At 60.7% G+C, this 57,671-nt stretch carries 50 protein-coding genes, 1 tRNA gene and 1 pseudogene (2 of these 52 only partly in view); 14 read left to right on the top strand and 38 right to left on the bottom strand.

The annotated features are described in order from the left end of the window. The 4 genes from xylB to xylF form a co-directional block, all read right to left on the bottom strand. Positions 1-106, bottom strand: the 5' portion of a protein-coding gene (xylB, locus tag ABD815_RS12625) for a xylulokinase (protein WP_344847579.1). Its footprint begins 1,334 nt before the window's first position; only the first 106 of its 1,440 coding nucleotides appear in the window; the start codon lies at positions 104-106; the stop codon falls past the left edge of the window. Positions 107-182: 76 nt separating this feature from the next. Then, positions 183-947, bottom strand: a complete 765-nt coding sequence (locus tag ABD815_RS12620) for an ATP-binding cassette domain-containing protein (protein WP_344847578.1) — start codon at positions 945-947, stop codon at positions 183-185. Beyond that, positions 947-2,257: a sugar ABC transporter permease gene (locus ABD815_RS12615; RefSeq protein WP_344847576.1), complete on the bottom strand. Its 1,311-nt coding sequence runs from the start codon at positions 2,255-2,257 to the stop codon at positions 947-949. The genes ABD815_RS12620 and ABD815_RS12615 overlap by 1 nt, the downstream gene beginning before the upstream one ends. A gap of 185 nt (positions 2,258-2,442) precedes the next feature. Beyond that, positions 2,443-3,471 carry a D-xylose ABC transporter substrate-binding protein gene (xylF, locus tag ABD815_RS12610; protein WP_344847574.1) on the bottom strand — a complete coding sequence of 343 codons (1,029 nt, stop codon included), beginning with the start codon at positions 3,469-3,471 and terminating at the stop codon, positions 2,443-2,445. A gap of 248 nt (positions 3,472-3,719) precedes the next feature. On the opposite strand from xylF, the gene ABD815_RS12605 reads away from it, so the two are divergent. Together ABD815_RS12605 and ABD815_RS12600 are read left to right on the top strand one after the other, a co-directional pair. Next, on the top strand, positions 3,720-4,976 hold the full coding sequence (locus ABD815_RS12605; protein ID WP_344847573.1) for an ROK family transcriptional regulator: 1,257 nt from the start codon (positions 3,720-3,722) through the stop codon (positions 4,974-4,976). Continuing rightward, a complete protein-coding gene (locus ABD815_RS12600) occupies positions 4,973-6,463 on the top strand; it encodes a CRTAC1 family protein (protein ID WP_344847572.1) in 1,491 nt (496 codons plus the stop codon). Before ABD815_RS12605 ends, ABD815_RS12600 begins: the two co-directional genes overlap by 4 nt. A 25-nt stretch (positions 6,464-6,488) precedes the next feature. Here the strand turns inward: ABD815_RS12600 and ABD815_RS12595 are convergent, their stop codons facing one another. The 11 genes from ABD815_RS12595 to ABD815_RS12545 form a co-directional block, all read right to left on the bottom strand. Beyond that, a complete protein-coding gene (locus ABD815_RS12595) occupies positions 6,489-7,820 on the bottom strand; it encodes a cytochrome-c peroxidase (protein WP_344847571.1) in 1,332 nt (443 codons plus the stop codon). Then, positions 7,807-8,652: a TolB family protein gene (locus ABD815_RS12590; RefSeq protein WP_344847570.1), complete on the bottom strand. Its 846-nt coding sequence runs from the start codon at positions 8,650-8,652 to the stop codon at positions 7,807-7,809. The genes ABD815_RS12595 and ABD815_RS12590 overlap by 14 nt, the downstream gene beginning before the upstream one ends. 28 nt (positions 8,653-8,680) lie before the next feature. Then, complete coding sequence (locus ABD815_RS12585) at positions 8,681-10,303, bottom strand: glycoside hydrolase family 43 protein (protein WP_344847569.1); 1,623 nt, start codon at positions 10,301-10,303, stop codon at positions 8,681-8,683. A gap of 122 nt (positions 10,304-10,425) precedes the next feature. After that, entirely contained in the window at positions 10,426-11,469 is a 1,044-nt protein-coding gene (gene mgrA / locus ABD815_RS12580) for an L-glyceraldehyde 3-phosphate reductase (RefSeq protein ID WP_344847568.1), read from the bottom strand. Positions 11,470-11,530: 61 nt separating this feature from the next. Further along, complete coding sequence (locus ABD815_RS12575; RefSeq protein WP_344847566.1) at positions 11,531-12,664, bottom strand: Gfo/Idh/MocA family protein; 1,134 nt, start codon at positions 12,662-12,664, stop codon at positions 11,531-11,533. A gap of 37 nt (positions 12,665-12,701) precedes the next feature. Then, complete coding sequence (locus ABD815_RS12570; protein ID WP_344847565.1) at positions 12,702-13,451, bottom strand: sugar phosphate isomerase/epimerase family protein; 750 nt, start codon at positions 13,449-13,451, stop codon at positions 12,702-12,704. Between the two features lie 168 nt (positions 13,452-13,619). Further along, positions 13,620-16,025, bottom strand: coding sequence for a beta-mannosidase (locus ABD815_RS12565; RefSeq protein ID WP_344847563.1), 2,406 nt, complete (start codon positions 16,023-16,025; stop codon positions 13,620-13,622). A gap of 92 nt (positions 16,026-16,117) precedes the next feature. After that, complete coding sequence (locus ABD815_RS12560) at positions 16,118-17,197, bottom strand: ABC transporter ATP-binding protein (RefSeq protein ID WP_344847560.1); 1,080 nt, start codon at positions 17,195-17,197, stop codon at positions 16,118-16,120. A gap of 5 nt (positions 17,198-17,202) precedes the next feature. Beyond that, complete coding sequence (locus ABD815_RS12555) at positions 17,203-18,144, bottom strand: carbohydrate ABC transporter permease (RefSeq protein ID WP_344847558.1); 942 nt, start codon at positions 18,142-18,144, stop codon at positions 17,203-17,205. Beyond that, entirely contained in the window at positions 18,137-19,066 is a 930-nt protein-coding gene (locus tag ABD815_RS12550; RefSeq protein WP_344847556.1) for a carbohydrate ABC transporter permease, read from the bottom strand. Before ABD815_RS12550 ends, ABD815_RS12555 begins: the two co-directional genes overlap by 8 nt. A 114-nt stretch (positions 19,067-19,180) precedes the next feature. Then, positions 19,181-20,413, bottom strand: a complete 1,233-nt coding sequence (locus tag ABD815_RS12545; RefSeq protein WP_344847555.1) for an ABC transporter substrate-binding protein — start codon at positions 20,411-20,413, stop codon at positions 19,181-19,183. A 267-nt stretch (positions 20,414-20,680) separates the two neighbouring features. Between ABD815_RS12545 and ABD815_RS12540 the strand changes: the two genes are divergently transcribed. From ABD815_RS12540 to ABD815_RS12515, 6 genes are all read left to right on the top strand, one after another. Next, the gene (locus ABD815_RS12540; RefSeq protein ID WP_344847554.1) at positions 20,681-21,742 is read left to right on the top strand and encodes a LacI family transcriptional regulator; all 1,062 of its coding nucleotides are present in this window, start codon (positions 20,681-20,683) and stop codon (positions 21,740-21,742) included. Between the two features lie 66 nt (positions 21,743-21,808). Then, entirely contained in the window at positions 21,809-22,864 is a 1,056-nt protein-coding gene (locus tag ABD815_RS12535) for a sugar phosphate isomerase/epimerase family protein (RefSeq protein ID WP_344847553.1), read from the top strand. An 11-nt stretch (positions 22,865-22,875) separates the two neighbouring features. After that, entirely contained in the window at positions 22,876-23,997 is a 1,122-nt protein-coding gene (locus tag ABD815_RS12530) for a Gfo/Idh/MocA family protein (RefSeq protein ID WP_344847551.1), read from the top strand. A gap of 331 nt (positions 23,998-24,328) precedes the next feature. Beyond that, positions 24,329-24,850 carry a VPLPA-CTERM sorting domain-containing protein gene (locus ABD815_RS12525; RefSeq protein ID WP_344847549.1) on the top strand — a complete coding sequence of 174 codons (522 nt, stop codon included), beginning with the start codon at positions 24,329-24,331 and terminating at the stop codon, positions 24,848-24,850. 100 nt (positions 24,851-24,950) lie between these two features. After that, positions 24,951-25,547, top strand: coding sequence for a TRAP transporter small permease (locus ABD815_RS12520; protein ID WP_344847547.1), 597 nt, complete (start codon positions 24,951-24,953; stop codon positions 25,545-25,547). Beyond that, complete coding sequence (locus tag ABD815_RS12515) at positions 25,547-26,869, top strand: TRAP transporter large permease (RefSeq protein ID WP_344847545.1); 1,323 nt, start codon at positions 25,547-25,549, stop codon at positions 26,867-26,869. Before ABD815_RS12520 ends, ABD815_RS12515 begins: the two co-directional genes overlap by 1 nt. Positions 26,870-26,888: 19 nt before the next feature. Here ABD815_RS12515 and ABD815_RS12510 read toward each other — a convergent pair whose 3' ends face one another. From ABD815_RS12510 to ABD815_RS12460, 11 genes are all read right to left on the bottom strand, one after another. Then, positions 26,889-28,292: a TRAP transporter large permease gene (locus ABD815_RS12510; protein ID WP_344847544.1), complete on the bottom strand. Its 1,404-nt coding sequence runs from the start codon at positions 28,290-28,292 to the stop codon at positions 26,889-26,891. 10 nt (positions 28,293-28,302) lie between these two features. Next, positions 28,303-28,932 (bottom strand): TRAP transporter small permease subunit, encoded by a 630-nt coding sequence (locus tag ABD815_RS12505; RefSeq protein ID WP_344847543.1) that lies wholly within the window; start codon positions 28,930-28,932, stop codon positions 28,303-28,305. A 79-nt stretch (positions 28,933-29,011) separates the two neighbouring features. Beyond that, positions 29,012-30,022: a C4-dicarboxylate TRAP transporter substrate-binding protein gene (locus ABD815_RS12500; RefSeq protein ID WP_344847542.1), complete on the bottom strand. Its 1,011-nt coding sequence runs from the start codon at positions 30,020-30,022 to the stop codon at positions 29,012-29,014. Between the two features lie 414 nt (positions 30,023-30,436). After that, complete coding sequence (locus tag ABD815_RS12495; RefSeq protein WP_344847541.1) at positions 30,437-32,035, bottom strand: hypothetical protein; 1,599 nt, start codon at positions 32,033-32,035, stop codon at positions 30,437-30,439. A 47-nt stretch (positions 32,036-32,082) separates the two neighbouring features. Beyond that, positions 32,083-32,898, bottom strand: a complete 816-nt coding sequence (locus ABD815_RS12490) for a hypothetical protein (RefSeq protein ID WP_344847539.1) — start codon at positions 32,896-32,898, stop codon at positions 32,083-32,085. Positions 32,899-33,172: 274 nt separating this feature from the next. Continuing rightward, a complete protein-coding gene (locus ABD815_RS12485; RefSeq protein ID WP_344847538.1) occupies positions 33,173-34,930 on the bottom strand; it encodes a SulP family inorganic anion transporter in 1,758 nt (585 codons plus the stop codon). A 54-nt stretch (positions 34,931-34,984) separates the two neighbouring features. Further along, complete coding sequence (locus ABD815_RS12480; protein WP_344847537.1) at positions 34,985-36,661, bottom strand: bifunctional protein tyrosine phosphatase family protein/NAD(P)/FAD-dependent oxidoreductase; 1,677 nt, start codon at positions 36,659-36,661, stop codon at positions 34,985-34,987. Between the two features lie 118 nt (positions 36,662-36,779). Further along, positions 36,780-37,196, bottom strand: a complete 417-nt coding sequence (locus ABD815_RS12475) for a protein tyrosine phosphatase family protein (protein WP_344847536.1) — start codon at positions 37,194-37,196, stop codon at positions 36,780-36,782. A gap of 64 nt (positions 37,197-37,260) precedes the next feature. Further along, positions 37,261-38,151, bottom strand: coding sequence for an MBL fold metallo-hydrolase (locus ABD815_RS12470; protein WP_344847535.1), 891 nt, complete (start codon positions 38,149-38,151; stop codon positions 37,261-37,263). A 32-nt stretch (positions 38,152-38,183) separates the two neighbouring features. Next, the gene (locus ABD815_RS12465; protein WP_344847533.1) at positions 38,184-38,627 is read right to left on the bottom strand and encodes a DUF6691 family protein; all 444 of its coding nucleotides are present in this window, start codon (positions 38,625-38,627) and stop codon (positions 38,184-38,186) included. 1 nt (position 38,628) lies between these two features. After that, entirely contained in the window at positions 38,629-39,063 is a 435-nt protein-coding gene (locus ABD815_RS12460; RefSeq protein ID WP_344847532.1) for a YeeE/YedE family protein, read from the bottom strand. Between the two features lie 468 nt (positions 39,064-39,531). Between ABD815_RS12460 and ABD815_RS12455 the strand changes: the two genes are divergently transcribed. Then, positions 39,532-40,626, top strand: coding sequence for a Hint domain-containing protein (locus tag ABD815_RS12455; protein ID WP_344847530.1), 1,095 nt, complete (start codon positions 39,532-39,534; stop codon positions 40,624-40,626). A gap of 43 nt (positions 40,627-40,669) precedes the next feature. Here ABD815_RS12455 and prfB read toward each other — a convergent pair whose 3' ends face one another. The 4 genes from prfB to ABD815_RS12435 form a co-directional block, all read right to left on the bottom strand. Further along, entirely contained in the window at positions 40,670-41,794 is a 1,125-nt protein-coding gene (gene prfB, locus ABD815_RS12450) for a peptide chain release factor 2 (RefSeq protein ID WP_344847529.1), read from the bottom strand. Positions 41,795-41,874: 80 nt separating this feature from the next. Continuing rightward, positions 41,875-44,382, bottom strand: a complete 2,508-nt coding sequence (locus tag ABD815_RS12445; RefSeq protein ID WP_344847528.1) for a penicillin-binding protein 1A — start codon at positions 44,380-44,382, stop codon at positions 41,875-41,877. Positions 44,383-44,511: 129 nt separating this feature from the next. Then, positions 44,512-45,723, bottom strand: coding sequence for an N-acetylmuramoyl-L-alanine amidase (locus ABD815_RS12440; RefSeq protein ID WP_344847527.1), 1,212 nt, complete (start codon positions 45,721-45,723; stop codon positions 44,512-44,514). Between the two features lie 84 nt (positions 45,724-45,807). Continuing rightward, positions 45,808-46,947 carry a pyridoxal phosphate-dependent aminotransferase gene (locus tag ABD815_RS12435; RefSeq protein ID WP_344847526.1) on the bottom strand — a complete coding sequence of 380 codons (1,140 nt, stop codon included), beginning with the start codon at positions 46,945-46,947 and terminating at the stop codon, positions 45,808-45,810. A gap of 59 nt (positions 46,948-47,006) precedes the next feature. Here ABD815_RS12435 and ABD815_RS12430 point away from each other — a divergent pair, with 59 nt between their 5' ends. After that, the gene (locus tag ABD815_RS12430) at positions 47,007-48,341 is read left to right on the top strand and encodes a M48 family metalloprotease (protein ID WP_344847524.1); all 1,335 of its coding nucleotides are present in this window, start codon (positions 47,007-47,009) and stop codon (positions 48,339-48,341) included. Between the two features lie 4 nt (positions 48,342-48,345). After that, on the top strand, positions 48,346-49,098 hold the full coding sequence (locus tag ABD815_RS12425) for a DsbA family protein (protein ID WP_344847522.1): 753 nt from the start codon (positions 48,346-48,348) through the stop codon (positions 49,096-49,098). Positions 49,099-49,116: 18 nt separating this feature from the next. On the opposite strand, the gene ispG is transcribed toward ABD815_RS12425, so the two are convergent. The 4 genes and pseudogenes from ispG to hemA all read right to left on the bottom strand — a co-directional run bounded on the left by ispG (position 49,117) and on the right by hemA (position 52,864). Next, positions 49,117-50,247 (bottom strand): flavodoxin-dependent (E)-4-hydroxy-3-methylbut-2-enyl-diphosphate synthase, encoded by a 1,131-nt coding sequence (gene ispG / locus ABD815_RS12420; protein ID WP_344847520.1) that lies wholly within the window; start codon positions 50,245-50,247, stop codon positions 49,117-49,119. 79 nt (positions 50,248-50,326) lie between these two features. Beyond that, positions 50,327-51,217 (bottom strand): DUF4115 domain-containing protein, encoded by an 891-nt coding sequence (locus tag ABD815_RS12415; RefSeq protein ID WP_425549871.1) that lies wholly within the window; start codon positions 51,215-51,217, stop codon positions 50,327-50,329. A gap of 63 nt (positions 51,218-51,280) precedes the next feature. Then, a pseudogene (locus ABD815_RS15125) lies at positions 51,281-51,445 on the bottom strand (helix-turn-helix domain-containing protein); the annotation flags it as partial. Positions 51,446-51,634: 189 nt separating this feature from the next. Further along, the gene (gene hemA / locus ABD815_RS12410; RefSeq protein WP_344847516.1) at positions 51,635-52,864 is read right to left on the bottom strand and encodes a 5-aminolevulinate synthase; all 1,230 of its coding nucleotides are present in this window, start codon (positions 52,862-52,864) and stop codon (positions 51,635-51,637) included. Between the two features lie 247 nt (positions 52,865-53,111). Between hemA and ABD815_RS12405 the strand changes: the two genes are divergently transcribed. Next, complete coding sequence (locus ABD815_RS12405; RefSeq protein WP_344847514.1) at positions 53,112-54,497, top strand: dipeptidase; 1,386 nt, start codon at positions 53,112-53,114, stop codon at positions 54,495-54,497. 2 nt (positions 54,498-54,499) lie between these two features. Beyond that, positions 54,500-55,825: a S41 family peptidase gene (locus ABD815_RS12400; protein ID WP_344847513.1), complete on the top strand. Its 1,326-nt coding sequence runs from the start codon at positions 54,500-54,502 to the stop codon at positions 55,823-55,825. Between the two features lie 5 nt (positions 55,826-55,830). Here ABD815_RS12400 and ABD815_RS12395 read toward each other — a convergent pair whose 3' ends face one another. From ABD815_RS12395 to ABD815_RS12385, 3 genes are all read right to left on the bottom strand, one after another. Further along, positions 55,831-56,115 (bottom strand): RND transporter, encoded by a 285-nt coding sequence (locus ABD815_RS12395; RefSeq protein WP_344847512.1) that lies wholly within the window; start codon positions 56,113-56,115, stop codon positions 55,831-55,833. Between the two features lie 38 nt (positions 56,116-56,153). Beyond that, positions 56,154-56,228, bottom strand: a tRNA-Val gene (locus ABD815_RS12390). 61 nt (positions 56,229-56,289) lie between these two features. Next, positions 56,290-56,658: an HU family DNA-binding protein gene (locus tag ABD815_RS12385; protein ID WP_344847511.1), complete on the bottom strand. Its 369-nt coding sequence runs from the start codon at positions 56,656-56,658 to the stop codon at positions 56,290-56,292. 180 nt (positions 56,659-56,838) lie between these two features. Between ABD815_RS12385 and ABD815_RS12380 the strand changes: the two genes are divergently transcribed. Continuing rightward, positions 56,839-57,063 carry a hypothetical protein gene (locus ABD815_RS12380; RefSeq protein WP_344847509.1) on the top strand — a complete coding sequence of 75 codons (225 nt, stop codon included), beginning with the start codon at positions 56,839-56,841 and terminating at the stop codon, positions 57,061-57,063. 151 nt (positions 57,064-57,214) lie between these two features. On the opposite strand, the gene lon is transcribed toward ABD815_RS12380, so the two are convergent. Then, positions 57,215-57,671, bottom strand: partial view of an endopeptidase La gene (lon, locus tag ABD815_RS12375; RefSeq protein WP_425549859.1) — the final stretch only. It continues 1,955 nt past the right edge of the window; 457 of the gene's 2,412 nt are visible here — the last part of the coding sequence; its start codon lies off the right edge, out of view — the gene reads right to left on this strand; the stop codon is at positions 57,215-57,217.

Here is a 57,671-nt window from a genome sequence, read left to right as displayed (position 1 = left end):
GGCGTTCGTTGGTGAGGGGCGCGTTGGCCTCGGCCAGAATGGTCTGATCTTCGTCGATCAGGATGGCTTTGAGACCGGAGGTGCCCAGATCGAGACCTATATACATGGCATTCTCGCTTTTTGGTTGGGTGGGTCGCGCGATCGGGTGTGGGGCGGGCCGGATCAGGCCCGCCGCCTTTGGGTCAGTAGGCGCTCGGGGGTTTTTTCCCCATGATGATCATGCCGAGGATGTCGTCATCGGTGACTTTGTCGACGTCCACGGTGCCCACGCGGGCGCCGTTTTTCATCACCATGGCGCGATCGCACAGCTTCATCACGTTGTGGATGTCGTGTTCGATCAGGAAGATGCCGAGGCCCTGATTTTTGAGTTCCTGCACCAGTTCGGCGACCATTTCGGTTTCCTGTGGGCCAAGCGCCGCGGTGGGTTCGTCCATGATCAGGATTTTGGCGTTGAAATAGACCGCGCGTGCGATGGCGACCGATTGGCGTTGGCCGCCCGAAAGCGCGGAGACCGGGTCTTTGAACTTCTGGAAGTTCGGGTTGAGGCGGCCCATGATTTTGCGGGTTTCCGCCTCCATCGCGGCCTCGTCCACAAAGCCGAGCGGTGTCACCAGTTCGCGGCCCAGAAACAGGTTCGAGGCGGCATCGAGGTTATCGGCCAAAGCGAGCGTCTGGTAGATGGTTTCGATGTTGTAATGGCGCGCGTCGCGGGGGTTGTGGATCTCGGCCTTTTGGCCTTCGATGAAGATCTCGCCATGGCTCGGGGCGTAGGCGCCCGAGAGCATTTTGATCAGCGTCGATTTGCCCGCACCGTTGTGGCCCAGAAGGCCGACGACTTCGCCAGCAAAGAGGTCGATGGAGACATTGTCCACGGCGCGGATGCCGCCGAAAGCAATCGACATGTCGCGCATTTCGACGAGCGGGGTTCCTGTACGATCAACGGTCATCATTTCACCCCTGTGCGTTTACGGTATTGAATGTCGATCCAGACGGCGAAGACGAGCACCGAGCCGACGACGATGTTTTGCAGCGGGCTGTCGACGCCGACCATGCCCATGCCCGAGGTGAGCGACTGCATGATGAGGGCACCGAGGATGGCGCCGTAGATGGTCCCTGCCCCGCCCGAGAGCGCGGTGCCCCCGATGACGGCGGCGGCGATGACGCGAAGTTCGTCAAGCGTGCCGATGTCGTTGGCGTGGCTTTGCAGGCGGGCCTGGGCGATGATCGCCGAGAGGCCGCACAGGAACCCCATGATCGCAAAGACCTTGACCGTCAGCAGGCGGGTGTTGATGCCCGAGAGTTCGGCCGCGTCGGGGTTGCCGCCGGTGGCGAAGATGTATTTGCCGAGGCGGGTTTTCTGGGCCACCACGGTCATGGAGATGGCGACGACGATCAGGATGAGAACCGAGATCGGCAGGCCGTGGCCTTGGGAAAAGCCGTCGGGGACGACTTCGCCGCGGGCCTCGAACATGCGGCGCAGTTTGCCTTTGGGGATGTCATAGGCGTTCAGGGTGGCGATAAAGCCGAGGATGGTGGCCACGGCCGCGCCGCCGAGCGCGAATTCGGCCCAGAGCGGTTTGACGGGAAATGCGTGGCGCAGGCGGTTCTGGCGTGCAGACCACACGCCGTAGATTGCGGCCAGTGCGGCCAGTCCGCCGACGACCCATGAGAGGGTTTCGCCCAGCGTGCCTTCGGCGCCGCCGAAGAGGATGAAGGTGCCGTCGAGCGGTGCGATGGTTTGGCCGGAGGTGAGATACCAGCCCGCGTAGCGCCAGACGAGGAAGCCACCGAGGGTGACGATGAAGGCGGGGATTTTCTGGTAGCCGATCAGGTAGCCGTTGAAGGCCCCGATCAAGGTGCCGATGATCAGACCGGTGAGCATGGCGACCGGCGCCATGACGGGCGAGCCGAGTTCCACGCCCCATCCGGGCATCCAGCGGGCCTGCATCATAGCCATCATCGCAGACGAGATGGCGAGCACGGCCCCGACCGAGAGGTCGATATTGCGGGTGACGATCACAAACACCATGCCGGTGGCCATGATGGCCACGGAGACGGTTTGGATGGTCAGGTTGAAGATGTTGCGCGGGCTGAGGAAATTGCCGCCGGTGAAGAAGTTGAAGACCAGCGCGATGAGGACGAAGGCGCCGATCATGCCAAGGAGGCGCATGTCCAATTCGAGGCTTTGCATGAGGCTGCGTTGTGGCGCGCCTGCCTGCCCGGTTGTCCCGCCAGAGGTTCTGGGTGTGTCGCTCATGGTTGCCCTTGCATGTTGTGCGGCGTCTTATGGTGGCGCCGTTGTGGGGGTGGTTTGGGTGTCATGCGGCGGGGCCGCAGGTGCCTGACGGGTCGGTGCGCCGCCCCACAGCGGGGCGGGACGGCGCAGGTTCAAGTCGCGATTGCCAGCCTCAAGGAGGCGCGTGGCAAACGGATCAGGCCCGATCAGTTACAGGGAGCCGGACCGTTTTCCACGCCTTGGCAAAGCGCTTCCTGGGAGATCCAGCCGGCGTCGACGACGGCGGACAGGTTCGCGGCAGTCACCGGCACGGGGGCGAGGAACACGGCGTTCATCTCGTTGCCACCGGGTGTGGTGAATTTCACCGCGTTTGCGACGTCTTCAGGTGCCGTGCCGCCCGCGAGAGCGACGGCGATTTCGCCGGCTGCCTTGCCGAGTTCACGGGCGTCTTTCCAAACCGAAACGGTCTGTGTGCCGGCAGCGACACGGTTGAGAGCGGCGTGGTCGCCGTCCTGACCGGAGACGGGGATGCCCTGCATGCCCTGTGCGGTGAGAGCCGCAACAACACCGCCTGCGGTGCCGTCGTTGGAAGCCACAACAGCGTCAACGCCGTTGGAGGTTTCTGTCAGGATCTGCTCCATGTTGCGCTGCGCGTTCGCAGGCAACCAGCCATCGGTGTAGGCTTCGCCCACGATGGTGATGTCGCCGGCGTCAATCGCCGATTGCAGCACTTCTTGCTGACCGCCGCGCAGGAAGTCTGCGTTGGGATCGGTCGGGGAGCCTTTGATCATGACGTAGCGGCCCGAGGGGGCGGCTTCGAGAACGGCGCGGGCCTGCATACGGCCAACCTCGACGTTGTCGAAAGTCAGGTAGAAGGCGCGCGCGTCTTCGATCAGACGGTCGTAGGCGACGACGGGGATGTCTTCGTCAACGGCGGCCTGAACGGCGGGGATCACGGCCTGGGTGTCCTGACCGAGCACGATGAGCGCGTCAACGCCCTGTGCGATCAGGTTTTCGATGTCGCTGAGCTGCTTGGCAGAAGACGACTGGGCGTCGGCGGACACGTAGGTTGCGCCTGCAGCGTCCAGCGCCGACTTGATCGCAGCTTCGTCTGTTTTCCAACGCTCTTCCTGGAAGTTGGACCAGGACACGCCGACCGTGAGGTCCTGTGCCATAGCGGATGTGACAAAGCCGGCTGCCACAATGGTGGCGGCCATCAGCATGGATTTACGCATTTTATTCCTCCCAAATTGATCCGCCGCTCCCCTGCTCCGCGACGGAGCGTTGTTGATCGGATGGCGGAACCGACTCAACGTCGGCGGAAGGCAGTTTCGCAGATATAATTTTCGTGTCAAAATAAAACTTTCCCATTTGCGCCCAAAAATTGGTAGGCATCGGGGGTAAGACGTGTCTAAAATGGCCCACTTGCGTGATTTACCATGCTGCACGTGCACAATTTAATTAGGTCAGTGAATTTTACCTGATGACACTTACAGACGATAATCCCGCGAAAGTGCAGATGCCGGTGTCCGGCTGTGGCCCTCTTCCTGTTGTGCGTGATCTGACGGCGGTGCCTTTGCGGCAGCGGTTGTTCGAGAGTGTGCGCGCGGCGGGGTCGATTGCGCGGGTGGATATTGCGCGCGCCCTGTCGGTGTCGCCTGCCACGGTGACGCAGCTATCGGCCGATCTGATTGGCGAGGGGTTGATCGAGGAGACCGAGTTGGGTCGGCGCGAAGGCGATCCGGCGCGCGGGCGTCCCCCTGTGGGCTTGCGTGTGCGTCCGGGGTCCGGCGTGGTGATCGGCATCAAGATTTCGGATCGTGCGAACTCGGCGCTGGTGCTCGATATGGCGGGCAACCGGTTGGGGTCGGCGACGATCCATCCGCCCAGTGGTCTGCGCAGCACCGAGGAGATCCTTGTCGAGATTGAAGCCTTGGTCAAAGACGCTTTGGCGGAGGCGGGCGTGGCGCGTGAAAACCTCATGGCGGTTGCGGCGGGTATTCCGGGCATGGTCGATTTCGAGGCGGGCTATGTGATCTGGTGCCCCTGCATGGCCGAGAGCCATGTGGCGCTGCGTGATCTGTTGGTCGAGCGGATCGGATGTCCGGTGCGCATTGATAACGATGCCAACCTGCTCGCGCTGGCCGAGTTGTGGTTTGGCGCGGGGCGTGGGCTCGACAACTTTGCGGTGGTCTCGATCGAGCATGGCGTGGGCATGGGGTTGGTCAACGACCACCGGTTGCAGCGCGGCGGGTTGGGTCACGGGATGGAGATCGGGCATACGAAGATCCAGCTCGACGGGGCGCTGTGCCGCTGCGGGCAGCGCGGGTGTCTGGAGGCCTATGTGGCCGATTACGCTTTGGTGCGCGAGGCGCATACCGCGCTGTCGCTGTCCACCGGTGGCGAGTCGCAGGGCGATATGATGGAGGCGCTTTTTGCGCAGGCCAAGGATGGCAATGACGCGGCCAAGGCGATTTTCGCGCGCGCGGGGCGTTATCTGGCGGCCGGATTGGCCAATGTGGTCACTTTGTTCGACCCGACGCTGATTTTTCTGTCGGGAGAGCGGATGCGCTATGACTATCTCTATGCCGAGGAGGTTCTCGCCGAGATGCGCGAGATGACGCGCCGTCCCGGGCGGCCTGCGACGCCGGTGGAAATCCATGCGTGGGGGGACTTGATCTGGGCGCAGGGTGCGGGGGCCTTGGCGCTCGATCATGCGACGGAGATGCGTCTGGGATGAGGGCGGTTATTGGGGTGCGGCGGGCGGTGATTGGCGCAGGGGTCGGGCTATGCGCCCTGCCCGTTTGCGCCGGTGACATCCGGTTTGAAGAGGTGGTGGTGCCTGCGCATCGCTACACCGGCGGCTGGGAGCATTTCGTGGGCGGCGGCGTGGCGGTGTTTGACTGCAACGGTGATGAATTACCCGATCTCTTTGCCGCCGGCGGGTCGCGCCCTGCGAGCCTGATGGTGAACCGCTCTGCGCGCGGCGGGGCCATCGCGTTTGAGGCCGTTGCGATTGACGAGATCGTCGAGGTGACGGGGGCCTATCCATTGGACATTGATGGCGACGGGGTTCTCGACCTTGCGGTGATGCGGGTCGGGGAAAATCGGCTGCTGCGCGGATTGGGGGGCTGTGCCTTTGAGGATGCGACGCAGGCGTGGGGATTTGAGGGCGGTGACCGGTGGAGCACGTCGTTTACTGCCACATGGGAGGATGGCGCGGATCGGGCGACGTTTTTCGTGGGCAATTATGTGAACCGCGAGGATCCCGAGGGGCCGTTCGAGGCCTGTGATGCCAATGAATTGCACCGCCCCGTGGCGGGCGGCTGGGAGAAGACGGTATTGGAGCCGGGGTTTTGCGCGCTTTCGGCGCTGATGTCCAAGGGCGCGCGGGATCGTGTGATGCTGCGTATTTCCAACGACCGCCACTACTATGTCAAAGGCGGCTACGAGCAGCTTTACGATCTGCGCGAGAACCGGTTTCTGGGCGACAGCGATGGTTGGGAGAAAGTATCGCTCTGGGGCATGGGAATTGCCGAGCGGGATGTGAATGGCGACCAGTTGCCCGATGTGATGCTGACCTCCATGGGCGATCAGCTGTTGCAGTTTGCCACGCCCGCGGGCGGGTATGTGGCCGCGCCCTATGAGACCGGCACCTATGCCCATCGCCCCCATGTGGGCGATGACGGGCGTGCGACCACGGGGTGGCATGCGGAATGGGGCGATGTGGACAATGACGGGTTGGTCGATTTGTTCATCGCCAAGGGCAATGTCGAACAGATGCCGTCCAATGCGGCGCGCGACCCCAACAACTTGCTGCGCCAGCGCGGCGATGGCACGTTTGAAGAGGTGTCGGTGGCCGCCGGTGTGGCGTCTTTGGAGAAATCGCGCGGTGCGGGGGTGGTGGATTTCAACGCCGACGGGAAGCTCGATCTGGTGGTGGTGAACCGGCGCGGGCCTTTGCAGGTCTGGCGCAATGTGAGTGTCGGGTCGGGGCGGTGGATCGAGGTCGCGGTGCCCTATGGGCGCGGTGGTGTGGGCACGCGGGTCGAGGTGGAAAGCGGTGGCGTGGTGCAGATGCAGGAGGTCACCGTGGGCGGTGGGCATGTGTCGGGCAAGGCGGTGCCGTTGCATTTCGGCGTCGGCGAGAGCGAGGTGGTGCGGGTGCGCATGACCACGCCGGACGGGACGCAGGGGCCGTGGGTCGAGCGGGCCACGTCGCGCTAACGTCGCGCTAACGTCGCGCTAGGCGCTATTTTTCGAACAACAGGCCGGAGGGGACCGCCTCGGGGATGCCGAGGCGGGCTGGGTCATCCTCCAAGGCGCTCAGGAAGGCCATGAGCGCGTCGATCTGATCGTCGGGCAATGTGCGGTCGGGCACCTTGATGGCGGCGGCGATCTCTGCGCGTGTGCGCGGGTTTTCCCATGTTTCCCAATCGCTTACCTCAAGATCGGGCAGCGTTACCATGTCGGGCGTCCATGATTTGAACGCGGCGCGCGGTGCGAGGTGGGCGACCACAAAGGCGCGCAGATCGGCGTAGGCACCGGTGTGCCCATAGGGCGCGGTCAGGGTCACGTTGCGCAGCGAGGGCGTGCGAAAGGCGTAGAGGTCGGAAGTTTTGCCGGTGACGAGAAAGCGGCCTTCGTCGCGGGTGCCGGCCTCGAAGGGGAGCGTTTTTCCGGGGCCGAATTGGGGTTGGCCCATGGCGTGAAAGCCGTGGTCGGTTTGCAGCGCGCCAGTGTGGCAGGCGCTGCATCCGGCATCGCCGTAGAACAGCTCTGCGCCGGTTTGGGCCAGTGGGTCGAGGGGGGATTGACCCCGCAGGGCACGGTCAAAGGCGCTGTTATCGGCGCGGAATTCAAAGGCCATGAAGGCGGCGATGGCGTTGGAGATTTCCACGAAGGTGATCGGGGCGCCTGCGGCGATCTCGGGATATGTGGCGGCGAATTTTTCGCGGTATTCGGGGATCGCGGCGATGTCGGCGGCGATCAGTTCCCATGCGCCATCCGCGCCGGAAAAGCGGCCCTTTCGCACGGTTTTGGAGAGGTCATTTTCGCTCACCTGCCCTGCCATTTCATCCGCCGAGAGGACGGGAAAGGCGGATTGGGTGGCGAGGATGCCGCTGACGCGGGAGAAAAACGGATCCTCGATGGGCACGCGCAGGGTGCCGTCTGCGCGGGTTTCCACGCGCCCGTCGTGGAACATGGAGCGGTACTCGAGCGCGCCGAGGTTATAGAGCGCGGGCGCGTTGCGCGGCACGCGGTCCTCGGGGATGTTTTCGGGGTCCACAACGCGGTCCGGGCCCAGACCGATGCCGCCCTCCCCGAGGCCGAGCGGGAGACCATCGGAGGTGCCAAGGCGGGGGTGGTGGCAGGTCGAGCAGGCGATGTTGTCATTGCCCGAGAGCACCGGATCGTAGAACAGAAGCTGGCCAAGCGCCGCCTCTGCGGGGTCCACGGCCATGTAGTCGGCGTCTGTGAGGGGCGCGGGAAGCGGCTCTGCGGCCAGAGCGCCGGTGTGCAGAGTCGCCATGGTGAGCGCCGCGATGGCGAGGGCCGCGGCGGGGCGGTTATTTGCGCGCATATTCCACATAGGCAAAGGCCACGCTGTCGGGCGACCATGAGGGGACGTTGATCGTCCCTTGGCCGCCGAAAAGTTTCACGAGGGTTTCGGGTTTGCCGCCTTCGGGGGCGAGCAGGCGCAGTTCCACGTCGAGGTCGCCGGGGTGGCCCGTGGTGCCGTTCGGATAGGCGAGGTAGACGATTTTCGTGCCATCCGGCGAGGGGTGCGGGAACCAGTTCACGCGGTCATCGTCGGTCATTTGTTGGGGATCGGTGCCGTCCACGCGCACGCGCCACAGGTCGGAAGTGCCGTTGCCGGAGCGTTCGGAGTTGAACCAGACCCATTGCCCGTCGGGGGTGTAATCGGGGCCGTCATAGTGGTGGGGACCGCCGATCAGGCAGGTTTCGGGGCCGCCTGTGACGGGAATGGTGTAGATGCCGAAAACCTCGTCGCGCACCGCCGTATAGGCGAGCGTTTTGCCATCGGGCGACCAGCCGTGCCACCATGAGGGGGAGTTGGGGGTGATGCGAACCGGATCGGCCTCTTCCGCGTCCAGATCGAGGGTCCAGATCACCGAGCCGCCCCCGAGTGTGTGGTCCGAGAGCGCCAGCGTTGACCCATCGGGGGAGATGCCGTGGTCGTTGTTGAGTTTGATCAGCATGCCGGTGTCGATTTCGGCCAGATCGGGCTCATTCAGGTCGACCCAGTAGAGCCGCCCGTCGCCGTTGACGATCAGCGCCTCGCCGTCAGGCGTCCAGTTCGGGGCCTCGATATGGTCTTCGGTTTCGAGCACGGGGAAAGCGCGCCCTTCCTCGGAGTCGTAGATCATCAGGCGGGAAGTCCAGGTGGTCATAGGTGATCCCTCGGAGTTTGCGGGCAGGTTACGCGCCTTTGGGGAGATAGGCAAAGCGGGAGAATGTCGCCTCTTTGCCCTGCCCTGTGATGTCCATGGCGTAGACGCCCACGAAGGCGCCGGTGAAGGAGCAATGTTCGCCCCTGCCCGCCTCGTCCGAGATCAGCGTGGCGTCCTGCGTGCCGCCGACTGGCGTCCAGTCGCCGCCTGCGGGACGGAAGGAAAAGCGCACGGCGGCGTGGTCGACATCGGCGCGCATCTCAACGGGGCCGTCGGGAATGGCAACTTTGTCACCGATCCAGATCAGGTCGTTGTTCTGCCAGTCGCCGGGGCAACAGATCAGCTGCACGCAGCGCCCGATGTCGGGTTCAAAGCCGACGAGGAGTTTGTAGAATTTGTGGGTATTGTAGTAATAGGTCAGGCCCGCCGCCTGTTGATATGTGGTGGGTTGATAGTCTTTGAGAGTGGTTTCGACCGTGAAGGTGAAATGTTCCTGACGCCGGGCGACGAGGGCATTTTCGAACCACGACCCGAAGCTTTCGCGCCCGATCATATGCAGCCCGTTGTCGACGCGGAACAGGCGGTCGGGATGGGGGTGGCGCAGCCATTGGAAATCGCTCGGCAAGGTGGTGCCGGCAAACTCGGTGATCACGTCGCGCGGCGGGGTCGGGTCGACATCGGCCAGACCGGGCAGCGTTTCGCGCGGCACCATTCCATCGGGGCCGCCCTCTTCGAGGTAGAGCCAATCATCGCGCCACACGCAGCGTTCGATACCGGTTTCACGCCCCATCGGGCAGTAGAAACGGCCCACGCCCGCCTTCTGGATCGGGCGGCCCATGAGGAAGGTGTGATAGACCTGCCCATCGGGGGTTTCGACATATTGGCCGTGGCCGGTGCGCTGGATCGCGCTTTTGGTGACGGGGGTGTTCTGGGTCGAGATCACGTGCAGGTCGGGGTGATCCTCATAGGGGCCCCAGATGTTTTTGGCGCGCGCCAGCGTGACGGCGTGGTTATAGCCCGTGCCGCCCTCGGCGGTGGTCATGTAGTAATAGCCACCCCGTTTGAAAATATGGGGCGCTTCGGTGAGGCCGAGGGGCGAGCCTTCGTAGACCATTTCCACAGGGCCGGTGAGGCCGATTTCGGGCGACCATTCCTGTAGCAGGATGCCATCGAAGGAGGAGTTGGCGGGGTTGCCGCCGGTACCTGCGCCGCGGTGGTTCCATTGCATGTTCATGAAGTATTTGCGCCCGTCGTCGTCGTGGAACAGCGAGGGGTCAAAGCCCGAGGAATTCACATACCACGGGTCGCACCAGTCGCCGTCGATGGTCTCACAGGCGGTGATGTAGTTATGGGTGTCTTTGAATTTGCCGACAAAGCGTTTGACGTCGGTGTAGACGAGCCAGAATTTTTCGCCGTCGTGGGACAGGCAGGGTGCCCAGATGCCGCAGCTGTCGGGGTTGCCGCGCATGTCGAGGAGGCTTTCGCGGTTCAGCGGGCGCGAAACCAGCGTCCAGTTCACCAGATCGCGGGAGTGGTGGATTTGCACGCCCGGATACCATTCGAAGGTCGAGGTGGCGATGTAGTAGTCATCGCCCACGCGGCAGAACGAGGGGTCGGCGTTAAAGCCCGGCAGGATTGGGTTCTGGATCATGGTGTTTCCTCCTCAGCGGCGCGGTGTGCAAGCGGTCGCGCCGGTGCGCGATGCAAGGCGCGCGCGGTGTTGTGTCAAACCGCGGGAGGCATGGCCCCCCGCGGCGTGAATATGTGGTGTGATCAGGCCTCGCCTGCCTTTTCGGACGATTGCGCCCAGAGATTGATTTTCTCTTCGTCGGCGTATTCGTCGATCAGTTTCAATTCGTCTTTGGTGAACTCCAGATTGGAGATCGCGCCGACGCAATCGACGACTTGGGACGGTTTGGAGGCCCCGATCAGGGCGGTGGTGATCCCCTCCCCGCGCAGCACCCATGCGATCGCCATCTGGGCGAGCGTTTGGCCGCGCGCCTCGGCCACCTCGTTGAGTTTGTTGAGGTTTTTGATCGCGTGATCGGAGAGCATATTGGGGTTGAGCGATTTGCCCTGGGTCGCGCGGGAGCCATCTGGGATGCCGCCGAGGTATTTGCCGGTCAGCATGCCCTGAGCCAGAGGGGTGAAGGCGATGGAGCCGACACCGAGTTCTTTGAGCGTGTCTTTGAGGCCGTCGCGTTCGACCCAGCGGTTGAGCATATTGTAGCTCGGCTGGTGGATGATGCAGGGCGTGCCCAGATCGTTGAGGATGCGGACGGCTTCGCGGGTGCGGTCGGCGTTATAGGAGGAGATGCCTGCGTAGAGTGCGCGGCCCGAGCGCACGGCGGTGTCGAGCGCGCCCATGGTTTCCTCGAGCGGCGTGTCGGGGTCAAAGCGGTGCGAATAGAAGATGTCGACGTAGTCGAGCCCCATGCGATCGAGCGATTGGTCGAGCGAGGAGAGCAGGTATTTGCGGCTGCCCCATTCGCCGTAGGGGCCGTTCCACATGTGGTAGCCGGCTTTGGTGGAGATCACCATTTCATCGCGCAGGCCGTGGAAGTCCTCTTTGAGGATCGAGCCGAAAGCGAATTCGGCGGAGCCTGCGGGGGGGCCGTAGTTATTGGCCAGATCGAAGTGGGTGATCCCGAGATCAAAGGCCTGACGCAGGATCGCGCGTTTGGTGTCATGGGCCGTGTCGCCGCCGAAGTTGTGCCACAGGCCGAGCGAGACAGCGGGGAGTTTGAGCCCCGATTTGCCGCAGCGGCGGTAGACCATTTTGTCGTAACGGGTGTCGGATGGGACGTAGGTTTCCATGGGTGGTCTCCGTTGGATCAGTGGCGAAGGCCCGGCCCGTTTTCGGGGCCGGGCGTTTGGGTTAGCCGAGCAGGGCCTGCGCCTCCTGCGGCGTGACGGCTGCGGGGCGGGTGCAGGTGGTGGTCATGTCGATGAAGGTGCCGGTTTCACCCGATTTCAGGATCGCCGTCATCACCTCGACCGCATGCAGCGCCAGTTCGAGGGAACAGCGGTGCGGGCGACCTTCGACGATGGCTTGGGCCATGTCGGCGACGCCGGCGGTGCGGTAGTTGGCCATCATGCCCTGTTTGTGCTCTTGGTTGGGGACGCCGAAGGCGTGGTCCCATTGGGTTTCGACCTTGGCTTCGCGGTCGTGGCCAACGGTCTCGACGGTGCCGCCGAAGAAGTTCGGGTCGGGCACGTAGATGGCGCCCTCTGTGCCGTAGAGTTCCATGTTCTGGTGGCGCGAGCCCCAGACATCCCAAGAGGTGGTCACCGAGATTTGCGCACCGGAGGCGAATTGCAGCAGTGCGTGCACGTTGGTGTCCACGATCACCGGCACTTTTTCACCGTTGCGCGGGCAATCGGCACTGATGGTGCGCTCCTCTTTGCCCTTGTTGGTGAGGGCTGCGACCTTTGTCACCGGTCCGAGCAATTGGATGAGGTTGGTGACGTAATATGGGCCCAGATCGAGCATGGGGCCGCCACCGGGTTGGAAGAAGAAGTCGGGGTTGGGGTGCCACATTTCCATGCCCGGATTGAGGACATGGGCGGTGCCCGATGTGATCTGACCGAGTTGGCCGCTGTCGATGATGTGGCGCGCGAACTGATGCGCGCCGCCCATCCATGTGTCGGGCGCCGAGCCGACGCGCAGGCCGGTTTTTTCGCAGATCGCGCGCAGTTCCTCGCCCTCCTCCAAGGTGAGGACAAAGGGTTTTTCCGAATAGGCATGTTTGCCCGCGTTCAGCGCCCGTTTGGTGATGTCGAAATGCGCTGCGGGGATGGTGAGGTTGATGATCAGGTCGATGTCATCGGCGGCGAGCAGGTCATCGACCGTCTCGGCGCGCACGCCATATTCATCGGCCCGCGCTTTTGCGGCCTCCATGTTGATGTCTGCCACCGCGCGCACTTCGAGTGCTTTGAACATCGGTGCGAGTTTGAGGTAGCTGGTCGATATATTGCCGCATCCGATGATGCCGACGCCCAGTTTTTTCATGTGGTTTCCTCCCGGTCGTGATGTGAATGGCGCGGCGTCAGAATTTGCGCGCGTTTGCGATGGAGCGTGTGGCAAAGCGGGTGTGATCGCTCGGATTGTCGTGTTCCATCACGAAATGCGCGGCGTTGGTTTTCGATTTCAGCGCCGCCATGATCGCAGGCCAGTCCATGGTGCCCTCGCCCGCGTCGGCCCAGCCGTCTTCGTCGAGGCATTCACCCGCAGGCGCGATGTCCTTGACGTGGGCGGCGACGATTTTGTCGCCCAGTTTGTCGATCCATGCGATCGGGTCCTGACCGGCGCGCACCACCCATGCGACGTCCATTTCAAGCTGCACGCCCGGGGTTGCGGTGATCTTTTCGATGGCATTGGTGCCGCCGAGGTCTTCCCATTCCCAGTGGTGGTTGTGGTAGCCGAATTGCAGGCCCGCATCGAGGTAGGGTTTGGAGGCCTCGGCCATTTGGGCGGCAAAAGCATCCCAGTCACCTTTGCCTTCGCGGTATTCGGGCGATGGGGGTGCGGGGACGAAAACGCCGTCCATGTCGAGCGATTTGGCGATGTCGAGGACGCGCGCGGTTTCACCGGCGACCATGTCGAAACCGAAGTGGCCGGTTTTCATTTGCAGGCCGTTTTTGGCCAGAGACGCTTTGAGCGTTTCGACCTTTTCGGGGTCTGCGTAGAGGCCGCCGTAGCCTTCGACGTATTTGTAGCCGAGGCCACCGACGAGTTTGAGGGTATCGGCGAGATCCCAGTTGCGCGAGCTATACAGCTGATATGAAAAGTCTGTCATTTCTTCTCCTCCGTGTCGCGCGAGTGGCGCGATGGTATACCAAATCAGGGTCGACATTGAAGCGCCTCCCGCGCCCCGTCGAGGGTCATTTTTGCGCACCCGCCTCTCGCCTTTGCACGGGCTTTGGTGGGGGTGCGCGCACGGGGCCTTTCGGCGCCGTGGGAAGGGTTAGCCATAGGTAGCGCTATAGAGGTCGCGCAGGGTGAATTCCGGTTTTTTATCAGAGCTTTGCGGTGTGAAGGTGATTGTTGCCGGCGCGCCCGGGAAGAGGGCGAAGGCATTGTTTGAGAACCGGCCTGCGACATCCGCCTCCAGCGCGACAAAGAGTGCCAGTGCCGAGGCCTCTAGTGTGATTTCCCAGATGCCGTCTTTTTGGGTAATTGTGTGGGTCAGGTCGGGGTTTTGCAGGTCGTAGGTTTTATAGGCGCGCGGGGCGTGGATATCGCCACCAGAGTGCACATCCGACTGCCATGTGAAGGCGTAGATTTCGTCGTCATTCAACAGCGCGGGGTCGAGTTCGAGCAGATCGAGCGCCTTTGAGGGCCACGCAGAAATGGTCGCATCCGCAAGCGGACGGGTCACGCCGGCCATGTTGACGGCGGCGACCTGAACCGAGACATCGACGTTGTCGCCGGTGTCATTGACGACCTTGAACACGTCTTTGCCGCCTTCGGGGGCGACGGTGACCAGCACGGGCGCGTAGAATTTCTGCGCCATGTGGTGGAGCAGTTTCCAGTTTCCACCGTAGTCGAGCGAGGACCATGAGGCGCAGGGCCATGTGTCGTTGAGCTGCCAGATCAGCGTGCCCATGCAATGGGGTTTGAGCGAGCGCCACCATGTGACGGCGGTTTTGATCGCGAGGCCCTGTTGGACCTGTGACAGGTAGACGAAGTTTTCGAAATCCACCGGAAAGCGGAAGTAGCGGAACATGGTGGCGGCGATGCGTTCGTTGCCGCCGACGTTTTTCTGGTGACTTTCGAGGACGGGCGCGGCGATGTTGCGGTCCGCTTCGCCCACAAAGGTGTCGATGATGCGGTTGGAGGGGTAGGATTGGAACCCGAACTCAGAGCAGAAGCGCGGGCGCACGTCGCGGTAGTGTTCGAAATCGCGGTTTTCGTGCCAGACCGACCAGAAGTGCATGTCACCCGAGGTGTCGTCATGCCAAGCGTCGCCAAAGTTGAGCGGGCCGGAGGACGGCGAGGAGAACCACCAGTTGGCGGAGGGGTCGATGTCTTTGAGCGTGGTTTCCAGAGTGCGGCTGAGGCGGTCGTACATGATGAGGTAGCGGTCGCGGTTTTCGATGCTTTCCTTGAACCACGTGAGCGCGCCGACCAGTTCGTTGTCGCCACACCACAGCGCAATCGAGGCGTGGTGGTGCATGCGGCGCACGTTTTCGCGCACTTCCTGTTCGACATTGGCGAGGAAGGCGTCGTCGGCGGGATAGAGGTTGCAGGAGAACATGAAGTCCTGCCAGACCATCAGCCCCATTTCGTCGCACAGATCGTAGAACCACGTCGGCTCGTAGCGCCCGCCGCCCCAGACGCGGATCATGTTCATATTGGCGTCGACCGCGGATTGGAGTTGGGCACGGACCTCTTCGCGGTCAATGCGTCCCGAAAGCGCGTCGGCGGGGATCCAGTTGGCGCCTTTGGCGAAGACATCGCGGCCGTTGACGCGGAATTTGAAGCCGAGGCCGGCGTCGTCTTCGACTGTCAGCAAATCGAGGCTGCGCAGGCCGATACGTTTTTCGACCTTTTGGGTGTCGAGGCGGACTTCGAGGTCGTAGAGCGGTTGCATCCCCTGCCCTGCGGGCCACCAAAGCTCGGGCACTTCGACGAAGAACTTCGCCTCTGCGATGCGCCCTTTGACCTGCGCTTCGCGGGTGCGCCCGCCAAAGGCCATTTCCACGGTGTCGCCTTCTGCGTCGCCTGCGATATGGGCGGTGACGGTGACTGTGACGCTTTCGCTTTCGATGTCGTGGTGGTCCTGATGGACCATGACGTGGTCGATGCGGGATTTGGTTTTGGGGACCACGGCGAGTTCACCCGTGACGCCAAAGGGCGCCAGCGCAATGTTCCAGTCCCAGCCGAAATCACATTGCGGTTTGCGCAGCATGTTGCCGTTCTTGATCGGGCATTGGCCGTCGTCGCGATCCGAGATGCCGGGGATGTGGAATTTCTGGCGCGCTTGGCGGTCGGCCCCTTCACGCACCACGGAGCGGAAATGCAACTCGATGGTGTTTTCGCCGGTGGTCGCGACCTCAGAGAGGTCGATGCGCCAGCTGCGGAAACTGTTGTCGGCCTCCAGCACGCTCTGGCCGTTGACGGTTACATCGACGACGCCGTCGAGGCCGTCGACGAGCAGGTCGACATCGGTGCTCTCGAGCGTAAAGCGGCGCTCGGCGCGCCAGTCGCGTTCGGAAATCCAGCGCAGATCGTATTCGTTGCGCCCCCAATAGGGGTCGGGGATTTTGCCCGCGCTATGCAGGGCGGTGACCGCGTCAAAGGGGAAATCGACGCCGATGCTGTGATCGCCCTGATCGTCGGTAAATGTCCAGCCGGTGTCGAGTTTCATGACGCCCTCATCAAATCCAATTAAAACGGGCCGCCCGTGAGGGGCGACCCTTTGCCGTGTCGCGCGCGACCCACGTGGGGTCGCGGCACGGGTCAGAGACGCTCTTCGGTGGCTTTGTCGAACATCGAGGCGCGCGCGGGATCAAAGCCGATGGTCAGCGTGTCGCCCATGCGGGTTTTGGCCTGACCGTCCAGACGGATGCGGAACGGAGAGCCGCAGACATGGGTCCATACGAGAGTGTCCGCGCCCATCGGTTCGACGATCTCGGCCTTTACCTCGAACATCACCGGCTGTTCTTTGTCGATGTAGACATGTTCGGGACGGATGCCGAACCACGCAGGGCCACCGGTCGCACCGGCGGGCGTGAATTCGTAGCCTTTGAGGTCGATTTTGAGATCCTTGGCGGTGAAGACGCCCCCGTCCACGTTGCCTTCGAGGAAGTTCATCGCAGGCGAGCCGATGAAGTCGGCGACGTATTTGTTGACCGGTTTGTCATAAATGCCGTGGGGCGAGTCGAGTTGTTGGATCAACCCGTCTTTCATGATCGCGATCCGGTCGGCCAGTGTCATGGCTTCGATCTGGTCGTGGGTCACGTAGATCATGGTGTTTTTGAGCTGCTCGTGGAGCTGTTTGAGTTCCACGCGCAGATCGGTGCGCAGTTTGGCGTCGAGGTTGGAGAGCGGTTCGTCAAAGAGGAACACATCCACATCGCGCACCAGCGCACGGCCGATGGCCACACGTTGGCGTTGACCGCCCGAGAGCGCGCCGGGTTTGCGATCCAGCAGGGGCTCGATCTGGAGGATTTCGGCGGCGCGGGCGACGCGCTTTTCGATTTCATCCTTGGCCACGCGGGCGTTTTTGAGGCCGAAGGACAGGTTCCCTTTGACCGTCATCTGCGGGTAGAGCGCGTAGGATTGGAACACCATGCCGATGCCGCGTTCCGAGGGCTCTGCCCATGTGACGTTTTTGCCGTTGATGTGGATCTGGCCGCCCGAGACTTCCAATAGGCCGGCGATACAGTTCAAGAGCGTGGATTTCCCGCAGCCCGACGAGCCCAAGAGGACGAGGAACTCGCCTTTGTGGATGTCGAGATCGAGGTTTTTGAGAACCTTGATCGAGCCGAAGGCCAGATCGAGGTTCCTGATGGAGACAGATACGTTGTCGTTGGTCATGGGTCTTAGCCTTTCACCGCACCGGCGGCGATGCCGCGGACGAAGAGTTTGCCGGAGATGAAGTAGATGATGAGCGGTACGAGGCCGGTCAGAAGGGTTGCCGCCATGTTGACGTTATATTCCTTCACGCCCTGCACCGAGTTCACGATGTTATTGAGCTGCACGGTCATCGGATAGATTGCCGGTTTGGTGTAGACGACGCCAAACAGGAAGTCGTTCCAGATGCCTGTGACCTGAATGATCATGGAGACCACAAAAATCGGCAGCGACATCGGCAGCATGATCTGGAAGAAGATCTGCCAGAACCCTGCCCCGTCGACACGGGCCGCTTTGAACAGCTCCATTGGCACGGAGGCAAAGTAGTTGCGGAACAACAGCGTGTTGATCGGCATGCCGAAGATCGTGTGCACCATCACCAGACCGCCGAGCGAGCCGAACAGGCCAAGCTCGCGCAGGATGATCGCGATCGGGTAGAGCATGATCTGGTAGGGAATGAAGGCGCCGATGATGAGGATGTTGAAGAACACCTCGGAGCCTTTGAACCGCCAGAAGGAGAGCGCGTAGCCCGATACCGATGCCACGGCGATGGAGATCAGCACCGAGGGGATCAGGATGCGCACGGAGTTCCAGAAACCGCGCGACAGGCCGTCACAGTTGATGCCTGTGCAGGCCTCGGCCCATGCTTTGATCCATGGTTTGAACGTCGGGTCCATGGGCGGCGAGAAGGTGCGGCCCATGCGGACCTCGGACATGTCCTTGAGCGAGGTGACGAGCATCACGTAGAGCGGCAGCAGGTAGTACATCGAGAAGATGATGAGCGTGCCGTAGATCATGATGTTGGAGGGCTTGAAGGGACGGCGCGGTTTTGGGCCGGCGGGACCTTCGAGTTTGCCTGACACGGCATTGGCCGCGGCCGCCGTGGAAGAAAGCGTGGACGGATTAGCCATCTTTTTTGCCCCCGTATTGCAGGTAGACGTAAGGGATGAGGATCACGACAACCATGCAGAGCATCATCGTCGAGGCGGCAAAGCCCTGACCGAGGTTCTGACGCAGGAAGAGCGAGTCATAGACGTATTTGGCGGGCACTTCCGAGGCGATGCCGGGACCGCCGGAGGTTTGCGCCACGACGAGGTCGTAGACCTTGATGATGCCCGATGCGATCAGCACCAGCGCGGTGATGAACACCGGTTTCATCATCGGGATGATCACGTGGGTGTAGGTTTTGAGCGTGCCGATGCCGTCGACTTTGGCCGCTTTCCAGATGTCTTCGTCGATGCCGCGCAGACCGGCGAGCATGATGCACATGATCAGCCCCGTGCCCTGCCACAGACCGGCGATCAGGATGCCGTAGATCACGATGTCGGGGTTATAGAGGGGGTCGAAATTGAAGCTCTCCCAGCCGAGGCCGCGCACGACGGACTGGATGCCGAATTCGGGGTTCAGGATCCATTGCCACACGAGCCCTGTCACGATGAAGGACAGCGCGAAGGGGTAGAGGAAAATGGTGCGGAAGGAATCTTCGAACCGGATTTTCCGGTCGAGCAATGCCGCGAGCGTGAATGAAATCAGCAGAGTGAAAATCAGGCTACAGATCCCGAAGATCATCAGGTTTTCAACGGAGACGATCCAGCGGTTCGATCCCCACAGGCGCTCGTACTGGTCCAGCCCGACAAAGTTGAGCTTGGGCAGCAGGCGCGAATTGGTGAAGGAGTGAACGATCGTCCAGATCGAACAACCGACGAAGATAACCGTGGCGGTCATAATCATCGGCAGCGAAGCAAGCTTGGCGCTTAAATTCTTGAAGAGGCGGATCGGCGGTTTCGCGAAGTCGCGTCCGGAATTGATCTGCCCGTGATCGGTTACAGCCATGACAGGTGTCTCCCCCCTATCGGTGCGTCCGGTTGCTGTTGTTATCGCGTCCGCACAAAATAAAAAATGGGCCCGGCTGCGCGTGATCGGCAGCCGGGCCCTAAGCCGTTAGACTTAGTCGGCGTCAGCAATGATTGCTGCGTATGTCGCCTGAGCGTCTGCCGGATCCATATCGGACGACCAGAATTCGGTCATCAGATCTTCGATCTGGCCCTGAGTGTCAGGAGACAGCGTCTGGTTGCCGTCGGGCAGGATTGCGCCGGAGGCAAGGATTTCCAGACCCTTTTTCATGCAGTCGTTTGCAGCGGTGAGATCGACGTCACCACGCACTGGCAGGGAGCCTTTTTTCAGGTTGAAGGCAACCTGGACTTCCTTGGAGAGCATGAGGGACGCGAGCTCTTTCTGAGCGGCTTCGATATCGGCATCACCCTGTTTGGGGAAGTAGAACGCGTCACCACCGGTGGAGATAACTTCGTTCACACCGAGGCCGGGGAGACAGGTGTAGTCTTCGCCTGCAACCTGCTCGGCCACAGCGAATTCACCCTGCGCCCAGTCACCCATGATCTGACCGCCGGCATCGCCGGTGATGACCATGGCTGTTGCCTGGTTCCAGTCCTGAACGTTGGTGTTTTTGGAGTACTCGCGTGCAGCAGCCGCAGCTTCGAACACTTTTGCGTACTCTGGACCGGCAGCGACGTCGGCGTCTTTGTCCACGGAGACTGCGGACCAGGCGTCGAGACCTGCGAGAGCAACGGTGAGAACGCCGAATGCGCCGGAGGACTGCCAAGGCTGGCCACCCATTGCGAGCGGAACTTTACCGGCAGCTTCGAGCGCGGGCATGGCTGCTGCGTATTCGTCCCAGTTGGATGGAACGGGGACGCCTGCATCAGCGAAGGCTTTGTGGGAGAGCCACAGCCACTGCCAGGAGTGGATGTTGACCGGCACACAGTAGATGCGGTCGTCGATGGTGCAGCTGTCGAGAAGCGAGACAGGGTGCACGATGTCGCGCCAGCCTTCGGCCTCTGCAACATCTGTGAGGTCGAGCATCAGGCCGGCTTCGACCAGTTCCTCGGCCTGACGGCCGTGGTTGAACTGGGTCGCGCCCATCGGGTCGCCGCCGAGGATGCGGGAAATCATGATCGGACGGGCTGTGCCGCCGCCACCTGCAATGGCGCCATCAACCCAATTGTGGTCGGTCTTTTCGTTGAACGCTTTGGCGAATTCAGCAACGGCTGCAGCTTCGCCGCCGGACGTCCACCAGTGAGTCACTTCGAGATCGACAGCATGCGCAGCAGAGGCGGCAGCCGTGATCGCGGTGGCGCTGAGGAGCGCTTTGGTAAGTTTCATGTTGAGTAGTCCTCCCTAGTTTCGAAAACGTTTCAGGAACCCCTAAAACGTTATAGATTTCGCGAACACGCTGGATTGCCAGTCATCGCGACCCTATACTCGGCAGTATGTCAGTCATTTTCGACGTGGCAAGTAAAAATGTAACATTGGGCGGTTAGCGCTAACTTTCATGAAGATAGCGCAAACAGCACAGGGTTTCGCGGGGCCTGCGACAGCATGCCTGACGTATCCAAACCGGTGTGAATGGGCCGAATCAGGGAGGTTTTGATGTCCGCAGAGAACAAGGATGCCGAGGGGCTTTCGCCCGGTGAACGGCCCACGCTCAAGACGATTTCGCGCATAACGGGTTTGGCCGTGGCGACAGTCAGCCGTGCGTTGCATGATGCCCCCGACATTTCCGCCGCAACCAAGCTGCGCGTGCGCGAATGTGCCGACCGGATCGGGTATCGTCCGAACCGTGCGGGGGTTCGTCTGCGCACCGGCAAGACCAATGTGATCTCTCTGGTTCTCTCGACCGAACACGACATCATGAACCACACCGCGCAGTTGATTTCGTCGATTGCAGGCGAGCTGCGCAACACGCCCTATCATCTCGTGGTGACGCCCTATTTCCCTGATGAGGACGCCATGGTGCCGGTGCGCTATGTGGTGGAAACGCAATCGGCGGATGCGATTATCCTTAACCAGACCGAGCCGAATGATCCCCGTGTCGATTATCTCATGGACCAAGGGTTTCCGGTGGCGACCCATGGGCGCACCAATCGCACCGACCATCCCTATTATGATTTCGACAACTATGCCTTCGCCCGTTTGGGGATGGAGGCTTTGGCGCGGCGCGGTCGCAAGGCGATCCTGACCATCGCGCCCCCGCCCTATCAGAATTACGGGCGCGACATTGTAGAGGCCGCGCGCGAGACCTGCGACAAGCTCGGGGTGAAGCGGTATCTGTTGCAGGATGTGACGTCCGACAGCCCCTCTGCGGATATCCATGCCTCGACGGCGGCCGCTCTGCAGCGTCATCCCGAAATCGACGGTCTGTTTTGTGCCTCGACCACCTCGATGATCGCGGCGGTGAGTGCGGCGGAGGAGCACGGGCACAGATTGGGCGAAACGCTCGATGCCTTTGCCAAGGAGGCGACGCCGTTTCTGGTGCGGTTCCGCCCGCAGATCCTGACGGTGCGCGAAAATGTGGCCGACAGTGGCATGTGGCTCGCGCGCGCGGCGATACAGGCGATCAACCACCCCGAGTTGCCGCCCATTCAGGGGCTGGAGGTGCCAGAATATGACGACCCCCTTTTGCACAAAAGTGATGCCGCTCCTGTGACGTGAGTTGGCTAGGATAATCGTGGAATGTGCGACCCACGGGTCGCGTTTAAGACCGACAGGGAGAAGAGAATGGCTAAAACGATGAAGGGCCCTGCCCTATTTCTTGCTCAGTTTGCGGGCGATGAAGCTCCGTTCAACAGTCTTGAGAACATCACCAAATGGGCCGCTGGTCTGGGGTATAAGGGCGTGCAGATCCCGACCTTTGACGGGCGGTTGTTTGATCTGGACAAGGCGGCCGAGAGTGACGCCTATTGCGACGAGATCAAGGGCATTTGTGACGATGCCGGGGTGGAGATCACGGAGCTGTCGACCCACCTTCAGGGGCAATTGGTTGCGGTGAACCCCGCCTATGACGAGGCCTTTGATGCCTTTGCGCCCGCTTCGGTGCATGGCAACCCGAAGGCGCGGCAGGCATGGGCGGTCGACCAGATGAAGAAGGCGGCGAAGGTGTCGCGCAAGCTCGGGCTGGATAATTCGGTGTCCTTTACCGGATCGCTGGCCTTTCCCTACCTCTACCCATGGCCCCAGCGCCCTGCGGGGTTGATCGAGGAGGCGTTTGCGGAACTGGCGCGTCGTTGGAAGCCCATTCTGGACGTCTATGAGGATGAAGGCGTCAATGTGGGCTATGAAATCCACCCCGGCGAGGATGTGTTCGACGGGGCGACATTCGAGATGTTTGTCGATGCTCTGGGCGGTCACGGGCGCGCGCAGATCAACTACGATCCCTCGCACTTCCTGCTGCAACAGCTTGATTACCTTGCCTTTATCGACCTCTACCACGACCGCATCTGCGCCTATCACGTCAAGGACGCGGAGTTTAATCCCGACGGGCGTCAGGGCGTCTATTCGGGCTATCAGGGATGGGTCAATCGCGCGGGCCGGTTCCGCAGTCTCGGCGATGGTCAGGTCGATTTCTCCGGCATTTTCTCCAAACTCGCGCAGTATGACTATGACAGCTGGGCGGTTCTGGAGTGGGAATGCTGCCTGAAATCGCCCGAACAGGGTGCCGCCGAGGGCGCGCCGTTTATCGCGGGCCATATCATCGAGGCGACCGAGAAGACCTTTGACGATTTTGCGTCCGCCGAGGTCGACAAGGCGCAGATCAACCGGATGCTCGGGCTTTAGGGGAGGCGACAATGCATAAGAAACTGAAACTCGGCATGGTTGGCGGGGGGCGCGGGGCGTTCATCGGCGGCGTGCACCGGATTGCGAGCCGGATTGACGGGGAATGGGAGCTGGTTGCGGGGGCGCTGTCATCGGACCCCGGGCGCGCGGCGGCCTCGGCGGATGATCTGGGGATTGCGCCCGATCGCTCCTATGCCTCCTACGCGGAGATGGCCAAGGCGGAAGCGGCGCGCGAGGACGGGATTGATGCGGTTGCCATCGTGACCCCGAACCACATGCATGCCGGTCCGGCAATCGCGTTTCTGGAGGCGGGGATCAATGTGATCTGTGATAAGCCGCTTTCCCATACCGTTGAAGACGCGTTGAAAATCGCAGACGCGGTGAAGAAATCGGGCAAGCAGTTCATCCTGACCCATAACTACACCGGCTATCCGTTGATGCGCCAAGCGCGCGAGATGGTTGCCAGCGGGGCCTTGGGCGAGGTGCGCTTTGTGGCGGTCGAATACATTCAGGACTGGCTCACCGAGCCTGCCGATCCCGACAACAAACAGGCCGCGTGGCGCACCGATCCCAAACGCTCCGGCGCGGGGGGATGTGTGGGCGATATCGGCACCCATGCCTTCAACCTCGCGCAATTTGTCACGGGGCTGGAAGTCGAGGCGATGTCGGCGGATTTGACCGCCTTTGTCGAGGGGCGGCAGGTCGATGACAACGTCGAGGCGCGGTTCCGGTTTAAAGGCGGGGCCAAGGGCACGCTTTGGGCCAGCCAGATCGCGGTGGGCAATGAAAACGGGCTGTCTTTGCGCGTTTACGGCTCCAAGGGCGGGATCGAGTGGCATCAGGAAAACCCCAATGTCATGACCTATACGCCGTTTGGCGAGCCAAAGCAGATCCTGACGCGGGGCGGCGCGGCCAAGATCGGGTCCGAGCAGAGCCTGCGCGTGCCACCGGGGCATCCCGAAGGGTATCTCGAAGGGTTCGCGACCATCTATAAGGACGCGGCAGACATGATCCGGGCGGGCGATGGCGGTGCGGGTCACACGCCGGGGATCGAGGACGGGGTTCTGGGGATGAAATTCATCGCCGCCTGCGTCGAGAGTTCGGCCAAAGACGGGGCGTGGGTCACGCTTTAACCCCTGCCCTGTTCGCCATGGGGTGCGCGGCACCGGTGAGGCTTTCCGAAGGTGACTTCGGGGGGCCTTTTTCTTGGGAGGGTTCATGGGCGGATTCATGGGCGGGTCAGTTTTGGTGTCGCGGCGGGCGAAACAATCCGCGCATCTGCGTGCGATTGTGATGGGTATACGTAGGGTTTTGAGGGGTTTTTGCGGGTTTGGACGTTTTTTCTTTGTGCAACAGTCCATTAACCCTAGTGTCGTGGGACGAAATTTTTGTGCTTACCAGTTCCCGTCAGGTGGGGCTGATGGATAGCTCGAAGGCGTGGTTGGTGAGGGAGGACCGAACGACATGAAAATCAGACACCTTATCGGGGCGGCCGCAGTCCTGTTTGCATCTGTGACATCCAGCTTTGCTGCGACCTATAATGTTGTGGGTGATTTTTTCGGCGCCAACCTCGGGGATGTTTCGTTTGACCTGACAATCACAGCGGATTTTTCGGGAAATATTGCTGACACATCGGCGGGTCTGACGATCAATTCCCTGACTTCTACAGTTGTCGACCTCTCCGCCTTTCCGTTGCAATACAACTACAATGCGCTTGGGGATGAGTTCGCTATAGGTGGCGGCATTATTGGCCTCGACGATCTGCGACCGGATTTACTGGTCATTGTTTCCAATTTCCTTACGGCGCCGGCATTTTATCACGTGATAGATGTTAACGATGCTTACTTTGGAAGTCCTACTGGCGGGTCTCTGTCGGTGACCGAGGTTCCGGCCGTTCCACTGCCTGCGGGGGGCGTGCTTTTGCTGTCGGGACTGGTGGGTTTCGGGGCGCTGCGCCGGCGCAAAGGTCGCACGGCAGAGGTCTGATCTGCGCGGTCCACGCCGAGGCCGTTCGGTTTCGCCTATAAGATAAATGCAAAGGGGTGCCGGTTTTGCGACGCCCCTTTTTGCTGTCATCAGGTTGGGCATGCCAAATGCGCTGCGGTTTATGCGGGGCACGTCTGTGGGGGCGTGGTTTTTAATTGTCGCCACGCCTGCGCGCCAGTATGCAGGCGCGATGTATTGGACGGTAGAAAAATCGGTCGGTTGGCTGGCGCGTGCGATGGCCGTAGCGGGGGGTGTTGCGCTGCTCGTGGTGATTGCGCTGACATGTGTGTCGGTTGCGGGGCGTGCGCTCGACTGGGTCGGGTTGTCGCCTGTGCCCGGTGATATCGAGTTGGTCGAATTCGGCATCGGATTCGCGGTGTTTGCCTCCCTGCCCTATGCGCAATACGCGCGCGCGCATGCGCGTGTCGATGTGCTGCAACGCGCGTTCGGGGCGCGGTTTAACCGGTTTCTGGATTTCGCGGGCGATCTGTTTTTGGGGGCCTTTACGGGTGTCGTGGCGTGGCGGCTGTTCCTCGGGATGGGGGAAAAGGGCAGCTACGGAGAGACGACATTCATCCTGCAGATCCCGCTGGTCTGGGGCTATCGCGCGGCCTTTGTGGCCTGTTGCGCGGGCGTGGTTGTGGCGCTGTTTTGCGTGCTGCGGTCGGGGCGTTCGATGATCGGGGGAGAGAGCTGATGGATCGGTTTACCATCGGTCTTCTGGCCTTTCCTGCGCTGTTGATTTTGTTGTTTTTGCGCATCCCCATCGGGGTGGCGATGTTTACGGTCGGGTTTGGCGGGGCCTATCTGCTTAACGGCAATTCGATCATGGTGCTCAGCCAGCTCAAGCATCTGGTCTACGGCGAGTTTTCTTCCTATTCGTTTTCGATCATTCCGCTGTTTTTGCTGATGGGTCATTTCGCGACGCTGGGCGGCATGTCGGCGGCGCTGTTCAAGGCGGCGGAGACCTGGATCGGGCATCGCAAGGGCGGTGTGGCGATGGCGGCGATCGGGGCCTGCGCGGGGTTCGGGGCGATTTGCGGATCGTCCTTGGCGACGGCGGCGACGATGGGCAAGGTCGCCCTGCCCGAGTTGAAGAAATACGGCTACACGGGGCGGTTGGCGACGGGTGCCTTGGCGGCGGGCGGGACATTGGGCATTCTCATACCGCCCTCCGTGATCCTCGTGGTCTATGCAATGCTGGCCGAGGAAAACATTGCCAAGCTGTTCGTGGCGGCCTTTGTGCCCGGTCTTCTGGCGGCTCTTGGATACATCATCTGCATTGCGATCTACGTGCGGGTGCGCCCGCATTCGAGCCGTGCACGGGCGCGCGCGACGGGGGCGGAACGCTGGGCGGCGCTGGTGTCCGTCTGGCCGGTTCTGGCGATCTTTGCCGGTGTTGTGGGCGGGATCTATTTCGGGATTTTCACCCCGACCGAGGCGGCGGCAGTGGGCGCTGCGGGCACAGGGCTCGTGGCGCTGGCCAATGGCGGGTTGAACCTGCGCAAGGTTGGCGAGGCGATGTTGGAGACGGCGGCCTCGACAGGGATGATTTTCCTCATCCTGATCGGGGCGAAGGTGTTCAACAACTTCCTCGCGCTGACCGGATTGCCGATGTTTGCGGCCGAATGGGTCGGCACGTTGGTGTTGTCGCCATGGGCGATCCTGACGGCGGTCTTGTTGATCTACCTCGCCTTTGGCTGCGTGATGGACAGCCTGTCGATGATCTTTCTGACGGTTCCAATTGTGTTTCCGATCATGGCGGCGCTCGATTTCGGGGTTGCGCCCGACGAGTTCGGATTGTGGTTCGGGGTGTTGGTCCTGATCGTGGTGGAGGTCGGGTTGATCACCCCGCCTGTGGGGATGAACCTGTTCATTATCAACGCGCTCGATAAGGACACGCCGCTCTCGGATACCTTCAAAGGCACCCTGCCCTTTGTTGCCACCGATCTGGTACGCGTGGTGATCCTCGCGGCGTTTCCGTGGCTGACTTTGGGATTGGTGCGGGCGGTTTTCTAGCGCGCCCGCGCACCTGCCATCATCCGGCCTGCATCGGCAACCAGAGCACAATCATCGGGAAGGCCACGAGGAGCGCGATGGTGATGCCGTCGGCGATGAAGAAGGGCGTGACGCCTTTGAACACGTCCTGCACGGTCAGATCGTCGCGCACGCCCGCAACCACGAAACAGTTGAGGCCGATGGGGGGTGTGATGAGGCAGAATTCGGCCATTTTGACCACGAGGATGCCGAACCAGATCGCGCACATCGGACCCGACATGCCAAAGGCGGAATCCGCCGCCGTGACCATTTCGCCCCCGTTCAGCGACATGACCGCAGGATAGACCACCGGCAGTGTCAGGAGCAGCATGCCGATCGCATCCATGAACATGCCCAAGACCGCATAGGCCAGCAGGATGCACACGAGGATCAGCATCGGCGGCATGGTGAGCGAGAGCAGCCAATCGGAGAACGCGCCGGGTAGATCGGCAAAGCCGAGGAAGCGCACGTAGATCAGGACGCCCCAGATGATGGTGAAGATCATCACCGACAGTTTCGCGGTTTCCAGCAGCGCGTCGCGAAGCTGGCTCCACCGCATGCCTTTATACATGGCCATCAGGAAGACGACGAAGGCACCGATGGCCCCGCCTTCTGTGGGTGTGCCCCATGCCTCGCCCCCGAAGGGGTTGTAGACGAAGAGGACGATGGTCAGCACGACGACGATGATTGGCGTCGTCGGCGGGATCGAGGCAAAGCGTTCGCGCCATGTGAACCCGCCGACTGCGGGACCGAACCCTTTGATCGACAGGGCCATGACGATGATCAGGAGCGCATAGACAAGGGCGGAGAACATGCCCGGCAGGAAACCGGCGAGGAGCAGTTTGCCCACGTCCTGTTCGACGATGATTGCGTAGATGACAAGGATCGTGGAGGGCGGGATCAGGGAGGCCAAGGTGCCCCCTGCGGCGACGACACCGGCGGCGAATTTTTTGTTATAGCCCGCTTCGATCATCTCGGGGATCGCGATGCGCGCGAAGACGGCCGAGGTGGCAATGGATGCGCCCGACACGGCGGCGAACCCTGCGGTGGCAAACACGGTGGCCACGGCGAGGCCACCGGGAACCCATGCGATCCAGCGTTTAGCGGCGGTAAAGAGCGCCTTTGTGAGGCCCGCGTGATAGGCCAGATAGCCGATCAGGATAAAGGTCGGGATCAGGGACAGCGCCTGAGATGAGACTTTGGAATGGGGCACCTGCCCTGCGGTTTTGGCCGCAACGGTCAGCGCCCATGTAAAGGCCTCTGGGTCGTAGCCCTTTTTTGCCCAGAAAATCCAGATCAGGCCGATCATTCCCGAAAGCCCTGCGGCAAAAGCCACGCGCATTCCCAGAACCACCATCACAAGCATGCCGCCAGAGACGATCAGGCCAATTTCAATCGAGTCCATGACGTTTCCCCTAGTCGTCGCCGGAGACCTGCGCGGCCTCCAGAGCGGCTTGTGTGGCTGAATCTATCGGCAGAGGCACGGCCACCGGATGCTCGGTGCCCGAGAAGATGGCCTGAATGTAGGCGATGATCTGGATCACCAGACGCGCGCAAAGCACGCTGAAGGCGACCGGCACGACCAGTTTGGAAGGCCAGAGTGGCAGGCTGATATCCATGGAACTGTCGCGGCTCCACAGGGGGGATGCGAAATCAAAGCTGCGCTGGAAATGTGCCCATGTGCCCCAGACCATCAGGACCATGAACACAAGGATCGCGAAGGTGGTGATCAGCTCGGCCACGAACAAGGGCCGACCCTTTAGCGCGCCGACGAGCATGTCCATGCGCACATGCCCGCCGTTGCGTTGGGTGTATGAAATCCCCGCGAAGGCGATCAGCGGCATCGCCTGTTGGATCCAGTCGATATATCCGGGCAATGGTTGTTGAAAGAAATTGCGCCCGCCGACCGAAATGACCGCGAGGATCATCAGGCCAAAGACGGTCAGACCGCTGACCAAGGCGAAGACCTTTTCGACTTCGTACAGTCTTTGGTCGAGCCGGCTTAGCCTGCTGCCATCCGTTAGAACTGTGCCCGCTCCAGCCATCTCGTGCTTTCATTTCATATTGCAGAATAGTGTTTCCGCCCCGCAGGTTACGGGGCGGAATTCAGGTCAGTTCGCGCGTTTATTTGGACGCGGCAACCATGCCTGTCACGAGGTCATAGAGCTCTTGGGCCGCCAGACCGCGTTTTGCGTTTTGCGCAATCCACTCGTCGGCTGCGGGGGCAGCTGCGGCGGCTTTGAAGGCGGCCAGATCGTCGTCCGAGAACGTAACCTTTTCGATCCCTTTTTCTTCGACCATCGGGCCCCATTTGGCCATGGTTTCCTCGTTGTAATAGGTGATGTAGTGGTCGAGCGCCTCGGGAACCGAGCTATCGAGGGCTTCGCGTTCCGCGTCGCTCAGGGCCTCATAGGCATCGATATTGACGACCACAGGACAGTTGACCGCACCGGGGTTGAGGTTGGTGGTCCACCATGTGGCAATCTCCGCGGTGCCAAAGGACATATGCGCATGGGGCGCGAAAGACGCCGCGCGGATCACGCCGCTATCCATACCCTGACGCACTTCGGTGGCCGACATGGAGGTCGGGACCGCGCCTGCAGCCTCCATTGCCGCGCCGATCCCGCCCGTGGCGCGCACGGTGAGACCTTTGAAGTCCGCGATCGAATGGGGCGCATCGCCCACGCCGGCGAGGTTGTATTGCGGCAGCGGCGAGGGCATCAGGAGTTTGGCATTCCAGCGCGCGAGGTCTTTGACCGTGTCGGGATGCGAATAGACCGCCATCGACACGTCGCGTTCGAGTTCCAGAGAGTCGATGCCGAGGAACGGCAGTTCCAACACGGTGATCGAGGGGTTTTTGTCGGGGTGATACCCGGCACAGAACTGCGCCATTTCGAATGCGCCGATGGAAATCCCGTCGAGGTTCTCGGTGTTCTTTGACAACCCGCCGTAGGAAATGTTCAGGGTGAATTCGCCGTTGGTTTTTTCCGACACCAGCTCGGCGAGCTTTTCCACGTTTTCGGTAAAGGCGCGCCGTTTACCCCAGAGCGATACGTTCCATTCGGTCGCCAGCGCTTGTGTGGCGAAACCGGTGCAAAGTGCGACAGCGGCCGCACGGCTCAGATATTTGTTCATGTTGTCCTCCCAAAGACAGGTTTTATGTCCATGGGAAGTATGATGGCACATTTCAACGGAAACAATGACATATACCGTAAGGTGTCAGCGGTTTTAGCCGTGAGGCTCCGCAAAGTTATAAAAATTCGTCGCATGGGCTAAAGAACAGTGCTTTTATCAAGCCTCGCAATGTCGATCTTTTCGGTGAGCGTTCAAAGCGTGATTGCGAGCGCTCGGGCTCCTTCGCCCTTCCCGAGCTTTGTGCTCGATTAAGTCTCAACATTAAGTCTCAAAATATAGACGGACGCCCGGCAGCCCGTCTCAAAACGAACTTACGCAATCGGAGACTATGCCCGGACTGCGTATTTCGAAGTGTCTGGATCCGTTTACGTGCCTACCGAACCGCCTTGCAGCAGGGAATGTCGACCGGATTCATCATACCCTACCGCCGCGCAACTGTACGAACTTTTGCTTAACGGCCTCAAGGTCACCTTGGGCTAGTTCTTCTATCGTGGCCTCGCTATCCCGCTTCGCGACAAATTTTATGTCTTCCACCGTAGGCAATTTATGAAGATCGGGAGAACTGCGTGCCACAATGGCCCAAAACAAACCCCGTCTGCGCCGCCAAGGAACAGCTGTACACATCGAAGCCGCAAAAATCGCCCGGTCATTCGCGGGCGGGACGCGGAATTGGCGGGTGAAACCCAAATATGCGGATTGTGTATTTGGGAGGGTATTTTCCATGTAGTTAAAATCATGAAGCATCAGTTTTGCCGCATCGGGAAGCTTTTCGAACCAACTGGCGAACCGCGCCTCCCTGTCCTCGATTTCAGCAGGCGTATTTCGTGCAACCTGACATCTGATTACCGCATGCTCGGCATCATCAATTTTCTTGGCAGGCCACCAGACAGCAGAACATATCTCCAACATGTTTCCGGTGATGAGGATGCCGCCTTCTGGCAATCGATCCAGATACCCGCGGTTTTCGGTGTTCGGCATTCGCCCGATGCTGCCAGTTGCAATAACGTATTGCAGCCCTTTGCGCCGGAATTCCTTTTTATTTTGCAGGAATGATCCCTTGTGGCCGTCTTCAGGCACGACCGACGTGACTTGGAGCCCCGCGCTTTCTCCCAACGCTGCCGCGATATTCACATCAATAGTTTGGTTCCAGGTACTTGCAAAAACATAACTTTTGAGGCGGTCTGATGCTGCCAGATCGCTCTGTGCCGCAGCGAGAACCATTTTGGAATCGTATCCGCCGGACAGAAGGAAACCAGTGTCATTATGCGCCACAAGGGCGCGGACGTTTGTTTTGAGGCGTTCAACAATTAGATCGGCAAGATCGCGACGTGGCAGGTCAAACCTGTCGAAATCACCTTCTTTGGGCCAAAACCGATGCATTTCCAGGGAGGCGAGATCCAGATAATGGTTGGCAACACTTCGACGGACATGCCGATCACGGGTCATCCCAAATCCATAGGAACCCTTGTACACATCTGTTGTTGTTTGAGTTCCAAAACAGTCGGCGCCCTTCACGATCGCCGCGTTATCGAAGGCCGGATTTTCTTCTAGCGGGCGATGGAGCGACAAAAACAGGCTGGAGGCAACACATTTGGTCTCGGGGTCATAAACAAAGCCAAAAGAGCTGACCGGGTCGGGATATGCACGCGCATCGGTTGGTGTCGCAAAGAACGCCATGAACCGGCCAGCGGCCCATTTGATAAAGGCCTCCGCCGCATCAAAGAACGATGGCGTATCCACTCCGCCGTCCAAGGGTGTCGTGCCACTAAGATAGGTTCCATCCTCGGCTACAGCATGTCCAAGGATAACGCCGCATTGGACCCCATTGGCGTCTGTCACTAGGCAGGTATGCAAAGAGGGGCAAAACGAAACGCGCCAGTCAAAAATTATGACGCTTTCAAAGCCTTCGGGAGGTGGCACATCAAGTGGCGCAATGTGGTATTGGTTGCGAAATGTCTCCGCAAAATCGAAGCCATGTGCGTCACATTGTTCTTCAGCTACTGTTCCCCTCACCTGTGCGTAAATCCCTATTTTTTATTGATTATTCTCGTTTCTGCTCTTTAGTCGGGCTGTATACCTTCAACAGCTAGGAGAAGCTCTCGCTTTTGTTTTAGCAACTCCCCATCATCTTTGACAGACTTGTTTAGGTCGAGCAGCCGTGCGTTGATGTCTTTGGATTGTCCTACGCGCTGGGGTGGCGTTTTCTCCAGTTGCGTCAGGACATTCGCGGGTAAATCCAACAAATCAACGATCGCGGATCCGGGGCCAAATTGTGATTGAGTCAGGTCTTCTAAAGAACGCGCGACGACGTCCACATTGTTCAGAACCTCAGAAATTTTCTCGATCTCAGACACTAGATTGAATTTGGCGTCAAATCTGCCTTCGAACTCGCCGAAGCTTTCGACGACCCGCCTATTGCGCAGATTGTGTTTGTAGGCGCTGCTCAGAAAGCTATCGCGTCCACGTGTCGTGAACAGCATGGTGATCGGGGTGTCCTCTCCGAACTTGTTGCGCGTCGCTTTCACCAAGAACCAGAGCAGAGGCGCCGCAGAGGTGGCATAATCCGTGACGATTGAACCGTCATCCCGGACGTCACCGACCATACGCCCGGCGAGCGACTCTCGGGACACGACAATTGTGCCGGCGTCATCAACGCCATCGAGAAAGCCCAGAACAGACCGTTTGAACTTTTTCAAAGTCATTGGACCTGGATTGCGCCCGTAGCGACGTCCGGCCAAAGATAGAGCCCCCATTTGCGGGCCGAGATAGACTGATATGTCTTGTTGGGCCAAACGTTGTCGATTTGCGTTCAAAAATGATTGGAGACTGGTCGTGCCTGTTTTGTGGAAACCGGGATGGATTAGGAACTTCGGCATGGCACCTCAAAGCGGGAACAGTTTTCGTCCATAAGTCGGTCTTGTAGCCGCTTCGGGGGCATTGATCTAGAGGTCGGCGATGTGCCCGTGCCCGCAAATCCACGACGCTCGCATTGCATTCCTGCCTCGGCATTTTCGATCTGGCATGCTCTAGGGATGCCACGATTTTCGTGAAAAACAAACGACAGATGGTCATGCACCTAGGCATCATCTGGGTGAAAACCGACCAAGCAGGAAACCAAAAGGCCCTCCGGTTGGGAGGGCCTTTCGCGTTTTACTCTGCCGCTTTGGGTTTGGGCGTTTGGTAGGTGACGTCCCCGAGCGCCTTCATCGCGGCGAATTGGGACAGGAACACCTGACCTGTGAGTTCGTCGAGGAAGTGGGACTTTTTCAGACGGTCCATGACGGGGCCTTTGACCTCCGAGAGGTGGAGGTTGATGCCACCGTCCGAGAGACGTTTGTTGATCTCTTCCAGGGCTTCGAGGGCGGATGTGTCGATCTCGTTCACCGCAGGGCACATGAGGATGACGTGTTTGAGGGCGTCGTCGCCTGCGATCCGGTCGAGGATGTAATCCTCAAGGAAACGCGCGTTTGCGAAATAGAGGCTTTCGTCGACGCGGATCGTGGCGACGGCTGGATCGGTGAGCACATCGTGGCGGTTGATGTTGCGGAAGTGCTCGGTGCCCGGGACCAGACCGACCTCTGCCACATGGGGGCGCGAGGTTTTGTAGAGGTGCAGGCCGATGGACAGGATCACGCCCGCCGAGACACCGGTTTCCACGCCAAAGCCCAGCGTGAGCAGGATGGTGGCGAGAACGGCGGCAAAGTCGGCTTTCGAGTAGCCCCAGGTGCGTTTGAGGATCGAGAAGTCAACGAGGCTGAGCACCGCGACGATGATCGTGGCCGCCAGTGTGGCGATCGGGAGGAAGTAGAGCAGCGGTGTGAGGAAGAGCGCCGCGAGCGCGATACCGACGGCGGTAAAGGCACCGGCGGCGGGGGTTTCGGCACCGGCGTCGAAGTTCACAACCGAGCGCGCAAAGCCACCGGTCACGGGATAGCCGCCGGAGATCGCGGCCGCAATGTTGGAGGCACCCAGACCGACGAGTTCCTGATCGGGGACGATGCGCTGGCGTTTCTTGGCGGCCAGCGTTTGGGCCACGGAGACGGATTCCACGAAACCGATGATGGAGATGAGAACGGCGGAGCCGAAGAGTTGCGCCCAGATTTCGCCGGAGAATTGCGGCAGTGTCAGCGGTGGTAGGCCACGGGGCACGTCGCCGACAATTTTGACGCCGTGATCGGAGAGGCCAAAGACGAAGGCCGCGAGTGTGGTGACCACGACGGCGGCGACGGGGCCGGCCTTGGCGGAGATATCGGCCATGCGCGGGCTCAGGCCACGATCAATGAGCATGGGTTTGAGCCCCTTGCGCACCCAGAAGAGGAATGCGGTGGCTGCAACGCCGATCACCAGCGTGATCAGGTTGGTTTCGGGCAGGTGTTCCCAGAGCGCTTCGAGCATTTCAGGCAGGGTGTGACCGGAGGCCGAGACCCCGAGGATGTGTTTGGCCTGCGAAGTGGCGATCAGGATACCCGAGGCGGTGATGAAGCCCGCGATCACCGGATGGGACAGGAAGTTGGCGAAAAAGCCGAGCCGGAAGAGACCCATCGCGAGCAGGATCAGCCCCGACAGGAAGGCGAGCGTGATGGCGGCGGCGGCGTATTCTGCCGTGCCCTGCAGCGCGAGGTTGCCCACGGCAGCGGCGGTCATCAGGGAGACAACGGCCACAGGGCCGACGGCGAGCGCGCGCGAGGTGCCGAAAATCGCATAGGCGACCAGCGGCAGGATCGACGCATAAAGGCCCATTTGTGCCGGCAGCCCCGCCAGAAGCGCGTAGGCGAGCGATTGCGGGATGAGCATGATGGTCACGATCACGGCGGCGATGCCGTCATTTGCGAAGGTGTCCATGCGGTACTTCGAGCCCCAGTCGAGGATCGGGAAATACCGTTTGAGGGAACGCGGGTCAAAAGCCACGGGGTTAGTCCTTGTATTGGGTGCGCGGCCCCCTGCGGGGCTGCGCCAGTTCCATTATTTCGCCGATACTTTTTCCGGCTTGATCATCCATTCCTTGCCGCGCAGCATTGCTTTCCAATAAACCGGCGGGAGGATTTGTTCCTTTAGAAACCATGCCTTACGGGTGGCTTTGGTGCCATCGAGCATCCATTTCGGGAAGGATGGCAAAAGCACCCCACCATAGCCGAACTCGGCGAGAACAATTTTGCCCTTCTCGACAGTCAGCGGGCAGGATCCGTAGCCGTTGTAGGCGGATTGCGGCCCCTTTCCGTCGATATCGGCGGCGATGTTGTCGGCCACGATGGGGGCCTGCATGCGCGCGGCGGCGGCGGTTTTGGCGTTCGGGGCGTTCATCACATCCCCGAGCGACCAGATGTTGTCGTAGGTTTTGTGGCGCAGCGTGGCCTGATCAACGTCGACCCATCCTGCCGCATCGGCCAGAGGCGAGACGGCAATGAAGTCGGGTGCCTTTTGCGGCGGGGTGACGTGGATCATGTCGAAATCCACGGTGACACGGGTGGGCTCGGTATCCGGTTTGATGATCTCGAAAGTGGCAGTTTTGGCCTGCCCGTCAATGGCGACCAGATTGTGGAAGAAGTCGAGATGCGCGTTGTAGCGTTCGACGTATTCCTCAAGCGCGGGCACGTAGTCTTTGACCCCGAACAGCACCCCACCGGCATTCATGAAGTGGATGTCGACATTGCCGAGAACGCCCGCCGTTTCCCAATGCGAGGCGGAGAGATACATCGCCTTTTGGGGTGCGCCGGCGCATTTGATCGGCATCGGTGGTTGGGTGAAGATGGCTTTGCCACCACGCATTTCGCGCACCAGCTTCCATGTGTAAGGCGCGAGATCGTAACGGTAATTCGAGGTCACACCGTTTTTGCCCAGCGTATCGACGAGCCCGTCGACCGCAGTCCAGTCGAGTTTCAATCCCGGACAGACGACGAGGCGTTCGTATTTGACCACGCGACAGCCATCGAGGATGACGGCGTTATTGTCGGGTTCAAAGGCGGCAACGGCGGATTTGATCCAATGGACACCACGGGGAATGAGGCTGCCCATGGTTTTGGCGGTGGTTTTGGCGTCAAAGACGCCTGCCCCGACCATGGTCCAACCGGGTTGGTAGTAGTGGATGTCGGCAGGGTCGATGATGGCGATTTCGAGGTCGGGTTTGCGCGATTTGAGCGAGGATGCCGCCGCGATGCCCGCCGCGCCGCCGCCGACGATGACCACATCGAAACGGGCGTCTTCTGCGCTATCGGTGGGGGTTTTGCCACCGTTGGCGATGCGGCGCGCCACGCCGGACATGTCGTAGCCTGCGGCCTTGGTCGCGGCCAGGATATCGACGACGGATTTCTCCTTGGCCATGGCGAGCGACCACAGCGTGGTGGTGCGCGTGCCGGTGCGGCAGTAGCCGAACACCGGTCCGGGCAGATCGATGAGGGCCTGACCAAAGGCAGCCGCGGTCTCTTCGGTCACGATACCGGGGGTCACAGGGAGATAGCGGAATTCGAGACCAGCGGCCTTAGCGGCGGTTTCGATTTCCTCGGCGGTGGGTTGGTCGGCGGCTTCGCCGTCGGGACGGTTACAGATCACCGCCCGAAACCCGCGCCGTGCAAGTTTTGCCATGTCTTCGGGGTGGACCTGCCCGGAAACAGACAGGCCGTCGGAAATTTTCTTGAGCTCCATAGCGCGTCTCCTCGCGTCAAAGCGGCCTTTGGGGCCGCTCGGATGCGGGTCCCTCTCGCCATGTCTCGCCCGCATATGCGGGGTCAATTCAATGTGGCGGGAGGGATGCGCGCCTGCGCTACTCTCCCGACAGATGCATCGCGACGGGGCTCAGGTCATAGCCGGCCCCTGCCGCCTGCTTTAGTATCTCTCCCCCGTCGACCTGACCGGCCTGCGACAGGCCCCAGGCGAAACAGGACCGCGTACCGGAGCGGCAATAGGCGTAGACGGGGCCCGTCTGCTCGGCGAGAACCTGACGCATGCCGTCCACGGTTTCCGACGAGAACCCGCCCGGATAGATCGGCAGGTAGATGGCCGCCATCCCGTGGTTTTTGGCCGCGTCGATCATCACATCAGACGCCAGAGCCGCATCGACTTCTTCATCGGGACGGTTGATCACGAGGGTTTTGAAGCCCTTCTCAGCAAGTGTGGCCACGTCTTCGGGGGTAATCTGACCGCTAACCGTGATGGCGTCGTTGATCTTGTTAAAATCCAACTTGCGTCTCCTGAACTGTCTGAGGGCCGGCCGGCCCGATGATCTACCGGCCGGCCCTGACAGATCAGAGCCCGTTGACCGGTACCTTCAAGAATTGTTTACCGTCCTGATCGGCTGGCGGCAACTCGCCTGCACGCATGTTCACCTGCAGCGAAGGGATGATGAGGCGCGGCATGTCGAGCGTGGCATCGCGTTCTTCGCGGAATTTCACGAAGTCGGCTTTGGTTTTGCCACCACCCACGTGGATGTTGTGCTCTTTTTCCGCACCAACGGTGGTTTCCCATTCGATGTCGCGTCCGTTCGGGCCGTAGTCGTGGCACATGAACAGGCGCATGTCGTCGGGCAGTGCGAGCACTTTCTGGATGCTGTCGAACAGGATCCCTGCGTCCCCACCCGGGAAGTCGGCACGTGCCGAGCCACCATCGGGCATGAACAGCGTGTCACCGGTAAAGGTGGCATCACCCATCGTGTGGGTCATACAGGCCGGCGTGTGACCGGGTGTATGCATCGCAAAGCAATCCATGCTGCCGACTTTGTAGGTGTCGCCGTTCTTGAACAGGCGGTCGAACTGGGACCCGTCGCGTTGGAATTCGGTGCCTTCGTTGAAGACTTTGCCGAAGGTTTCCTGAACCGTGACGATATGTTCGCCGATGCCGATTTTCCCGCCTACTTTGTCCTGAATATAGGGCGCAGCAGAGAGGTGGTCGGCGTGCACGTGGGTTTCGATCAGCCACTCCACCTTGAGATCGTTGTCCTGAACATATTTGATGATCTCGTCGGCGCTTTCGTAGGTGATGCGGCCGGCGGCGTAATCAATGTCCATGACGCTATCGACGACAGCGCAGGCGTTGGAGTTGGGATCTTTGACAACGTAGGAAATGGTCCAGGTCGCGGGGTCAAAGAAGGCTTTCACCTCCGGTTTCACGGACATGTCAATCGGGTAGTTGGAAGGCATGATATCTCTCCTCTCGATACGTCTATGCTACGTCACGCTGCGCGACGCTCTGCGCGCAGTGCCGATAGCTTCATCAGGTATTTCGCGGTGAAAATCCCCGCCACGAGGGCGACAAAGAACACCAGAACCGCAGGGTCGAGCGTGCCGATTGCAGGCAGGGCGCCGCCCGGGCAGAAACCGGCAATGCCCCAACCGATGCCGAAAACGGCTGCGCCGCCGACGAGTTTGGTGTCGATGACACGGCTGGTCGGCAGGTTGAATGCCGGCTCGAACGCGGGGCTGTTCCAGCGGCCGAAGACGAAACGGTAGCCGATGAATGCAGTCACCACAGCACCGCCCATCACAAAGGCGAGCGAAGGGTCCCAAGTGCCTGCAACATCGAAGAAATTCACAACTTTGGCAGGGTTCGCCATACCGCCGAGGCTAATGCCAAGGCCGAATACGAGGCCGGAAAGATAGGTCAGAAAATGTTTCATCTCAGATCCCTCCGATGATGTGGCGAACGACGTAAACGGTGATGCCGGTGGTGATCATGAAGGTGATCGTGGCGACGATTGAACGCGGGGAAAGCCGCGCCATGCCGCACACACCGTGGCCCGACGTACAGCCAGAACCAAAGGTGACGCCGATACCGACGATGAAGCCGCCGATGACGAGTGCCACTGTGCTGACGGGCACGTCGATGGCGAGTGCCTCACCGGTCAAAAGCCGGAAGGCCAGCGGGCCTGTGACCATGCCGGCCAGAATCCATGCGCGCCACGCCCAGTCAGACGAGCTCGATGGTTGAATAAATCCGGCGAGCACGCCGGTTGCGCCGAAAACGCGTCCCTGAAAGGCCATCAGCATAACAGCCGACAGCCCGATGAGGAGGCCACCGATCAGTGACGCCCATGGAGTAAATTCCGTAATCATTTAGCTAGCGACCCCTTTTGCGGGGGCGAAGATTGCCCGTTTCATTATGTGCGTTTCCTTGTTTTTGCGCAGTGCTTGGAATCATAGATATCCCATTGAGCCGAGGGCTTCAGTGAGTTTGTCACATAAGATGCAATACTGTGAATTTGACGGGGCACAAGGCGCATAGCGGCCATGTGCGCAGGAGACGATGGGGGCATTTGGGGGCGCGGTTTGCGCCCTGCCCGACCTGACGCGGCACACCGGTGCCACCCCCGATTTCACCCCGCCCCACGACGCCTCAAAGGCACCTTCTATACGAATGGACAGTGTGACTATCCGTTAAGCACGATGGTTGCGGGAGGGTGGTCTTGGTAAACCGCCCATGAACTCGGCCGTGTTGCACCTGCATTCACCACCGCGGGACGTCGAAATCACGTTAATCGGTTGCGCCCTATCTCGGCGCGGATTTAATCAGAGGGTCGCGCCGTGGGCTATTCGATCAAAATGTATGACGCGAACGCGATGTTCGTGACGTCGCCGTGGAACCCCGCGGATGGGTGGACCGGCAGCGATTTCATCACATGGTCCAAGACCGGTGACCATTTCGGCTGGGGCGCGGGCGGTGTGACCTTTTCCAGTTTCGACAGTGGTGTGACCGTCGCGGTGAGCGATAATGACACGCTCTTTGAAGACGATGATGCGAGCTGGAACAGCTCCACGCCTCAGACACTGACGGATGTGACAACCATCGGCTCTACGACCTATACCCAAGGCGTCGATGTCGAGGACGAATACGAAGTCACGCTGCGCGACCCCGACACGAACATCGAATACCGCCTCGTTGTCGTTTCCATCAACGACACGCCGGCGACATTGACCTTTGAGGGTCCCCTGCCCCCGACAGGTGTCATGCTGAGCTATGTCAGCCATGCCGATGGCCAGTCCATGACACCGCCGGTCTGTTTCGGTGCGGGCACCCTGATCAAAACCACGCGTGGCGAGATTGCGGTCGAAAAGCTGGCCGTGGGGGATAGGGTCGTCACGGCGGATAGTGGTTTGCAGCGGATCAACTGGATCGGTCTGCGCAAAATGAATGCGCAGATGTTGAACGCGGCCCCGCAGTATCGCGCGATCCGGATCCGCGCCGGAAGCCTCGGGGGGAACACGCCCGAAATCGATCTGATCGTCTCGCCACAGCACCGGATTCTGGTGTCCTCCAAAATCGTCGAACGCATGTCGGGCGAACAGGAGGCACTGGTGGCGGCCAAACACCTGCTCGGTCTTGAGGGTGTGGATATTGCCGAGGATCTGGACGAGGTGACCTATGTCCATTTCCTGCTAGAGCGCCACGAGATTGTGTTCTCCAACGGGGCTTTGACGGAGTCGCTCTACACCGGCGCGGAAGCGATGAAGTCGCTCAGTGAGGATGCGCGTCAGGAGATTTTCGGGCTCTTTCCCGAACTGGCCATCACGGGCACCGTCACGGTTCCCGCGCGCAGGCTTATGAACGGTCGCGAGGGTCGCAAAATGGCCCAACGCCACGTCAAGAATGGCGTCGAGGTTGTGCGCCGCGCCTCCTGAGGCGCAGAGGGTCACTCATCGGACATCGATAGAATGAGAGGTGTTAGTCCTCTGCGCGCGCATCCGCACGCGATTTTCCTGCCACGTCCTGCGCCAGTGTTGCGGCCATAAATGCGTCGAGATCACCGTCGAGAACACCCTGTGTGTCAGAGGTTTCGTGGTTGGTGCGCAGGTCTTTGACCATCTGATAGGGCTGCAAAACGTAGGAGCGGATCTGGTTGCCCCAGCCTGCGGAGCCCTTGTTTTCATGCGCCTCGTTGATCGCCGCGTTCCGTTTATCGAGCTCCATCTGGTAGAGCCGCGATTTCAGGGCCTTCATCGCGATATCGCGGTTCTGGTGCTGGGACTTCTCGGAGCTGGTCACGACAATGCCGGTCGGGTGGTGGGTGATACGCACCGCCGAGTCCGTGGTGTTCACGTGCTGGCCGCCTGCGCCGGACGAGCGGTAGGTGTCGATGCGGATATCAGACGGGTTCACGTCGATGTCGATGTTGTCATCCACCACCGGATAGACCCAGACGGAGGCAAAAGACGTCTCGCGCGTGCCCTTGCCGAACGGTGAAATCCGCACGAGGCGGTGCACGCCGCTTTCCGATTTGAGCCACCCGTAGGCGTTGTGGCCGGTGATCTTGTAGGCGCAGGATTTGATCCCTGCTTCGCCGCCGGCTTCCTCGGATTGAAGTTCGACTTTGTAGCCGCGCTTTTCGGCCCACCGCACATACATCCGTTGCAGCATGGAGGCCCAGTCACAGGCCTCTGTGCCCCCCGCGCCGGCGTTGATTTCGAGGAAGGTGTCGTTGGCATCGGCTTCGCCGTCCAGCAACGCCTCGAGTTCTTTTTCGGCGGCTTTGGCTTCGAGCGCCTTCAGCGCCTTTTCGGCCTCTGCGACGACCTCTTCATCCTCTTCCATCTCGCCCATTTCGATGAGTTCGATGTTGTCGGACATGTCCTGTTCGATGCCTTTGGCCACCGCCACCGCGTCCATCAATGCCTGACGTTCGCGCATCAGTTTTTGGGCGCGCGCCTGATCGTCCCACAGCGTCGGGTCCTCGATCATCGCGTTGAATTCTTCGAGGCGATGGGGCGCGGTGTCCCAATCCAACCGCTGCTTGAGCAGTGCGACCGATTTCTCGATTTTGGCAATAGAGGTCTGGATTTCTGCGCGCAAGGTCTCTGCCCTTCGGGTGGGGTGCTTTCAGGTTCAGGGACAGATACTTGTCCCGCGCGTCGCGTGCAAGGGGCGTGGCCCTAGTATAGCCCGCCCGAGGAGAGCGAATTGATCGTCGCCTTCTTGGGGATTTTGATCGTGCCGCCCGATTCCGTTTTCACCTCGCGGTCGCCATCCTGCGGTGCGACGGCATTGAACATGGGCAAATCCGCCCCCATTGCAAAGCCACCGTCAAACAGCACGCCGAACACCGGCTCTTCGCCGTCGCGGAAGTATTCGGCCACGACGTTCGGGCCGGAGGCATCATCAGAGAGGCGCGCACCGGTGAAGCGGTCGATTTTGATGAAACGCCCACCCGGGGGCACACGGAATTTGCCGCCGCCGTATTTGCGCACCGCGTCCTGCATGAAGGTGTTGAACACCGGACCACAGAACCCGCCGCCCGAGGCCCCGGGCATTTCACGCGGCGTGTCGAAACCGATGTAGCAACCCGCGACGATGTTGGAGGTAAAGCCGACGAACCATGCGTCTTTGCCGTCGTTGGTGGTCCCGGTTTTACCGGCCACGGGCACGGGCAGATCAACGCGGCCCTTGGCGGTGCCGCGCTGGACGACGCCCTGCATCATCGACGTGAGCTGATAGGCGGTGATCGCGTCGATCACCCGTTCGTCGGAGGAGAGGATTTTGGGCGCGAAACCGGGGTCGAGGCTGGCGAGTTTGCATTCCTCGCAATCGCGTTGGTCATGGCGGTAGATCGTGCGACCGAACCGGTCCTGAACGCGGTCGACGAGCGTCGGTTCAACGCGTTGGCCCCCGTTTGCGAACATCGCGTAGGCGGCCACCATTTTGAACAGCGTGGTTTCCTCCGCACCAAGCGATGAGGCCAGATATTGCCCCATCTGGTCGTAAACGCCAAAACGCTCCGCATAAGACGCGACCACATCCATACCGACCTCTTGGGCGAGACGAATGGTCATGAGGTTTCGCGACTGTTCGATGCCTGTGCGCAATGGCGTGGGGCCATAGAACTGGTTGGAGGCGTTTTTGGGACGCCACACACCCTGCGGCGTGTTGATTTCGATCGGGGCGTCCACGACGATGGTCGCCGGTGTGAACCCGCTGTCGAGCGCTGCGGCATAAACGAAGGGTTTGAACGAGGAGCCGGGCTGACGCGTCGCCTGTGTGGCGCGGTTAAAGACCGAGTTTTGGTAGGAGAACCCGCCCTGCATCGCGATCACGCGACCGGTATGGGTGTCCATGGCCATAAAGCCGCCCTGCACTTCGGGGACCTGACGCAGGGTCCAGCGGATCAGGTCGCCCTGCCCGTCATCGCCCGTCGTCATGCGGCGGATATGGACCACATCGCCGCGTTCGAAATTATCCACGAAGGAGCCGCGCATCCATGCGATGTCGTCGCGCGGAACGCTGACTTCGCCCTGCCCTTCGACCATGACGGTGATCGATTGATCGCCTATCTGATTGACCGCGCCGACAGACCAACCGCCATCAAGGGTGACGTCACGCGCGACGCGCACTTCGGCGAGCACAGTTTCCCATGTGCCATCGTCCAGTGTTGCAGGTTCGATGGATTTTCCGGTGCCCCGCCAGACACCACGGTCACGGTCAAGTTGTTCCAGACGCGCCTGCAGAGCCTGCGCTGCTTTGGATTGCAATTCGGGGTCTAGAGTTGCGCGGATCGACAGGCCGCCTTCGAAAAACTCCTCTTCGCCAAAGTCCTTGGACAGTTGGCGGCGGATTTCGTCTGTAAAGTAGTCGCGCGGCGGCAGGGCTTCGCGGAAGCTTTCGTAATCGCCGCTTTGGACCGTGCGGATCGGGGTCGCCTTGGCCGTTTCGTATTCTTCTTCGGTGATATAGCCGTTCTCGAACATCTCGCGCAGCACGAGGTTGTTGCGCCGTTCCAGCGCCGCGTCGTAGTTTTTCACGGGATGGTAGCTGTAGGGCGCTTTGGGGTGGACGGCGAGAAACGCCGCCTCTTCGATTGTCAGGTCGGACAGCGATTTGTTGAAATAGGTCTGGGCAGCGGCGGTGACCCCGAAGGAGCGCGCGCCAAGGTCGATTTCGTTGAGGTAGAGCCCGAGAATTTCGTCCTTTGACAGCGTCTGTTCGAGACGCGTGGCGAGGATGATTTCCTTGATCTTGCGTTCCGCCGAGCGATCCGAGGATAGCAGGAAGTTCTTCATAACCTGCTGGGTGATGGTTGATGCGCCACGCAGGCGCCCGCCACGGGCCGCATCCAGAGCCGCCGAGGCCATGCCGCGCAGGTCGTAGCCGTTGTGGTTGTAGAAATTGCCGTCCTCGGCCGAGATGAACGCCTGTTTCACCAGATCGGGGATCTCTTCGGGGGGCGTGTAAAGACGACGTTCACGCGCGAACTCGTCGATGATACGGCCCTCGCCGGAATAGATACGGCTGATGGTCGGGGGTTGGTATTGCGCCAGTGCTTCGTGGTTGGGCAGGTCGCGACCGTACATGTAGAACACGGCGCCCACGATGAGAGCGGCGAGAATCGCCCCCGTGGTGACCCACGAGAAAATCGTGCCGAAAAACGAGAATACGAAGCGTGTCACAGTATTTTACCTTCAAGAACTCTTCTCAGCGCGCCCGCGCGGTGTCCAGATTGGACCTTTATAGAGAAACCGGCGCGGGGGCAAAAGCAGATGCGCCCCCTGCACCGGAATGTGAGCGGTCGTGCGCCGCTATTTGCGCAATCCATCCTGCGCGGCAATTTCGAGTTGTTCCCATTCAAGGAGCGCATCGCGGATCGCCCATGCGGCCTTTGTGCGCCATGCAGGGTCGGTCAGATTGGCGCGGTCTTTGGGTGAGGAAAGAAAGCCGAGCTCCAAGAGAACAGACGGGATATCGGGCGATTTGAGCACCGAAAACCCCGCCTCGAGCCGCGGACGTTTGTGCATCCCGACACTGGCCGAGAGTTGATCGACCAGAGCGGTGGCCAGACGTTCGACCCGAGGGCGCGTTTCGGTGCGCGCCATGTCCATCAGGACGGTCGCGATCACATCGTCATGTCCCGACAGGTCAATACCGGACAACAGGTCCGCGCGGTCATGGCGTTCGGCGAGCTTGCGCGAGGCCATATCGGAGGCGCGATCGGCAAGGGTATAGAGCGTCGCGCCCTCCGCGCGCCCCTCGGCCAGCGCATCGGCGTGCAGCGAAATAAACACATCCGCCCCGGCGGTGCGCGCAACGGTAATGCGGTTTTCGAGCGGGACGAAACTGTCGTCCGTTCGCGTCAGGGTGACATCGAAGTGCCCTGCCCGTAGCAGAACATCGGAAAGCTCGCGCGCAAAGGTCAGCATCAGATCGGCTTCGCGGTGGCCGTCCCGTTCTGCGCCGGGATCAATCCCGCCATGGCCCGGATCGAGAACCACACGGATGGCCCCCGTGCCCAGTTTGCGCAGCGGCAGCGGTTCGATATCGGCCGGATCGCGCGCGACGAGTTGCGCATCTGCGGGGGCACCAGCGGAGGCGGCGAAATTGTCGGCCTCCTGATGCGCAAAGACGAGCCGCAGCACCGCCCCCTGCGCCGGACGGGTCATTTCCGCCTCCACCAATGTGAAAGGTGCGGCGAGATCGAGCACCATGCGCGACCATCCGGGGCGAAAGGCCCCGACCCGCACGCCGGTAATATGGTTGGAGAGGTCGAAAGCCGCGACATCAAAGCCGGTCCAATCCGCCTCTGACAGGTCGACAACCAAACGGCGCGGTTCGTCGAGGAAAAAGATGCGGAACGGCACAGGCTGGCTCAGCGCAAGGCGCATCTGGGGCACATCGCCCTGATCGACGAGCATCGATCCTTCGTTTTGCGCGCGCGCCAAGGCGGTCAACCCGTCCTGGGCCTGAACCGGCAGCGCGCCCATCAGGCACAGCGCAAATATCCATAAAAACCGCATCGTCACCTCGCCAGTTGGGGCCTTCGCGCCCTCTTTGGTGTCACTCTAGACCAGCGTGCAACGCCGGTCAGCCCCAATCGCGACTCACAACTGCGTCATGAAGGCTTTGAGACGCCGGATGCCTTCGCGGATATCCTCGCTCGAGCGCGCGTAGGAGAAGCGCAATGTGTGATGCCCGCGCTCGAGGTCGAAATCGAGCCCCGGCGTGACCGCCACCCCTGCCTCATCGAGGATGCGCGCCGCAAATGCACGGCTGTCATCGGTGAAGGCGGAGACATCGGCGTAGATGTAAAACGCCCCGTCTGGCGGCGCGAGATCGACAAACCCTGCCTCGGCGAGACCTTCGAGCATCAGGCGGCGGTTTTCGGTGTAGGTCGCTAGGTGCCCCTGCAATTCGTCATGGGCATCGAGTGCCCCGAGGGCGGCGATCTGGGCCGCATGGGGCGCGCAGATGAACATGTTCTGGGCCAAACGCTCAATGGTGCGCACGTGATCGGGCGGCACCACCATCCAACCGATACGCCATCCCGTCATCGAGAAATATTTGGAGAACGAGTTGATCACATAGACATCGTCGGTGATTTCCAGCGCGCTGACGGCGCGGTTTTCATAGTGGATGCCGTGGTAGATTTCGTCGGACACAAAGGCCACATCGCGCGCAGCACAGGCGTCGATGAGCGCGGTGAGGGCGTCGCGATCGAGCATGGTTCCCGACGGGTTGCCCGGACTGGCCACAATCAGACCGTCGAGGTCCGCGGGAAGGTCCTGCGGCGCGGGCTGCAGGCGGTTGCCCTTTGCCGCCTGAATTTCGACGGGCGTGAGCGCGAGCGCTTTGAGGATTTGACGGTAAGAGGGATAGCCCGGAGCCCCCAAACCAACCCGCGCGCCGGTATCAAAGAGCGCGGTAAAGGCCAGAAGGAAGGCCGCGGACGAGCCCGAAGTCACCACGACGCGGGCGGGATCGAGGTCTACCCCATACCAATCCGCATAGAGCCGCGCGATGCCGGCGCGCAATTCAGGAAGGCCGAGCGCGACAGTGTAGCCCAGCGGACCCTCTTCCATAGCAGCGGCCAATCGGTCGCGCGCCACTTTCGGCGCTCCCGTCGCGGGCTGACCCACCTCCATATGGATGATGTGGCGCCCGCCCTCTTCAGCGCGGCGCGCAGCCTCCATGACGTCCATCACGACAAAGGGATCAACTTGGGCGCGCTGGGAGGTTTTCATCGCAGGGTCCTTGTGGTTTTCTTTGCCCAACCGGATGCCAGCACGAGGAGGGAAATGCAATGCGGGCGCTTGTGCGAACCTGTCTGATCGCCCTTTTGTGCGCGGCGGTCCCTTGGGCGGCCTTTGCCAAAGGGTTATTGCGCGATCCCGACATTGAATATGCGCTGGGGCGGTTGGCAAGCCCGCTGTTCACCGCGGCGGGGCTGTCGGCGTCGCGCATGAGGATCGTGGTGGTCGACGATGATGAACCCAATGCCTTCGTGGTCGACAACCAGCATATCTTTATCCACTCCGGTCTGATCCTGCGCCTCAAAAGCGCCTCGGAATTGCAAGCTGTTCTGGCGCATGAAATCGCGCATATCACCGGCGGGCACATCGCGCGGCGTGCCGCCAATTCGCGCGCGGCGTCTCAGGCGGCCATGATCGGCATGATGTTGTCAGGTGTCGCCATCGCGGCGGGGGCCGACGGGCGTGCGGCCACTGGCGTGGCCTTGGGTGTCGCGGGCTCGGCGCAGCGGGTGCTGTTTGGTCATACGCGGGCCGAAGAATCCTCGGCCGATCAAACCGGCATCCGGATCATGGCGCGCGCAGGCGTGCCGCCACAGGCCATGCTCGACGTGCTCGAACTGTTCCGCGGTCAGGAGGTTCTGGCCGAGTCGCGTCAAGACCCCTATGCGCGCACTCACCCCCTGTCGCGCGATCGGCTGCGTGCCCTGCGCGGCTACGCGGCGGCGAGCAAGGTGACGAGCAATCGCGACGCCGAGGCCGACTATTGGTATGCGCGTGCGCGGGGTAAATTGGAGGCCTTTATCCGCCCGCCCTCGGCCACGCTGCGCAAGGTGAAAGCCTCGGACGCATCCGACATCGCGCTGATGCGCCGTGCCGTGGCGCTCCACCGCATTCCCAAGCCGAAGGAAGCGATTGCCACGATCAACACACTGGTCGCAAAACGCCCCAAAGACCCGTATTTTGCCGAATTGCAGGGGCAGATCCTGCTCGAAAGTCGCCAGTTTTCCGCTGCTGTCGCCGCCTATCGACGCGCCGCCCAACTTGCCCCGCGTGAGGCGCAAATCCAGTCGGGATTGGGTCGTGCCCTGCTCGCCACCGGCGATAAGGGGGCATTGGGCTCAGCGATCAAGGCGCTGGAGGCCGCACGGGCGCGCGAGCCGTGGGATCCGACCACATTGCGCCATCTCGCCTCTGCCTATGCGCAATCGGGAAATGAAGGGATGGCGACGCTCAATGCCGCCGAAGCCCATGTTTTACGGGGTGATTTTGCGGCCGCCCTGCCCTTGGCCAAACGTGCAGGCGCGGCTTTGGGTCACGCAAGCGTGGGGTGGAACCGCGCGCAGGATGTGATAGATGCCTGTGAACGCGTTTTGAACAGGAAATGACCCGATGACCCTTGCCCTGCGCACCGGCCTTGCCGCGCTTTTGACCGCTTCCGTTGCTTTTTCGGCCGCCGCTTTTGACATGAACGCGATGAGCGATGATGAGCGAAGTGCCTTCCGCGCGGAGATCAAATCCTATCTTCTGGAAAATCCCGAAGTGCTGATGGAGGCCGTGGAGGTCTACAACCAGCGTCAGGAAGCAGCGCAAGGCGACAACGACGCGGCCCTGATCGCGGCCCATTATGACCAGCTCTACAATGCGCCGGGTGATCTCATTTTGGGCAATCCAGATGGCGACATCGTGATGGTGGAGTTTTCCGACTACCGCTGCGGGTATTGCAAAAGAGCGCATCCGGATATGAAGGCGCTTCTGGAAGGCGACGGGAACATCAAGCTGATCGTCAAGGAATTCCCGATCCTCGGCGAGGCCTCGACATTGGCATCCCGCTTTGCCATCGCCACGCGCCTCGTCGAAGGGGATGAGGTCTACGCCCGCCTGCACGAAGCGCTGATGGAAACCAATGGCGACATCACATTGGGGATCCTGAAACGGATCGCCAAAGGCATCGACATCAACGTCGGCGCGGTGACGGACAAAATGGATGACGATGAGGTCACGGCACAGATTGCGACCAACCACCAGCTTGGCAGTGTCCTGCAGATCAACGGAACCCCTTCCTTCGTGCTCGAAGGCCAGTTCCTGCGCGGCTATGTGCCCTATGACGCGATGAAAGAAATCGTGGCAGAGCTGCGCGGCTAAAGGCGCAGCGCTCCGGCTTTATTCGGCGGCGTCTGCGGGCGCCGCTTTTGCGTCCAGCTCTGCGGCTTTCTTTTCCACCTGTTCGACGATGTGTTCAATCATCAACTCGTTGGACATTTTGTGGCTCTGTTTGCCGCCGAGATAGACCATGCCATGGCCTGCCCCGCCGCCGGTCCAGCCTACATCTGTCATCAACGCTTCGCCCGGTCCATTCACCACACAGCCGATAATCGACAGGCTCATCGGTGTCTTGATGTGCTCGAGACGCTTTTCCAGCGCTTCGACGGTTTTGATCACGTCAAAGCCCTGACGCGCGCAGGACGGGCAGGAAATGATGTTGATCCCGCGATGGCGCAGGCCCAGCGATTTGAGGATTTCATATCCGACTTTGACCTCTTCCACCGGGTCGGCAGAAAGGCTCACGCGGATCGTGTCCCCGATGCCCATCCACAACAATTGGCCCAGACCAATCGCCGATTTGATCGTGCCGGACATCAAACCGCCCGCTTCGGTGATCCCGAGGTGGATCGGCGCGTCTGTGGCCTCGGCGAGTTGTTGATAGGCGGCCGAGGCGAGGAAGACATCCGATGCCTTCACCGAAATCTTGAAGTTGTGGAAGTCGTTGTCTTCGAGGATTTTGATATGGTCGAGGCCGCTTTCCACCATCGCGTCGGGACAGGGCTCGGCGTATTTGTCCAGCAGGTGCTTTTCGAGCGAGCCTGCGTTCACACCGATGCGGATCGAGCAATTGTGGTCCTTGGCGGCCTTGATGACCTCTTTGACACGCTTTTCGTCGCCGATGTTGCCCGGGTTGATGCGCAGGCAGGCCGCGCCCGCCTCGGCCGCCTCAATCGCGCGTTTGTAGTGGAAATGGATGTCCGCCACGATCGGAACGGGGCTTTCACGGCAGATTTCCTTGAGCGCCGTTGTCGCGGCGACGTCGGGGGCGGAAATGCGCACGATGTCGGCACCAGCCTCGGCGGCACGGATAACCTGATCGAGCGTGGCGCGCACGTCGCCAGAGTCCGTGTTGGTCATGGTCTGCACAGTTATGGGTGCATCGCCGCCGACGGGCACATTGCCGACCCAGATTTTACGGCTCTGGCGGCGTTCGATGTTGCGCCAAGGGCGAATGGGATTGTGGGACATGGTTCACCTCTGGGGCATCCGAAGTTGCCCTCTAGATAGGGTGCTGGCGCCCTGCCCGCAAACCCTTAGTTCGATGGGATCAGTTGCAGGAGAGATCTGCGGTGGATGCGACCTGAAACATTTCGCAAATCGGGACGTTCACGGCCAGATCGACGGATTCATAGGCCTCGGCAATCTGCGCATCAGCCAGAGCGACGTTTTTCACGACCGCGCCGGATTTGCCGACAGGCCCGAAGGCATCGCCGTTAACGGAAAAGAATATCCCGCCCGCATTTCCCGTGCGCAGCACCGGTGGCAGTTCCATTGCAGGCACGACATAGCGCTCACCCGCATCGAGGATTTTTTCGAACAACACCGACCCGTCTGCGGCCTGCACACGCACCCAGGACGGGCGAACGGCGACCAGCGCGAGTTCCGGTGCGGCCTCTTCCACGACCTGAACGGTTTCGCCGATTGACTCGAGCGCGGCCGTCGCGATGTCGGTGGACAGGTTATCGAGGCGGTTCTGGCGGTCCTCGTCGACGAGCGAGCCCACGGAGCGTGGATCGAGCGTCGCGATGGGACCGTCGCGTGGCACCATCACCGGCACGTCGAGCGCCTGCGGACGGTAAAGACGGTCGAGCGCTTCGACACTCGGGGTTTCGACACTGACGCTTTCATCAAGCGCGGCCATGATCGTTTCGCCCCCGAGGGACGGTGCGATATCGGATGCCACGCCGGGGGCGGCATCGACGGGTGCGAGTTGCACCTTTTGAATTTCTTGTAGGACCGACCAGCCGCCGTATCCGATGGCCCCGACGAGCATCAAGAGCACGGCCATGGAGCCGAGGGCACCCGGCTCAACCTTCGCCAAAAAGCCTTCGCCACGGGGAACGAAGGTGGCGTTCGGGTCGGCGAAGGGGTCTCGGGGTTTAACCGCCTGGGTATTGACGACGCTGGAGGCGCGTTTGGTCGAAGCGGCGGGCGACATGCCGTGGGCCACGGAGAAACCGCTTTCGTCGCAAAAGCGCATGAAGGCCCAGTCGGGATCGAGATCGAGGTAGCGCGCATAGGAGCGCACGTAGCCTGCGATGAAGCCTTGGGTTTCGAAAACACTGGGGTCCGCGTTCTCGATTGCAGCAATGTATGTTGCTTTGATCTTGAGTTCGCGTTGAACGTCGAGGAGGGATTTGCCCAGAGTCGCGCGTTCCCCGCGCATGACGTCACCAAGCCGAAGCTCGTACCCGTCAAAGCCGCGAGGTTGTAGGTCTTCTACGACTGGTGGTTTGTTCCACCGCCCGATCATGCGCACTGCCCCAGTTTATTGTCCCCAGTTTTCGCGATTCGTATCGCGTTCTTAGAACATTTTTAGCACAGGACAAGTTAACGCGCACGAGACGATCAGTGGTTATCCGGCCAATTCGGCACGATTCAGCGCACAATGGGCCCAGAGCGCATCAAGCGCGTGCACTAAACGATCCATTTCATCGGGCCCGTGAACCGGCGACGGGGTAAAGCGCAACCGTTCGGTTCCGCGCGGAACCGTCGGGAAATTCACCGGCTGAACGTAGATGCCATACTGTTCGAGCATCATGTCGGACATCATTTTAGTATGCACGGGATCGCCCACGATCAGCGGCACGATGTGGCTGCCGTGATCGGTGATTGGCAGGCCGAGACCTTTGAGGCGAGTTTTCAGGATTTTCGCCTGAGTCTGGTGTTTTTCGCGCAGTTTCACGCCGGCTTCGCCTTTGAGATAGGCGATAGAGGCCGCCGCCCCTGCCGCTACCGCGGGCGGAATGGAGGTGGTGAAGATAAAGCCCGGCGCATAGGAGCGCACGGCGTCACACATCTTTGCAGAGGCTGCGATGTACCCCCCGAAGACACCGAAAGCTTTGCCCAAGGTGCCGTTGACGATGTCGATCCGGTCCATCAGGCCCTGTGCCTCGGCGACGCCCGCGCCGCGTGCGCCATACATGCCAACCGCGTGGACCTCGTCGATGTAGGTCAGAGCGTTGAATTCTTCGGCCAGCTCGATCATTTCGAGGATCGGGCCGAAATCGCCGTCCATGGAATAGATGGATTCGAACGCGATGAGTTTCGGGGCCGCGCTGTCGTCGGCTTCGAGCATTTCGCGCAGATGCGCCATGTCGTTATGACGGAAAATCCGTTTCGCGCCGCCGTTGCGGCGGATGCCTTCGATCATCGAGGCATGGTTCAACTCATCGGAGTAGATGATCAGACCGGGGAAAAGTTTCGGCAGGGTCGAAAGGGTCGCGTCATTGGCGATATAGGCCGAGGAGAACACCAATGCGGCCTCTTTGGCATGCAGATCGGCCAATTCGGCCTCAAGGCGTTTGTGATAGACCGTGGTGCCCGAAATGTTGCGCGTGCCACCCGAACCGGCGCCGGTTGCGTCCACCGCGTCGTGCATCGCGGCCAGAACATAGGGGTTTTGACCCATGCCGAGGTAGTCATTGCCACACCAGACGGTCACGGGCTGCTCGCTGCCGTCGGGTTTTTTCCAGACGGCATGGGGGAAGTTGCCACGTTGACGTTCGATATCGATGAAGGTCCGGTAGCGGCCCTCCTCGTGCAAACGGTTGAGCGCCTCCTCAAGCTTCGCCGTATAATCCACTGGTCTTCCTTTCGCGCGTCTCTCGTCTGCCTGTTTTAACGGCGGTTTTCGAAAAAAGCCACTCATATTCACAAATCGATACCTATCTAGGTCCGCCGGCAGATCGTTCCTGTTCACAGGAGCCGTTGTTACGTGGCACAAAAACGTTTCTGAATGATCTATGTCAATCCGTTAGGCACGTATGGACACTCTCATTTGAGCGCGTAAGCTGCGGCAAATCATCCCGCCTTCCCATTTGAGGTCCTAAATGTCCGACGCGCTCGCCCCTGTATTGTCCCGTATCGATTCCGATCTGGAGGGCGCGTTGGAGCGCCTTTTCGAGTTGTTGCGCATCCCGTCGATCTCCACCGATCCGGCCAATAAGGACGATTGCCTCAGGGCGGCGAATTTGCTCGTCTCGCACCTCGCCTCGCTGGGGGCCGAGGCCGAACTGTGCCCCACGCCCGGACACCCGATGGTGATGGGAAAAATCGGTTCCGGATCGCCGCATTTGCTGTTTTACGGCCACTATGACGTGCAGCCGGTCGATCCACTGGCCCTCTGGGATCACGATCCGTTCGAGCCCTTCATCGGTGAGCAGAATGGCGAAAAAGTGATCCGTGCGCGCGGCGCCTCCGATGACAAGGGGCAGCTGATGACCTTTGTCGAGGCCTGTCGCGCGTGGATTAACGAACACGGCGAACTCCCCTGCACCATTACGTTTTTCTTTGAAGGCGAGGAAGAAAGCGGATCGCCGTCACTGATTCCGTTCATGGAGGCGAACCGCGAAAAGCTCGCCGCGGATATCGCGTTGATTTGCGACACCTCGATGGTGTCCCCCGGTGTGCCCTCCATCGCCTCGCAGCTGCGCGGTATGCTCAAAGAAGAGTTCACGCTCAAAGGTCCTGCGATGGACCTGCATTCCGGTCACTACGGCGGCCCTGCCCTAAATCCGTTGCGCGAAATCTCGAAACTCGTGGCTTCCTTCTACGATGAGGATGGTCGCGTCACCATCGACGGGTTCTATGACGGGGTGCACGAGGTCGCGCCGGAGCAATTGGCGCAATGGGAAAACTGTGGCTTTGACGAAACCGAATACCTCGAAAACGCAGGGCTGAGTGTCGCGCATGGGGAAAAAGCTTATTCGACGCTGGAGCAGCAATGGTCGCGGCCCACGTTGGAGATCAACGGGCTTTGGGGCGGCTATCAGGGTCCGGGAACGAAAACGGTCATCCCGGCCGAGGCGCATTGCAAAATCACCTGCCGTCTGGTCGGCGATCAGGACCCCGACGTGCTGCGCAAGGCGTTGCGCGCCCATGTGGAGGCGCGCCTTCCCGTCGATGCAACGGTGGAATGGGATCTCGACCTCGAAGGCAATCCGGCAGCCGTGATGAACATCGCGCGCCCCGAATTCGAAGCCGCGCGTCAGGCATTGTCGGATGAATGGAACCGTGAGGCGGTGTTTGCCGGCATGGGCGGATCGATCCCGATTGCGGGGTATTTCACCACCATTCTGGGACTTGATTCCATGCTGATCGGTTTTGCGGATGACGATGACCGCATCCACAGCCCGAACGAAAAATACGGGCTGAACAATTTCCATAAAGGGATCCGGTCGTGGGCCCGCATTCTTGACGCCCTGTCAAAAGCGTGAGCATGCCCCTCTCCCGTGTCCTTGCGATCACGCTGCGTCTGATTGCGATGTCGCTCGGGCTGGCGGCGGTGGTTCTGGCCGCGCTCTGGTACCCGTCGCGCCCGCCCAAAGAGATGCGCGGCATATGGGAGAGCGAAGGCTATGGCCTCGTCTTTGACGTCTCGCCTTTTGTGATCCGCATCCACGAGATTTCGCCGGTCTCCTGCCTGCCGTGGCAGAGCTTTCCGGCCCATCTCGGTCTGGCGCGCACGCTTGCGGGTTATGATATGTCGGTCGTGGACGGCCAATTGCGGGTGGAAGTCTCCGATATCATCAATGATGTGACGGCCGTAAAGCGTGACGGACTGCCATCGCAGTGCTTGCAGGGACGGCCAGCCGGTCCGCGCGAAACCTATGACGTGTTCTGGCAAACCCTCGCAACCTATTACCCGTTCTTTGACCTGCACGGCATCGATTGGGACGCGCGCCGCGACAGGGCGCTTGCGGATATCGGCGAGAGTTACGACCCTGCCGTTCTGGTTCGCGTCCTCAAAGAAAGCCTGTCCGGCATCGAAGACAGGCACGTCAATCTGATCACGCCGGAGGGCGACTATACCCCCAAAGTGGCCGCCGAATGGGACAAGGACGCACGTGATTTCTGGCAAGTGAGCGACAGCTACCTCGTCTCGGCCCGCCAGATTGTTGAAACCGGCGGTATCCGCCACGGGTGGCTCGACGGTGATATTGCCTACATGGCGTTCCATCACATGGAAACCGAACCCTCGCTGGCCGACCAACAGGTCGATGAGGCACAGCGCATCGTCGCGGGGCTGGCGGCGGTCTATGCCAATGCGGCGGGCGTGATCATCGATAACCGGTTCAACAACGGCGGCTCGGATGCGGTGGCACTGATCTACGCGGGGCTATTTTCAGGCGCGGATTGGAGCGCGGGCACAAAGGTGACCCAGATTGCACCGGGAGTCTTTACGCCGCCCACGGAGGTGATCGCGCGCGGCGCACCTTCCCCCCTCACCGTGCCTGTGGTGGTTATGAACAGCCGCGAAACCGTCAGCGCAGGCGAGATCTTTGCGCTGGCGCTGCGCGAACTGCCGCAGGTGCGCCTTATCGGGGAAAACACCAATGGCTCGCTATCGGACATGATGGTGCGCGACCTACCGAACGGGTGGCAATTCACGCTCTCCCATCAGGTCTACCGAAACCCCGATGGGGTAATTTTCGAAAGCTCCGGCATACCGCCCCACGAAACCTATGCCTTTGATGTGGATGGGTTTTTGGAAGGTCGCGATACGCTCCTTGAACACGCGCAGGCGATGCTATCGCCCGACTGAGGAACTCAGGACGCGTCAGAGGGCGATGGGCGCGTGAGTTTGAGCGCGAGCAGCACCCAAGGGGCGCCATGGAAGACCAGATCGAAGATGTCCACCGGTGCTATCAGCGTGCCGGAGACGAGCATGTTGAGTTTCTCCCAGACATGCGGTTCGGGCACAAAGGGCGCGAGGCCCAATGTAAGCGCGGCGAAAACGAAGGTCAGGGTCGGGATGCGATCTATGATTTTCATGAGGCGGTTATGGCCCGCGCCCTGCCCCATGTCTGTGAGTTTGTCACGCAGGCGCGTCATGAAAAAGGACGCTCCGAGGAGCGCCCTTTGAATGCCGGTGGTGGGTGATAAGAGATTTGAACTCCTGACATCTTCGATGTGAACGAAGCGCTCTACCACTGAGCTAATCACCCGCCGTGGCGCGTGTATTAGCGAGGCCATCCCAGCGATGCAAGGGGGGCTCAGCCAGATTTATCAGCTTTCGTCGGTGCCCTCCGGAGCGTCATCCACCGCGGGGGCCAGCATCGCTTTCGAGCGGCGCAATTTGACGACCATGACATGGGCGTTGGGCACTTCCTTCATCCGGTTGACGGAGAGTTTTCCCAGCGGTGGCAGGTTGACGTCTTTGCCCTCTTGCAGCACGTCACCGAGTTCCTTCATGGCCGCTTCGAGCACCTTTTTGGCCACGCTACGCTTGGCACCGGATGCCTGTGTGACGCGGTTCAGGAAGTCGCGTTTGGACACGGCATTGCCGGGCTCGGACGCGGCGTCTTTTTCGGGCGTAGCGGGTATTTTCGGCGTGACAGGTATCTTCGGCTTGGCGGGTGTTTTTGGCGTGGCCATTTGGACCTCTACTTTCTGTTTGCTCGACCTTACTGCCCTGCACCGATCCTTGGCAAACGCGAATTAGCCGGCTTTGGGGCTGTGACAAGACCGTTTTGATAAATCGCCGACCGGTGGTATGATTTGCTGCGGGTTCGTGAGAAGCCGAGTGAAAACAACGTCATTCAACAGGGGAAGAGAATGAAATTTAAGAAAATTACCGGCGCACTTGCCGTCGCTATGATGATTGCTGGCTCCGCACATGCTGGCGGCTATTCCGAGCCGGTCATTGATGAGCCCGTGATGATCGAACAGGGGGGATCCTCCTCCGGTGGGTCGAACTGGGTTGTGCCTGTTCTTCTGCTTGCGCTGATTGGTGTTGCGCTCGCGTCGAGCGACGACGCTGCGGCTGAAACGGACGGATAAGGCATATCGGTTTTCGGGTCGATTTGCAGTGACGCCACCACAGGTTGCGGTGGGATTGTCACTTTAGGAAATGACCAAAACTCTCTGTAGAAAAAGAAAAAAGGCGCCCCGAGGCGCCTTTTTTATCATTCGATGTCTGACCTAGGACAGATCAGTGCGCCGTGGCAGATGACCCTTCCGCGCCCGCATTGATCGAACGGGCGAGACGCGCGGCCTCTTCGGCTTCCTCATCCCATTCGATGGGTTCGGGTTTGCGAACCAGCGCATGGGCGAGCACTTCGGAGACATGCGTGACGGGAATGATTTCCAACCCTTCTTTCACGTTGTCGGGGATCTCGACGAGATCCTTGACGTTCTCTTCAGGGATCAACACCGTCTTGATGCCACCGCGCAGAGCGGCGAGGAGTTTTTCCTTCAGGCCACCGATCGCCGTCGCATTGCCGCGCAGCGATACCTCACCCGTCATGGCGATGTCTTTGCGCACCGGAATGCGGGTCAGAACCGACACAATCGTCGTCACCATGGCCAAGCCGGCCGAGGGCCCGTCCTTTGGCGTCGCGCCATCGGGCACGTGCACGTGGATGTCCATCGTGTCGAACTGCGGCGGT

The sequence above is a fragment of the Celeribacter arenosi genome, from assembly GCF_039539485.1.
In the GTDB taxonomy this organism is placed as follows: Bacteria; Pseudomonadota; Alphaproteobacteria; order Rhodobacterales; family Rhodobacteraceae; genus Celeribacter; species Celeribacter arenosi.
Note: the sequence above shows the minus strand (reverse complement) of the source record. Positions and strands in the feature narration are given on the sequence as shown.

Excerpts from the sequence above, each read along its gene's own strand:
- ABD815_RS12605 (WP_344847573.1), top strand. The coding sequence starts at position 3,720 with ATGACACTTACAGACGATAATCCCGCGAAAGTGCAGATGCCGGTGTCC.
- ABD815_RS12425 (WP_344847522.1), top strand. The coding sequence starts at position 48,346 with ATGACCCTTGCCCTGCGCACCGGCCTTGCCGCGCTTTTGACCGCTTCC.
- ABD815_RS12505 (WP_344847543.1), bottom strand. The coding sequence starts at position 28,932 with ATGGCTGGAGCGGGCACAGTTCTAACGGATGGCAGCAGGCTAAGCCGG.
- ABD815_RS12460 (WP_344847532.1), bottom strand. The coding sequence starts at position 39,063 with ATGATTACGGAATTTACTCCATGGGCGTCACTGATCGGTGGCCTCCTC.
- ABD815_RS12515 (WP_344847545.1), top strand. The coding sequence starts at position 25,547 with ATGGATCGGTTTACCATCGGTCTTCTGGCCTTTCCTGCGCTGTTGATT.
- ABD815_RS12520 (WP_344847547.1), top strand. The coding sequence starts at position 24,951 with ATGCCAAATGCGCTGCGGTTTATGCGGGGCACGTCTGTGGGGGCGTGG.
- ABD815_RS12585 (WP_344847569.1), bottom strand. The coding sequence starts at position 10,303 with ATGATCCAGAACCCAATCCTGCCGGGCTTTAACGCCGACCCCTCGTTC.
- ABD815_RS12405 (WP_344847514.1), top strand. The coding sequence starts at position 53,112 with ATGTCCGACGCGCTCGCCCCTGTATTGTCCCGTATCGATTCCGATCTG.
- ispG (WP_344847520.1), bottom strand. The coding sequence starts at position 50,247 with ATGTCCCACAATCCCATTCGCCCTTGGCGCAACATCGAACGCCGCCAG.
- ABD815_RS12590 (WP_344847570.1), bottom strand. The coding sequence starts at position 8,652 with ATGACCACCTGGACTTCCCGCCTGATGATCTACGACTCCGAGGAAGGG.
- ABD815_RS12430 (WP_344847524.1), top strand. The coding sequence starts at position 47,007 with ATGCGGGCGCTTGTGCGAACCTGTCTGATCGCCCTTTTGTGCGCGGCG.
- ABD815_RS12545 (WP_344847555.1), bottom strand. The coding sequence starts at position 20,413 with ATGAAACTTACCAAAGCGCTCCTCAGCGCCACCGCGATCACGGCTGCC.
- ABD815_RS12415 (WP_425549871.1), bottom strand. The coding sequence starts at position 51,217 with ATGTCGCCCGCCGCTTCGACCAAACGCGCCTCCAGCGTCGTCAATACC.
- mgrA (WP_344847568.1), bottom strand. The coding sequence starts at position 11,469 with ATGGAAACCTACGTCCCATCCGACACCCGTTACGACAAAATGGTCTAC.
- ABD815_RS12440 (WP_344847527.1), bottom strand. The coding sequence starts at position 45,723 with ATGCGGTTTTTATGGATATTTGCGCTGTGCCTGATGGGCGCGCTGCCG.
- ABD815_RS12465 (WP_344847533.1), bottom strand. The coding sequence starts at position 38,627 with ATGAAACATTTTCTGACCTATCTTTCCGGCCTCGTATTCGGCCTTGGC.
- xylF (WP_344847574.1), bottom strand. The coding sequence starts at position 3,471 with ATGCGTAAATCCATGCTGATGGCCGCCACCATTGTGGCAGCCGGCTTT.
- ABD815_RS12395 (WP_344847512.1), bottom strand. The coding sequence starts at position 56,115 with ATGACGCGCCTGCGTGACAAACTCACAGACATGGGGCAGGGCGCGGGC.
- ABD815_RS12565 (WP_344847563.1), bottom strand. The coding sequence starts at position 16,025 with ATGAAACTCGACACCGGCTGGACATTTACCGACGATCAGGGCGATCAC.
- ABD815_RS12600 (WP_344847572.1), top strand. The coding sequence starts at position 4,973 with ATGAGGGCGGTTATTGGGGTGCGGCGGGCGGTGATTGGCGCAGGGGTC.
- ABD815_RS12525 (WP_344847549.1), top strand. The coding sequence starts at position 24,329 with ATGAAAATCAGACACCTTATCGGGGCGGCCGCAGTCCTGTTTGCATCT.
- ABD815_RS12490 (WP_344847539.1), bottom strand. The coding sequence starts at position 32,898 with ATGCCGAAGTTCCTAATCCATCCCGGTTTCCACAAAACAGGCACGACC.
- ABD815_RS12550 (WP_344847556.1), bottom strand. The coding sequence starts at position 19,066 with ATGGCTGTAACCGATCACGGGCAGATCAATTCCGGACGCGACTTCGCG.
- ABD815_RS12560 (WP_344847560.1), bottom strand. The coding sequence starts at position 17,197 with ATGACCAACGACAACGTATCTGTCTCCATCAGGAACCTCGATCTGGCC.
- ABD815_RS12435 (WP_344847526.1), bottom strand. The coding sequence starts at position 46,947 with ATGAAAACCTCCCAGCGCGCCCAAGTTGATCCCTTTGTCGTGATGGAC.
- ABD815_RS12620 (WP_344847578.1), bottom strand. The coding sequence starts at position 947 with ATGACCGTTGATCGTACAGGAACCCCGCTCGTCGAAATGCGCGACATG.
- ABD815_RS12540 (WP_344847554.1), top strand. The coding sequence starts at position 20,681 with ATGTCCGCAGAGAACAAGGATGCCGAGGGGCTTTCGCCCGGTGAACGG.
- ABD815_RS12380 (WP_344847509.1), top strand. The coding sequence starts at position 56,839 with ATGAAATTTAAGAAAATTACCGGCGCACTTGCCGTCGCTATGATGATT.
- ABD815_RS12595 (WP_344847571.1), bottom strand. The coding sequence starts at position 7,820 with ATGCGCGCAAATAACCGCCCCGCCGCGGCCCTCGCCATCGCGGCGCTC.
- ABD815_RS12480 (WP_344847537.1), bottom strand. The coding sequence starts at position 36,661 with ATGGAGCTCAAGAAAATTTCCGACGGCCTGTCTGTTTCCGGGCAGGTC.
- ABD815_RS12530 (WP_344847551.1), top strand. The coding sequence starts at position 22,876 with ATGCATAAGAAACTGAAACTCGGCATGGTTGGCGGGGGGCGCGGGGCG.
- ABD815_RS12615 (WP_344847576.1), bottom strand. The coding sequence starts at position 2,257 with ATGAGCGACACACCCAGAACCTCTGGCGGGACAACCGGGCAGGCAGGC.
- ABD815_RS12470 (WP_344847535.1), bottom strand. The coding sequence starts at position 38,151 with ATGCCTTCCAACTACCCGATTGACATGTCCGTGAAACCGGAGGTGAAA.
- ABD815_RS12570 (WP_344847565.1), bottom strand. The coding sequence starts at position 13,451 with ATGACAGACTTTTCATATCAGCTGTATAGCTCGCGCAACTGGGATCTC.
- ABD815_RS12535 (WP_344847553.1), top strand. The coding sequence starts at position 21,809 with ATGGCTAAAACGATGAAGGGCCCTGCCCTATTTCTTGCTCAGTTTGCG.
- ABD815_RS12385 (WP_344847511.1), bottom strand. The coding sequence starts at position 56,658 with ATGGCCACGCCAAAAACACCCGCCAAGCCGAAGATACCTGTCACGCCG.
- ABD815_RS12400 (WP_344847513.1), top strand. The coding sequence starts at position 54,500 with ATGCCCCTCTCCCGTGTCCTTGCGATCACGCTGCGTCTGATTGCGATG.
- ABD815_RS12510 (WP_344847544.1), bottom strand. The coding sequence starts at position 28,292 with ATGGACTCGATTGAAATTGGCCTGATCGTCTCTGGCGGCATGCTTGTG.
- ABD815_RS12500 (WP_344847542.1), bottom strand. The coding sequence starts at position 30,022 with ATGAACAAATATCTGAGCCGTGCGGCCGCTGTCGCACTTTGCACCGGT.
- ABD815_RS12575 (WP_344847566.1), bottom strand. The coding sequence starts at position 12,664 with ATGAAAAAACTGGGCGTCGGCATCATCGGATGCGGCAATATATCGACC.
- ABD815_RS12555 (WP_344847558.1), bottom strand. The coding sequence starts at position 18,144 with ATGGCTAATCCGTCCACGCTTTCTTCCACGGCGGCCGCGGCCAATGCC.